The organism is Streptomyces ureilyticus (assembly GCF_011045025.1).
GTDB lineage: Bacteria > Actinomycetota > Actinomycetes > Streptomycetales > Streptomycetaceae > Streptomyces > Streptomyces ureilyticus.
The window spans coordinates 1-47211 of sequence record NZ_JAAKZX010000061.1 but is presented as its reverse complement, the minus strand read 5'-3'; the positions used below and the strand labels follow the sequence as shown (position 1 = coordinate 47211).

At 70.4% G+C, this 47211-nt stretch carries 47 protein-coding genes, 1 pseudogene and 1 riboswitch; of the genes and pseudogenes, 24 read left to right on the top strand and 24 right to left on the bottom strand.

Annotated features, from left to right (window positions below):
• Positions 1-755 (bottom strand): annotated as a pseudogene (locus G6048_RS20490) (hypothetical protein); the annotation flags it as partial.
• 436 nt (positions 756-1191) lie between these two features.
• Between G6048_RS20490 and purN the strand changes: the two are divergent.
• Both purN and purH read left to right on the top strand, forming a co-directional pair.
• Positions 1192-1830, top strand: coding sequence for a phosphoribosylglycinamide formyltransferase (gene purN / locus G6048_RS20485; protein WP_165341015.1), 639 nt, complete (start codon positions 1192-1194; stop codon positions 1828-1830).
• Positions 1827-3398: a bifunctional phosphoribosylaminoimidazolecarboxamide formyltransferase/IMP cyclohydrolase gene (purH, locus tag G6048_RS20480; RefSeq protein WP_408056148.1), complete on the top strand. Its 1572-nt coding sequence runs from the start codon at positions 1827-1829 to the stop codon at positions 3396-3398. Before purN ends, purH begins: the two co-directional genes overlap by 4 nt.
• A 98-nt stretch (positions 3399-3496) precedes the next feature.
• Here purH and G6048_RS20475 read toward each other — a convergent pair whose 3' ends face one another.
• The 7 genes from G6048_RS20475 to G6048_RS20445 all read right to left on the bottom strand — a co-directional run bounded on the left by G6048_RS20475 (position 3497) and on the right by G6048_RS20445 (position 9776).
• Positions 3497-5461 (bottom strand): serine/threonine-protein kinase, encoded by a 1965-nt coding sequence (locus tag G6048_RS20475; protein WP_165341014.1) that lies wholly within the window; start codon positions 5459-5461, stop codon positions 3497-3499.
• Between the two features lie 355 nt (positions 5462-5816).
• A complete protein-coding gene (locus G6048_RS20470) occupies positions 5817-6275 on the bottom strand; it encodes a peptidoglycan-binding domain-containing protein (RefSeq protein ID WP_165341013.1) in 459 nt (152 codons plus the stop codon).
• A 48-nt stretch (positions 6276-6323) separates the two neighbouring features.
• A complete protein-coding gene (locus G6048_RS20465) occupies positions 6324-6761 on the bottom strand; it encodes a peptidoglycan-binding domain-containing protein (RefSeq protein ID WP_165341012.1) in 438 nt (145 codons plus the stop codon).
• A gap of 146 nt (positions 6762-6907) precedes the next feature.
• Positions 6908-8260, bottom strand: coding sequence for a protein kinase domain-containing protein (locus G6048_RS20460; protein WP_165341011.1), 1353 nt, complete (start codon positions 8258-8260; stop codon positions 6908-6910).
• The gene (locus tag G6048_RS49675) at positions 8257-9042 is read right to left on the bottom strand and encodes an FHA domain-containing protein (protein ID WP_165341010.1); all 786 of its coding nucleotides are present in this window, start codon (positions 9040-9042) and stop codon (positions 8257-8259) included. Before G6048_RS49675 ends, G6048_RS20460 begins: the two co-directional genes overlap by 4 nt.
• Positions 9043-9192: 150 nt before the next feature.
• Positions 9193-9558 (bottom strand): ATP-binding protein, encoded by a 366-nt coding sequence (locus G6048_RS20450; protein ID WP_165341009.1) that lies wholly within the window; start codon positions 9556-9558, stop codon positions 9193-9195.
• On the bottom strand, positions 9555-9776 hold the full coding sequence (locus G6048_RS20445; RefSeq protein WP_165341008.1) for a hypothetical protein: 222 nt from the start codon (positions 9774-9776) through the stop codon (positions 9555-9557). The genes G6048_RS20450 and G6048_RS20445 overlap by 4 nt, the downstream gene beginning before the upstream one ends.
• Positions 9777-9892: 116 nt before the next feature.
• Here G6048_RS20445 and G6048_RS20440 point away from each other — a divergent pair, with 116 nt between their 5' ends.
• Positions 9893-10747 (top strand): helix-turn-helix domain-containing protein, encoded by an 855-nt coding sequence (locus G6048_RS20440; RefSeq protein ID WP_165341007.1) that lies wholly within the window; start codon positions 9893-9895, stop codon positions 10745-10747.
• Positions 10728-11024, top strand: coding sequence for a DUF397 domain-containing protein (locus G6048_RS20435; RefSeq protein WP_165341006.1), 297 nt, complete (start codon positions 10728-10730; stop codon positions 11022-11024). The genes G6048_RS20440 and G6048_RS20435 overlap by 20 nt, the downstream gene beginning before the upstream one ends.
• 4 nt (positions 11025-11028) lie before the next feature.
• Here G6048_RS20435 and G6048_RS20430 read toward each other — a convergent pair whose 3' ends face one another.
• Complete coding sequence (locus G6048_RS20430; RefSeq protein WP_165341005.1) at positions 11029-11313, bottom strand: putative quinol monooxygenase; 285 nt, start codon at positions 11311-11313, stop codon at positions 11029-11031.
• A gap of 104 nt (positions 11314-11417) precedes the next feature.
• Between G6048_RS20430 and G6048_RS20425 the strand changes: the two genes are divergently transcribed.
• Complete coding sequence (locus G6048_RS20425) at positions 11418-11891, top strand: NUDIX hydrolase (protein WP_328826480.1); 474 nt, start codon at positions 11418-11420, stop codon at positions 11889-11891.
• 27 nt (positions 11892-11918) lie between these two features.
• Here the strand turns inward: G6048_RS20425 and G6048_RS20420 are convergent, their stop codons facing one another.
• Together G6048_RS20420 and G6048_RS20415 are read right to left on the bottom strand one after the other, a co-directional pair.
• A complete protein-coding gene (locus G6048_RS20420; protein ID WP_165341004.1) occupies positions 11919-12512 on the bottom strand; it encodes a pyridoxamine 5'-phosphate oxidase family protein in 594 nt (197 codons plus the stop codon).
• Positions 12513-12686: 174 nt separating this feature from the next.
• On the bottom strand, positions 12687-13310 hold the full coding sequence (locus G6048_RS20415) for a hypothetical protein (RefSeq protein WP_165341003.1): 624 nt from the start codon (positions 13308-13310) through the stop codon (positions 12687-12689).
• Positions 13311-13769: 459 nt separating this feature from the next.
• Here G6048_RS20415 and G6048_RS20410 point away from each other — a divergent pair, with 459 nt between their 5' ends.
• The 6 genes from G6048_RS20410 (at position 13770) to G6048_RS20385 (ending at position 20861) form a co-directional block, all read left to right on the top strand.
• Complete coding sequence (locus G6048_RS20410) at positions 13770-14624, top strand: bifunctional methylenetetrahydrofolate dehydrogenase/methenyltetrahydrofolate cyclohydrolase (protein WP_165341002.1); 855 nt, start codon at positions 13770-13772, stop codon at positions 14622-14624.
• Between the two features lie 58 nt (positions 14625-14682).
• Positions 14683-15372 carry a DUF3017 domain-containing protein gene (locus G6048_RS20405; RefSeq protein ID WP_165341020.1) on the top strand — a complete coding sequence of 230 codons (690 nt, stop codon included), beginning with the start codon at positions 14683-14685 and terminating at the stop codon, positions 15370-15372.
• Positions 15373-15770: 398 nt separating this feature from the next.
• Positions 15771-16652, top strand: coding sequence for a helix-turn-helix domain-containing protein (locus G6048_RS20400; protein ID WP_165341001.1), 882 nt, complete (start codon positions 15771-15773; stop codon positions 16650-16652).
• On the top strand, positions 16649-17422 hold the full coding sequence (locus G6048_RS20395; RefSeq protein ID WP_165341000.1) for a helix-turn-helix domain-containing protein: 774 nt from the start codon (positions 16649-16651) through the stop codon (positions 17420-17422). The genes G6048_RS20400 and G6048_RS20395 overlap by 4 nt, the downstream gene beginning before the upstream one ends.
• A 643-nt stretch (positions 17423-18065) precedes the next feature.
• The gene (locus tag G6048_RS20390) at positions 18066-19403 is read left to right on the top strand and encodes an XRE family transcriptional regulator (RefSeq protein ID WP_165340999.1); all 1338 of its coding nucleotides are present in this window, start codon (positions 18066-18068) and stop codon (positions 19401-19403) included.
• A 468-nt stretch (positions 19404-19871) separates the two neighbouring features.
• A complete protein-coding gene (locus G6048_RS20385; RefSeq protein ID WP_165340998.1) occupies positions 19872-20861 on the top strand; it encodes a malate dehydrogenase in 990 nt (329 codons plus the stop codon).
• A gap of 141 nt (positions 20862-21002) precedes the next feature.
• Here G6048_RS20385 and G6048_RS20380 read toward each other — a convergent pair whose 3' ends face one another.
• A complete protein-coding gene (locus G6048_RS20380) occupies positions 21003-21905 on the bottom strand; it encodes a bifunctional helix-turn-helix transcriptional regulator/GNAT family N-acetyltransferase (RefSeq protein WP_165340997.1) in 903 nt (300 codons plus the stop codon).
• A gap of 92 nt (positions 21906-21997) precedes the next feature.
• On the opposite strand from G6048_RS20380, the gene G6048_RS20375 reads away from it, so the two are divergent.
• The 3 genes from G6048_RS20375 to G6048_RS20365 all read left to right on the top strand — a co-directional run bounded on the left by G6048_RS20375 (position 21998) and on the right by G6048_RS20365 (position 26499).
• Positions 21998-23494, top strand: a complete 1497-nt coding sequence (locus tag G6048_RS20375; RefSeq protein WP_328826476.1) for a DUF5954 family protein — start codon at positions 21998-22000, stop codon at positions 23492-23494.
• Positions 23413-24891: an aldehyde dehydrogenase family protein gene (locus tag G6048_RS20370; RefSeq protein WP_328826485.1), complete on the top strand. Its 1479-nt coding sequence runs from the start codon at positions 23413-23415 to the stop codon at positions 24889-24891. Before G6048_RS20375 ends, G6048_RS20370 begins: the two co-directional genes overlap by 82 nt.
• Positions 24892-24957: 66 nt before the next feature.
• Positions 24958-26499: a GMC family oxidoreductase gene (locus G6048_RS20365; protein ID WP_165340995.1), complete on the top strand. Its 1542-nt coding sequence runs from the start codon at positions 24958-24960 to the stop codon at positions 26497-26499.
• Between the two features lie 114 nt (positions 26500-26613).
• Here G6048_RS20365 and G6048_RS20360 read toward each other — a convergent pair whose 3' ends face one another.
• Genes G6048_RS20360 through G6048_RS20350 form a run of 3 tightly spaced genes read right to left on the bottom strand, consistent with a single transcriptional unit; the run spans position 26614 to position 28375 of the window.
• Positions 26614-27408: an isocitrate lyase/PEP mutase family protein gene (locus G6048_RS20360; RefSeq protein WP_206341826.1), complete on the bottom strand. Its 795-nt coding sequence runs from the start codon at positions 27406-27408 to the stop codon at positions 26614-26616.
• Positions 27402-27848, bottom strand: a complete 447-nt coding sequence (locus tag G6048_RS20355) for a carboxymuconolactone decarboxylase family protein (RefSeq protein ID WP_165340994.1) — start codon at positions 27846-27848, stop codon at positions 27402-27404. The genes G6048_RS20360 and G6048_RS20355 overlap by 7 nt, the downstream gene beginning before the upstream one ends.
• On the bottom strand, positions 27845-28375 hold the full coding sequence (locus G6048_RS20350; RefSeq protein ID WP_165340993.1) for a carboxymuconolactone decarboxylase family protein: 531 nt from the start codon (positions 28373-28375) through the stop codon (positions 27845-27847). The genes G6048_RS20355 and G6048_RS20350 overlap by 4 nt, the downstream gene beginning before the upstream one ends.
• A 46-nt stretch (positions 28376-28421) precedes the next feature.
• On the opposite strand from G6048_RS20350, the gene pdxR reads away from it, so the two are divergent.
• Positions 28422-29831: a MocR-like pyridoxine biosynthesis transcription factor PdxR gene (gene pdxR, locus G6048_RS20345; RefSeq protein ID WP_165340992.1), complete on the top strand. Its 1410-nt coding sequence runs from the start codon at positions 28422-28424 to the stop codon at positions 29829-29831.
• 33 nt (positions 29832-29864) lie between these two features.
• On the top strand, positions 29865-29993 hold the full coding sequence (locus G6048_RS50975; protein WP_268978919.1) for a hypothetical protein: 129 nt from the start codon (positions 29865-29867) through the stop codon (positions 29991-29993).
• Here G6048_RS50975 and rocD read toward each other — a convergent pair.
• Positions 29990-31207 (bottom strand): ornithine--oxo-acid transaminase, encoded by a 1218-nt coding sequence (rocD, locus tag G6048_RS20340; RefSeq protein WP_206341825.1) that lies wholly within the window; start codon positions 31205-31207, stop codon positions 29990-29992. The genes G6048_RS50975 and rocD overlap by 4 nt on opposite strands.
• A gap of 166 nt (positions 31208-31373) precedes the next feature.
• Positions 31374-31462: riboswitch (ZMP/ZTP riboswitch) on the top strand.
• 25 nt (positions 31463-31487) lie between these two features.
• On the opposite strand from rocD, the gene G6048_RS20335 reads away from it, so the two are divergent.
• Entirely contained in the window at positions 31488-32942 is a 1455-nt protein-coding gene (locus tag G6048_RS20335) for a glycine hydroxymethyltransferase (protein WP_165340990.1), read from the top strand.
• 156 nt (positions 32943-33098) lie between these two features.
• Here the strand turns inward: G6048_RS20335 and G6048_RS20330 are convergent, their stop codons facing one another.
• From G6048_RS20330 to G6048_RS20320, 3 genes are all read right to left on the bottom strand, one after another.
• Positions 33099-33845, bottom strand: a complete 747-nt coding sequence (locus G6048_RS20330; RefSeq protein ID WP_235990089.1) for a hypothetical protein — start codon at positions 33843-33845, stop codon at positions 33099-33101.
• Between the two features lie 166 nt (positions 33846-34011).
• On the bottom strand, positions 34012-34872 hold the full coding sequence (locus G6048_RS20325) for a hypothetical protein (RefSeq protein WP_408056147.1): 861 nt from the start codon (positions 34870-34872) through the stop codon (positions 34012-34014).
• Positions 34865-35467, bottom strand: a complete 603-nt coding sequence (locus G6048_RS20320) for an RNA polymerase sigma factor (RefSeq protein WP_328826470.1) — start codon at positions 35465-35467, stop codon at positions 34865-34867. The genes G6048_RS20325 and G6048_RS20320 overlap by 8 nt, the downstream gene beginning before the upstream one ends.
• 88 nt (positions 35468-35555) lie before the next feature.
• On the opposite strand from G6048_RS20320, the gene trpS reads away from it, so the two are divergent.
• Together trpS and G6048_RS20310 are read left to right on the top strand one after the other, a co-directional pair.
• Positions 35556-36569: a tryptophan--tRNA ligase gene (gene trpS, locus G6048_RS20315; RefSeq protein ID WP_165340988.1), complete on the top strand. Its 1014-nt coding sequence runs from the start codon at positions 35556-35558 to the stop codon at positions 36567-36569.
• A gap of 191 nt (positions 36570-36760) precedes the next feature.
• Positions 36761-37345, top strand: coding sequence for a 2'-5' RNA ligase family protein (locus G6048_RS20310; RefSeq protein WP_165340987.1), 585 nt, complete (start codon positions 36761-36763; stop codon positions 37343-37345).
• Positions 37346-37379: 34 nt separating this feature from the next.
• Here the strand turns inward: G6048_RS20310 and G6048_RS20305 are convergent, their stop codons facing one another.
• Both G6048_RS20305 and G6048_RS20300 read right to left on the bottom strand, forming a co-directional pair.
• The gene (locus G6048_RS20305) at positions 37380-38135 is read right to left on the bottom strand and encodes a decaprenylphospho-beta-D-erythro-pentofuranosid-2-ulose 2-reductase (protein ID WP_165340986.1); all 756 of its coding nucleotides are present in this window, start codon (positions 38133-38135) and stop codon (positions 37380-37382) included.
• Positions 38136-38187: 52 nt separating this feature from the next.
• On the bottom strand, positions 38188-39600 hold the full coding sequence (locus G6048_RS20300; RefSeq protein WP_206341824.1) for an FAD-binding oxidoreductase: 1413 nt from the start codon (positions 39598-39600) through the stop codon (positions 38188-38190).
• A gap of 143 nt (positions 39601-39743) precedes the next feature.
• Here G6048_RS20300 and G6048_RS20295 point away from each other — a divergent pair, with 143 nt between their 5' ends.
• The 3 genes from G6048_RS20295 to G6048_RS20285 are packed head-to-tail and all read left to right on the top strand — an operon-like array spanning position 39744 to position 42319.
• Complete coding sequence (locus tag G6048_RS20295; protein WP_165340985.1) at positions 39744-40265, top strand: phosphatase PAP2 family protein; 522 nt, start codon at positions 39744-39746, stop codon at positions 40263-40265.
• Positions 40262-41200, top strand: a complete 939-nt coding sequence (locus G6048_RS20290; RefSeq protein ID WP_165340984.1) for a decaprenyl-phosphate phosphoribosyltransferase — start codon at positions 40262-40264, stop codon at positions 41198-41200. The genes G6048_RS20295 and G6048_RS20290 overlap by 4 nt, the downstream gene beginning before the upstream one ends.
• A 54-nt stretch (positions 41201-41254) precedes the next feature.
• Positions 41255-42319 (top strand): YihY/virulence factor BrkB family protein, encoded by a 1065-nt coding sequence (locus G6048_RS20285; protein ID WP_165340983.1) that lies wholly within the window; start codon positions 41255-41257, stop codon positions 42317-42319.
• Here G6048_RS20285 and G6048_RS20280 read toward each other — a convergent pair.
• Positions 42267-43580 carry a D-alanyl-D-alanine carboxypeptidase family protein gene (locus tag G6048_RS20280; RefSeq protein ID WP_328826465.1) on the bottom strand — a complete coding sequence of 438 codons (1314 nt, stop codon included), beginning with the start codon at positions 43578-43580 and terminating at the stop codon, positions 42267-42269. The genes G6048_RS20285 and G6048_RS20280 overlap by 53 nt on opposite strands.
• A 151-nt stretch (positions 43581-43731) precedes the next feature.
• On the opposite strand from G6048_RS20280, the gene G6048_RS49670 reads away from it, so the two are divergent.
• Positions 43732-43971: an SCO4848 family membrane protein gene (locus G6048_RS49670; protein WP_235990082.1), complete on the top strand. Its 240-nt coding sequence runs from the start codon at positions 43732-43734 to the stop codon at positions 43969-43971.
• Between the two features lie 12 nt (positions 43972-43983).
• Positions 43984-45369 (top strand): metallophosphoesterase, encoded by a 1386-nt coding sequence (locus G6048_RS20275; protein ID WP_165340982.1) that lies wholly within the window; start codon positions 43984-43986, stop codon positions 45367-45369.
• 64 nt (positions 45370-45433) lie between these two features.
• Here the strand turns inward: G6048_RS20275 and G6048_RS20270 are convergent, their stop codons facing one another.
• Positions 45434-46909 (bottom strand): sensor histidine kinase, encoded by a 1476-nt coding sequence (locus G6048_RS20270; protein WP_165340981.1) that lies wholly within the window; start codon positions 46907-46909, stop codon positions 45434-45436.
• The coding region (locus G6048_RS20265; protein WP_165340980.1) for a winged helix-turn-helix domain-containing protein at positions 46906-47211 on the bottom strand (306 nt) is incomplete at its 5' end. The genes G6048_RS20270 and G6048_RS20265, both read right to left, overlap by 4 nt.

The window sequence follows — 47211 nt, the reverse complement described above, 5'->3', positions numbered from 1 at the left end:
GCGTCCGGGTCCGGGGTGCGGGGCTTGGCGCGCAGCGTGCTGATGCCCCAGTACAGGGCCAGCGCGCCGAGCAGCAGGGCCACGTACGGCCAGCTGAAGAGCGCGAAGAAGAAGGCCCAGATGCCCGCGAGCAGGGCATAGCGGGCGCGGCGCTGGGTCGGGTCCGTCGGGTCCCACCGCAGACCTGCGTTGGGACCGCCGGATCCTTCCGGGCCGCCCTGCCCACCGGGCCCGCCGGGGCCGCCCGAGGAACCGGGCCGGTCACCGAAACCGCCGCCCTGCGCGGGCCCCGGCTGCCGGTCGCTCCACTGGCTGCCCCAGGGGGAGTGCCTGCCGTTGCCGCTCTGCCCCTCGTCCGACCCCTGCCCGTCCGCGGGCCGACGCGGCTGCCACGGCCGGTCCGGGCTGCCCTCTGGCGGAGGCGCGAAGGGGTTGTCGTCCGTCGGCGGAGGCGCTCCCTGCCCGCCCTGCGACGACGAGCCCCCGCCCGAATTCCCGCCACCGGAGGCACCGGAACCGCCCTCCGCCCCCTCGCCCTCACGCGGCGGAGTGGCCGACGAGGACGAGTGCCGCTCCCGCAGCAGCAGCCCTTCACGCCCGCCGTCCTGCACGGGCGCTACCCCGGACGGCCGGTCGGAAGCGAACGACGGGAACGACGGGACGTACGCACCCCGCCCCCCTCCCTCTGCGGCCCCCGAAGGGCCGGATGCGAGGGAGGGAAGGAGTCGGAGGAGTCGGAGGCTGCGGTCCGGCATCAGGTGTGCGTCTTCCCCTTGGTGAATCAAGTCTGCGGATCAAGTGGTGAATCGAGTCTGCGAATCGGGTCTGCGAATCAGGTTCGTGGAGCGATATCGAGGGTTCGGGCTGGTCGAGCGGGCGGTGGAGCAAGCGGGTGGAGCAAGCGGGTGGAGCATACGGCGGGCGTCGTGTCCCAGGTTTCGTGCCCGTCCTCCGAGTTTTGTCCCCGCCCCTGGTCAACGTCCCATGCGGCAGAGGCGTTCCCCCACCTGGCCGTGTTCCCCGACGGATCCTTCCCAGACGCTACCTTCCGGCCACGCCCCCGTCCCGCGAGGGCCGATCGCTGTGCCGGTATCGTTGCTGACGGTCGGCCGCTTCGTAGACTTCCCCGTATCAGGGGGCGTGAAGCATTCGTACGACCCTACAAACGCTCTCCCGAGAAAGGGCCCTGCCGTGGCCGCCAATCCCGTGGCCAAGCGCCTCGTCGTGCTGGTTTCCGGATCAGGTACGAACCTGCAGGCTCTCCTCAACGCGATCGCGACGCAGGGCAGGACCGTCTACGGGGCAGAGATCGTCGCGGTCGGCGCCGACCGCGACGGCATCGAGGGCCTCGCCCGTGCCGAGCGCGCGGGACTGCCCACCTTCGTGTGCCGCGTGAAGGACCACGCGACCAGGGAAGAGTGGGACAGTGCGCTGACCGAGGCCACGGCGGCGTACGAGCCGGATCTGGTCGTCTCGGCCGGATTCATGAAAATCGTGGGCAAGGAGTTCCTGGCCCGCTTCGGCGGCCGGTTCGTGAACACCCACCCCGCGCTGCTGCCCAGCTTCCCGGGAGCGCACGGGGTCCGCGACGCCCTCGCGTACGGCGTGAAGGTCACCGGCTGCACCGTCCACTTCGTCGACGACGGCGTCGACACCGGCCCGATCATCGCTCAGGGCGTGGTCGAGGTCCGGGACGAGGACTACGAAGACGAAGGTGCCGCTCTCCATGAGCGCATCAAGGAAGTCGAACGAAGGCTGCTCGTCGATGTCGTGGGGCGGCTCGCCCGTCACGGCTATCGCATCGAGGGACGAAAGGTAGTTAACCCGTGACCGCCGAAGTGACCACGGAAGGCACACAGCGCCCGATCAAGCGTGCGCTCATCAGCGTCTACGACAAGACCGGGCTCGAAGACCTCGCCCGCGGGCTGCATGAGGCCGGGGTCGCACTCGTCTCCACCGGTTCCACGGCCGGCCGGATCGCCGCCGCGGGCGTACCGGTCACCAAGGTCGAGGAACTCACCGGGTTCCCCGAGTGCCTGGACGGCCGGGTCAAGACGCTGCACCCGCGCGTGCACGCCGGGATCCTCGCCGATCTGCGGCTCGAGGACCACCGCGACCAGCTGACCGAGCTGGGCGTCGAGCCCTTCGATCTCGTCGTCGTGAACCTCTACCCCTTCACCGAGACCGTCGCCTCGGGCGCCTCGCCCGACGAGTGCGTCGAGCAGATCGACATCGGCGGTCCCTCCATGGTCCGGGCCGCCGCCAAGAACCACCCCTCCGTGGCGGTCGTCGTCAGCCCCGACCGCTACGGCGACGTCCTCAAGGCGGTCGCGGACGGCGGTTTCGACCTCACCGCGCGCAAGCGGCTCGCCGCGGAGGCGTTCCGGCACACCGCCGAGTACGACGTGGCGGTTGCCGGCTGGTTCTCCGCCGACTACGCGGGTGACGGCGGGGAGTTCCCCGGCTTCATCGGCGTCACGTACGAGCGCAAGAACGTGCTGCGGTACGGCGAGAACCCGCACCAGCCCGCCGCCCTCTACACGGGCGGCTGCGGCGGCCTCGCCGAGGCCGAGCAGTTGCACGGCAAGGAGATGTCGTACAACAACTACACGGACACCGATGCCGCGCGCCGGGCCGCGTACGACCACAGTGAGCCCTGCGTCGCGATCATCAAGCACGCCAACCCGTGCGGGATTGCCGTCGGTGCCGATGTCGCCGAGGCGCACCGTAAGGCCCACGCCTGCGACCCGCTGTCCGCCTTCGGTGGCGTGATCGCCGTCAACCGTCCGGTGTCCATGGCGATGGCCGAGCAGGTCGCCGAGATCTTCACCGAGGTCATCGTCGCCCCGGATTACGAGGACGGCGCGGTCGAGATCCTCGCCCGCAAGAAGAACATCCGCGTCCTTCGCTGTCCCGAAGTCCCGCAGCCCCCGGCCGAGTTCAAGCCGATCGACGGCGGCGGTCTCGCCCAGATCACGGACGTACTCCAGGCCGAGGGCGACGACCCGGCCAACTGGACCCTCGCCACCGGCGAGGCCCTGTCCGCCGACGAGCTGGCGGATCTCGCCTTCGCCTGGCGGGCCTGCCGGGCCGTGAAGTCCAACGCCATCCTGCTCGCGAAGGACGGGGCTTCGGTCGGGGTCGGGATGGGGCAGGTGAACCGGGTCGACTCCTGCAAGCTGGCCGTTGAGCGCGCCGGGGCCGAGCGGGCACGTGACTCGTATGTCGCGTCGGACGCGTTCTTCCCGTTCCCCGACAACATCGATGTCCTGAGCGCCGCCGGCGTCAAGGCCATCGTCCAGCCGGGCGGTTCGGTCCGTGACGAGCAGGTCGTGGAGGCCGCCCAGAAGGCGGGCATCACGATGTACTTCACGGGGACGCGCCACTTCTTCCACTGACGCTGTCACTGACTGGAAGCGCGAACGGCCCGCCGGTGGTGCACCGGCGGGCCGTTGCCGTCTGCTGCGTCCTACTGCCTGTTACGTCCTACTGCCCGTTACGTCCTACTGCGCAGCGCCGCCCAGGTGTTGGGCCCCACGTCGCCGTCGACGTTCAGTCCCTTGTCGCCCTGGAACCGCTTCACCGCCCTCAAGGTGGCCTGGCCGAACTGGCCGTCCACCCCCGCGGCCCCGACGCCGTACCCGCGTTTGGTGAGCATGCACTGCACCTGCGTCACCCGCCGGTTCTTGTCGCCCAGTTGCGTGAGCTGGGTGCCGGAGTAGTACGTGCACTGCGAGATCCACGGCGGTTTGGCAGGCTCGGCCGTGCTCTTGGTCGGGGAGGGGCGCGGGGTGGTGCCGCCACCGCTCCCGCCACTGCCGCCGCCGTTCCCGCTGGACGGCGTGGCCGACGGGGTCGCCGTGGGCGTGGTGCCCTGACCCCCGCCCGTGTCGCCCCCGGCCGCGGCTCCGGCTCCTCCGGGGGAGGCGCTCTCCTTGCCGCTTCCGTCCTCCTCCTTCTCTTCCTTCTCCTTGCTGGGGGAGGGGGAGGGATCGGAGGCGCTGGGCAGCGGCGCCCTCGCCTTGTCATCGGGGGTGCGGGTCTCGGAGGCCGTCGGTGTCGAAGACGCATCCGTGTCCTCGTTCGCCGGCCGGGTGAGCAGGAAGGCGCTCACGGCGACGGCACACACCGCGAGCCCCGCGACGACGGCGAAGTACACCTTCTTGCGCCCACGCCCGCCCCCGTTGCCTCGCCCGCCGGCCGGAGGATGACCGGGCGCGGATCCCGGCTGCGGTGAGCCGACCGAGGGCGGACCGAACTGCCCCGGCGGCGTCGGCGCACCGTACGGACCCGGTGGGGTCTGTGATCCAGAGCCGTACGGAGGCGTCTGCGCCCCCACCCCGTACGCACCCGGGGGCGTCTGCTGCGACCCCGCCCCGTACGCCCCCTGCGGCGTAGCCGGCCCGAATCCCGGCCCCGGAGCAGGGGCGGCCACCCGCTGAGTGGGCGTGCGCAAGTGACCGGTCTGCTGGACGGCGGCATGCCGCAGCACCTCGGAGGCCTGGCGGCGCTCGAGCAGCCGGGAGTCGAGCGGCGCCTGCCAAGGGGGCGTCGCGGAGCTGCTGTCGCCGTACGCCTCGGCCGCTTCGATCAGCTCCTGCGGGCTCGGCCGTCCGGCGGGATCCTTGGCCAGGCAGGTGTCGAGCAGGTCGGCCAACGAGGCGTCCATGGCCTCGAGTTCGCGCATGACCTCCGCGTCGGGCTCCTCGTACGCCACCCGGTGCAGTACGTCCACTCCGGTGCCGTCACCGAACGGAGCGTGCCCGGTGGTGGCGTACACGAGCGTGCCCGCGAGCGAGAACACGTCCGAGGCGGTGTCGCAGCGGCCCTCTCTGAGGTACTCCGGCGACATGAAGGAGGGGGTGCCGACCCGGTTGCCGGTGCCGGTGATCGCGCTGGCGTCCACGGCCTGCGAGATGCCGAAGTCGATGACGTGCGCGCCCTGTTCGGAAAGGATCACGTTGGACGGCTTGAGGTCCCGGTGTACGACCCCTTCGGCGGACAGCGCCGACAGGGCCCGGCCGAGTTCCGCCACGAGGCGCCAGGCGCCCGCCGGTTCCAGTACGCCGCACTCCTTGACGGCGTCCGAGAGGCTGAGGCCGGGCAGATACCGCGTGGCCATCCACAGCAGCTCGTCCTGGAACCCGGTGCCCAGCAGTTCCGGAGCGTGTGGCGGTCCGACCCGGGCGTGCACGGCCGCCTCGCGCTCGAACCGCCGCCGGAAGTCAGCGTCTTCGGCGTACTCGGGCCTGATCACCTTGACCGCGGCGAGCCCCGGCCCGTCGTCCACTTGCCGCGCCAGATAGACCCGCCCCATCCCGCCGCTGCCGAGCCGCCCCAACGGTACGTACGGGCCGATCTGCCGCGGATCCGAGGGTTGCAGCGGGGTGGCGCCGGCCTGTTCCAGCGCGGCGTTCCCGGTCGCCGGCGAGTGCGGCGACTGGGGTCGCTGGTCTGACATGGGTCCGATCCCCCGATGTGCTGTTCGTCCGCGGTGTGGTGGTGCTGGTCGGTGTTGTTCATCCGTGGCGTGCTGGTCTCTGCTGTCACCCCGGGTCGTGTGAGGCTATCGCGGCCCCATGCGTCTCGTACCGCAATCGCCGCCAATCACTGGCGGGAGACAGGGCGTTGGGAAGGGCTCATTGCATGGGGTGGTGCAACGGGGAAGGCCGCGGTGAGCACGGAGACCGTGATGCTCACTGCGGCCTTGTCAGCCGTACCGTCTCCCCCCGGGGACGGCACGGAGCCATGGTGGCGGACGGGGCGGGAGGGCGGTACCTGAAAGGTTCCAGGGTCGCCCCGCGCCCTGTCTCACCTCAGGTGCCCGGCGCCGTGCACTGGGTGGTGGCGTTGCCGTTGTAGTAGACGCGCCAGCCCATCATCTTGCGGGTGGCCGGGCCGTAGACGCCGTCCTGGGTGAGGTTGTCGTACTCGCCCTGGACGTTCCACACGGCCCGCTTCGTCTTGCTGCCGTAGATCCCGTCCTTGCCGCCCGTGTCCTCCTTGTAGCAGGTGATCAGGGCGTCCTGGAGCGCGGTGACGGCCGTGCTGCTGCTTCCGGAGGCCAGGACGCAGTTCCTGGTGCCGGTGCCCGTGTAGTAGGGCTGCCTGACCTTGGTCGTCGAGGACAGGGACACCGTCTTGACGGCGTTGCAAGTCGGGTACGACGCCGATGAGGCGGCCGGGGCGGCGGCGACCGCTCCGGTGAGGAGCGTGGCGGTGAGGGCTCCGGTGGCGAGGGCGGCCTGGACACGGGGTGAACTGCTTCGGGGCATGGTTCTTCCCTTCCCTTTCCTTGTTGGTTTTTGGCCGGGGGCTGCGGCTCAGCAGTTCTTGGGGTGATCGCGCAGCTTCGGCCAGGTCTTCGGGCCGATCGAGCCGTCGGTATCCAGGCCGTTCTTCGCCTGGAAGCGGATCGTCGCGGCCCTGGTCTTGTCCCCGAAGATGCCGTCCACCGTGCCCGGAGCGCACTCGACGTACTCCAGCAGGCACTGGGCCTCCTTGACGACATTGCCCTGGGAGCCCTTGGAGATGACGGTCGTCAGCGTTTTGCTGTAGTCGAAGCCGTGGTAAGGAGTGCCGTCGACGGTGAAGATGACGTGGCGGTCCTTGCAGGGTGCGCTGGCGGATGTCGCCTGTACGGCCACGCCCTCGGCCGGTGTGGCGTTGGCCGAAGGAGTCGCCAGCACCAGCGTGGTGCCCGCGAGAGCCGTGCCCGCGATGACCAGTGCGCATCGATTCCGTGCTTGTGCTGTACGCAAGAGATCCCCCGTTGTCTGCTGCCGGTGTCCGTCGTACGGAGTCTGTGCGCGGCGGGGCGGGAGCGGTACCTGAAACTCTCCAGGTTCCCCACCACACCCCATCCGCGGCACAGTGACCGGATGAGCACCAGGTCCGGAGCGCCAGGTCAGTTCTTCGCGGCCGTGCGCAGCGCGCGCCACGTGTCCGGGCCCACCGCTCCGTCCGCGTCCAGGCCGGCCCGCTTCTGGAAGGTGACGACGGCCGCGTGGGTCAGAGGGCCGAAGTCGCCGTCCACCTCGCCGACTTGGGTGATGCCGTGACGGTGCTTGAGCAGGCACTGGGCCTCTTTGACCTGGCTGCCTCCGTCGCCCTGCTTGATGACGAAGTCCCAGGTGCCGTTCCAGCCCGCCGTGTAGCCGCGGCCGTGGGTCTCGTCCTCGTACATCGCGGGCTTCTCGCAGCTGGCCGGTGCCGAGGCGGCCGGGGCCTGGTCCTGGTCCCGCAGCGCGTACGTCACCGTCGCCGTGGCCAGCAACGCGGCGGCGACCGCTGCCGCCAGGACAGGGCCGCGCCACTTCCGGGGCCGCAGCCTCGGCAGCCGGGCCGAGGGGGAGGTGCCCGCGGCCTCTTCCACCCGGCGCAGCAGTGCGGCGGTGCCGGCGGCGCGCGTGGACCGGTCCTCGTGCGTGGGGGCCAGGCAGTCGTGGACGATCTCTCGCCAGGCCTCGGGGAGTTGGGGGGACAGGCGCAGCTCCTCGGCGCCCCGGGCATAGCGCGTCGCCGCGTCGGCGCGCGCCTCCGTGCTGCCGCCGGGCAGCGGGAACGCTCCCGTCAGGACGACATGGGCGAGGACGCCGAAGGCCCAGATGTCGGCGGTGGGCCGGATCCGCGTACCCCGCTCGTCCATCTCGGACCAGAGCAGTTCCGGTGGGGTGTAGTCCGGGGTGGCGAATGCGGGGGCGTAGGCGTGGGTGCCCTCCATCTCGGCCGCCAGGTTGAAGTCGGCCAGCCGGACCGTGCCGTCCTTCATCAGCAGCACGTTGGCCGGTTTCAGGTCGCCGTGGACCCAGCCCGCGTGGTGCAGCTGGTGCAGGCCCTCGCAGATCTGGGCCAGGAGTGCGGGGCCGGAGTCGGGCGCCGGAGTCCGGTCCAGTACGACGTCCAGGGAGCCTTCGGCCTCTTCCAGTACGAGGACGGTGGCGCCGTCCAGCTCCGGGTGGTCCGGGTCGTCGACCGTCAGGGTGTCGTACATCCGGATCAGGCGGGGTGCGCGCAGCCGCCCCAGCAACTCCACCTCGCGCTCGGCCAGTTCGCGCAGATGACGCAACTGGCGCGGGGTGCGGGTGCCGGTGGGCAGGAACTTCAGCGCCGCCTGACGGGGCAGGTCCGGCTGCGCGCCGCCGGCGAGCCGGGCCGTGTAGACGGTGGCGAAGGCGCCGGAGGCGAGGGGTTCGCGGATCTCCCACGGTCCGACCCGGTAGCCCTTCGGCACGGAGACCGCGTACGACTGCCCGGTCACCGGATCACTCCGTTCGGGGCGACGGCCGCCGGGGCGACGGCCGCCGGGGCGACGGGCGTCGGGTCGGCGAGCGCGGTGAGGTCGTCCTCGCGTACGAGGTCGAAGCGGAGCGCGAGGGAGACGAGGGACTCTTTCTTGCCGTTCTGGCGAGGACCGCCTGGGTCGGCCGTGTCCGGGCCGGGCCGTAGGCGCAGCTTGACGGCCAGGTAGTCGATGTTCCAGTAGACCGCGGAACGGCTGACCGTGGGCCAGGTCGGACGCAGCCGCTCCACCAATTGCTCGACGGCGGGCAGCGGCGCGCGTGACTCGCCGCGCAGCCGGGGCTCGCACAGCGCGGCCAGCACCGCGAAGTACCGCTTCGTGCGGTCCAGGGCGAACGCCTGGACGGTGGCCGCTCCGGAGAGCCCGTGCCTGGCGACGCTGCGGAAGACATGGCGCGGCGCCCAGACATCGAAGCTGAGCAGGTCGCCCGCGGCGGGCAGCACCACGCGCGAGAACTCGAACGGTACGGGCGCGTCCATGCGCCCCGGCGCCACCTTGATGTGTTCGCCCGCGCCCTCCGGGTTCTCCACGACGTACGTCTGGTCCTCGCTGAAGTTGCTCAACAGCCAGAAGTTCCGGTCCGCCGTGATCTCGCCGGCGACCCGGGGTACCCCCTCATGCGCGATGGTGAGCCCGCCATTCGTTCCCGCCCGGCCGAACGCGAGCCGCTCCCCGGAAGCGATTCTGATCTGCTCGTCAACGCCGTCACACGACGGCGGCACCACGATAACGCTGTACATGGAGTTGTCCCTTCCCCCGATGTCAGGGGGTCCGCCGCCCCCTGGCCAACGACGGGCAGGGTAAGGGACGTTCATGAACTTCTGACAGGCTTTCGCGGAGCATGGCGCGTCGTGGTCGTCTGCTGGTTGTCGGCCGAGAAACAGTGCCGCTCACAAGGGGCACTCGCACCACACCGTCTTGCCGCCCGGCCTCTGCTCCACGCCCCAGTCCAACGCGACGGCATCGATCAGCAGCAGACCCCGCCCCGTCTCGTCGTCCGGCCCCGGTCGACGCCGGATGAGCCAGGCGTACGCGTCCGGGTCGCTGACCTCCAGGCGCACACGGCCACCGTCCGTACGGGTCAGACGGACCGTCACGGACGTGCCCTCGCCGAGGTGGTTGATCACGTTCGCCAGCAACTCGCTTACGCAGAGCTGCACTTCGGGGCAAGGCCCGCCCAGGTGCTCGCGCACAGCACGACGGACCTCGGGAACGGTCTTGGGAACTGCGAGTAGTTCGAGGACGAGCGGCTTCATCGCGCCGCCGCCTTGTGCAGCGCCTCGGCGAGCTTGCGGGCGGTGGCCGTGTTGCAGTTGCCGAGCGCCACGAGGCCTCCGTGGCGGGGCGGGTAGGTCCCCGCGAAGGTCGCGGCCTCGACGCCGAGCGACGGCAGCGTGATGCCGTTCGCTTGCAGCGCGGTGCGGAGTTGTTCCGCGCACTCCTGTACGTCGTGGGGGTCGCCGTGGTGGGTCATGGCTGCGCGCCTTCCTGTGCGTTGCGTGACGAACTCGTCACACATTGACGTCAGGCGGCGTACCGTAAAAGGGGTTTGGGGTCCACGGCACCAGGTGTGGAAACAGGTGGTCAACGGTGGTTGCGCGCAAGGACATTGACGGCTCGGCGAGCGTTCCCGAGTTCTACGGCAAGGAGTTGCGGTGGAAGCGGGAGGAGATGGGGCTCACGCTGCAGGAGACGGTGGAGGGCAGCTTCTACGCCCCTACCTACCTGAGCGAGATCGAGCGGGGCCAGCGGAGAATGCCCGAGGACCTCGCCGGACATGTGGACCGGGTGCTGAAGACGGACGGGTTCTTCGGGCGGCGGTGCGAGGACGTGCGGAAGGCCAAGCGGAAGGGGCACGCTGGGTACTACGAGCGGGCCTTGGAGGCCGAGAAGCACGCGAAGACCATCGAGGTGTGGGCCCCAACGGTTCTGCCCGGCCTGTTGCAGACGGCCGCGTACGCGCGTGCGGTGGTGCGGGCCACGCATCCGCTGGCGCCCGACGATGAGGTGGAGGAGAAGGTCAGCGCCCGTATGGCTCGGGCCCGCCTCTTCGAGAACGACCACAAGAAGCCGCTGTACTGGGCGATCCTGCATGAGTCGATCCTGCGGCACCCCATCCTGCCTCCGGAGGAGATGGCCGAACAGCTCGACCGCATCGCGGCGCTGGCGAGGCGCCACCGGATCGCACCACAGATCCTTCCGTGGAACAGCGGGCCGCATCCCTTCATGCTCGGCACGGCCATGATCATGACCTTCCCTGACGCCCCTCCGCTCGCGTATACGGAGTCTCTGCACAGCGGTGACACCATCGACGATCCGGCCCTCGTGGACGAGTACCGCAGGTCGTACGATCTGCTCAGGGCCGCCGCACTGCCGCCTGAGGCGTCCCTCGCCATGATCGAGGAAGCGGCAGAGGACTATCGAAATGGCAAGCAAGCAGATTGACTTGAGCGCCGCTGTCTGGCGCAAGAGCAGCTACAGCAACGGTTCCGGCGGAGAGTGTGTGGAGGTCGCCGAGGGTTTCGTCGGCGCCGCCGACTGGCGCAAGAGCACCTACAGCAACGGCTCCGGTGGGGACTGTGTCGAAGTCTCCGACGACCTCCCCGGCCTCGTCCCCGTCCGCGACTCGAAGAACACCCAGGGCCCCGCCCTCCTCTTCCCCGCGAACGCCTGGGCTCCCTTCATCACCGCGCTCAAGGGCGGCGACGTACCGACGAGTTGATCGCCTATGGAGCCTCGACACCGGAAATCCGGTACCTGCTCACCGCGGCGTCGCGGATCTGAGCCGCCTGCTCGGGCTCGGGTCCCGCGCCGCGGAAGCGTTCGAGGTCCTCGTCCGTCTCCCAACGCTCGTACACATTGATCCGATTCGCCTCGATCAGGTCGGCTGACAGGGCGAAGTCGAGGCAGCCGGGGGCGGCTCGGGCCTGCTCGATCGCCTTCGAGCTCCCGGCGAGGTACGCGTCGCGGGCAGCAGCATCCACGTACAGCTTTCCGGCAATGATGATCACGTTTGCTCCAAGTCGTGTGGTGTGGCGCAGCGCTACCGAGACAGACCGCAGCGGCACGGCAAACTCATCGGTCACACCACGAGACACCGCCTAGTGTCGGGATCGTGGAGACAACACATCGGCCCGCCGCGCGGGTGATCTGTCTGGACGCCGCCCACCGCCTGCTCCTTCTCCACTGGCGTGACCCGTTTGACGGGGCACGGCTCTGGGAGCCGCCCGGCGGGGGCATCGAGCCGGGCGAGACCCCGCTCACGGCCGCACGTCGTGAACTGGCCGAGGAAACCGGCCTGGACCCCGCCGCGGTCCTGGACCGTTCGGTGCCGGTCGACCGTGACGTGCGGTGGAACGGCAAGCGGTACGTCGGGCAGGAACACTTCTTCGTAGCCCACTTCGCCGAGGACCAACCGGAGTTGGTACGAACCGGCCTGCTCCCCGACGAACAGGCCAACCTCCAGGGTCACGCCTGGATCGCGTGGCCCGACCTGGACTCGGTACCGGACCGGCTCGAACCGCCACAACTGCCGACCGTTCTCCGAACCCTGGTACCCGAGGGCCCCTGGCGCGACGTCGCTCAGTGACCCGGGCGGATCAAGGTCTGCTGGGGGTCATTCGGTGAGCGGAAGCGGTGGCAGCGGCAGCGGCAATCCCGGCAGGCCGTCGATGCTGGTCGCGATGTGCTCCTTCTTCTGGAAGTACACGTCGAGAGAGTCATCGGTCTCGCGCGCGAAGCGCGACGCGTGCAGCGGGCGATCCTCGTCATAGGTCATACGCGGGACGGCGTACCCGCAGGTGTCGCGGATGCTCTCTGCGGTCACGACGATGATCGCGCGCAGGCCGTGCAGGGTCGGGTCGATGTCCGGGAAGTACCCCATCAGCTCCACCCATCGCGCATCGTCGCGGAAGACCGGCTCTCCGCGGCCGTGCACGCGCACGATATTGGGCGGACCGTCGAAGGCGCACCACATCAGGGTGATGCGGCCATTCTCGCGCAGATGGGCGATCGTCTCGGCGTTGCTGCCGGCGAAATCGAGGTAGGCCACGGTGAGTTCGTCGAGCACGGCGAACGAGCCGGTCAAGCCTTTGGGTGAAAGGTTGACTGTGCCCGCGCCATCCAGCGGCGCCGTCGCAGTGAAGAAGATGGGCTGCGCCTCGATGAAGGTACGCAGCCTGCCGTCGATTCGCTCGTAGCTCTTTCCCATAGGTCGATTATGTCGGGCCGTTGGTCCCGCCCACGCTGTACGAAGCCGGGATCACGCACCGCGCGCCGCCGTGGGACCTGGCCTATGGCAACGCGCAAGGGCCGTGCCCCTCCCTCACGGGGGCGGGACACGGCCCTTGGCGTGAATGGCGGCGCGAACGTGCCGCCTCGCGGTTCAGTGGCGCGGGCGGTTGAACCAGGCGCCGCCGTTCTTGTTGGCACAGAAGACGATGATCAGGATACCGAGGACCAGGCTGACCAGGGCGAAGACGTTGGCGCCGAACAGGCTGACGACGCTGAACAGCGTGACCACGGAGCCATAGACGATCGCCGAGACGCGTACGCCGCCACGGCCTGTGGTGAACTTCATGCCGGTGAAGATCGCCCAGAATGCGAAGGCCAGCACGATCACACCCAGGACGATCATGACGCCCGTACCGACGTTGGCGATGGTGTCCGCGTCCTCGGCGGAGACACTGGAGTCGGACGACACGGCGTCCTCGAAGGCGTCAGCGAACCAGGCGCTGGCCACCACCATCAACAAACCGCCCAGTGCTTGGAAACCGCCCAGGACGAAGAGCATCACGCGCGCGGCCTTTACTCCGCCCGGGATCTGGGTCGGACCGCTGGGGTAGCCGCCGTACGGCTGCTGCTGGAGGGGCGGCGCCTGCGGGTAGCCGTAACCCGGCTGTCCCTGCGGGGCGCCGTAGCCGGGCTGGGCCGGGGGCTGCTGGGACGGGTAGCCGGGCTGCTGGCCCTGCGGCGCGCCGTAGGGGTTGTTCGGGTCGCCGAAGCTCATGGCGTCTTTCCTCCGTTGTGGCGTGAGTGCGGGGACGACGCGGCACATTTCGGAGGAAGGTTCTACAGATGCGGTTCGTCCCCCCGGTACTGCCCCGCGGCACTGTGGCGTTCATCGTCCTTAACGCGCCGCTTATTTGTCCAGACGGATTCCGTAGGTGTTGTGCAAGTGCAACATCGCTGATCTTGGACGGATACGAGATCCCGGCCGGCGCCGGGGTCCAGGCCCTGGTCCGGCCGGGCGTGACCGGTTTGCGTGAGCGTGCCCTTGGTGACGTATCCGGCGACGCGGGTGCGCAAAAAACTTCCCCTTTGTCCGCGGCTGAGGCAACTGAGGCAGGGGTGTGCCGCCTCAGCCGCGCTCCACGCCGTACGACGGACAGGGCGGCCGAGCGGTTCTCGGGTGGCCTTGGGGCGCCCTGATTGGAAGCGGGGCCCGGTCATCCGCGAGGATGGGCTCATGACCGCCCAGATTCTCGATGGCAAGGCCACCGCAGCCGCGATCAAGTCCGATCTGACCGTCCGCGTGGCGGCCCTGAAGGAGAAGGGCATCACGCCCGGTCTCGGAACCGTCCTGGTGGGCGATGACCCCGGCAGCCAGAAGTACGTCGCGGGCAAGCATCGCGACTGCGCACAGGTCGGTATCGCCTCGATCCAGCGGGAGCTGCCCGCGACCGCCACGCAGGAGGAGATCGAGGCGGTCGTCCGCGAACTCAACGAGGACCCGGTCTGCACGGGATACATCGTCCAGCTCCCGCTGCCCAGAGGCATCGACGAGAACCGCGTCCTGGAGCTGATGGACCCGGACAAGGACGCGGACGGTCTGCACCCGATGAACCTCGGCCGTCTCGTACTGAACGAGCCGGCGCCGCTGCCCTGCACGCCGAACGGCATCCTCACCCTGCTGCGCCGGCACGGCGTGGAGATCAAGGGCGCCGAGGTCGTGGTCGTCGGCCGGGGTGTGACCATCGGCCGCCCGATGCCGCTGCTGCTCACCCGGCGCAGCGAGAACGCGACGGTGACGCAGTGCCACACCGGTACGCGTGATCTGGCCTCCCACCTGAAGCGGGCGGACATCATCATCGCCGCGGCCGGCTCCGCCCACCTCGTACGTCCCGAGGACGTCAAGCCGGGCGCCGCCGTTCTCGACGTCGGCGTCTCCCGCAGCGCCGAGGGCAAGATCGTCGGCGACGTCCACCCGGGCGTCGCCGAGGTCGCCGCCTGGATCTCCCCGAACCCCGGCGGAGTCGGCCCGATGACCAGGGCCCAACTCCTCGTCAACGTGGTCGAGGCGGCGGAACGCAGTGCCGGCTGAGGACACGACCGAGAACCGGGACGCCACGGAGAACCGGGACGCGAGCGAATCGCCGGAGGTGACGCGGGCGGGTGCCGCCGAGCCGGATTCCGGTTCCGGTTCGCGTTCCGGTTCCGCGGAGGCCGCGAAGGCGTCCGCCGACCGGCCGCGGAACGGAGAGTCACAGAACGGAGAGTCACGGAACGGCGAGTCGCGGCACGGCGAGTCGCGGGCCGCGCAGCCCCAGGGCGTGGAACCGGACGCCGAGTCGTCGCAGGGCGGCGCGCCGGAATCCGCCGAGGCGGCCGATGACCTGCCGCGGGAGGGCGCGATCGTCACGCGGGACGCCGTCAGTACCGTCGGCCCGGATGGGCACCCGCAGCGGACCACCCGGCGGTTTCCGCGGGTCACCAGGGACACCGCACGCCCGGAGGGCGGGGGGCGCGCCGCGTCCGGCGACGCGCCCGCGCCGGCGCGGCAGTGGCCGATGCTCATCGTCGCGGGGACCGTCGGACTCGGGCTGCTGCTCACCGCGTTCGGCGTCTTCCGTTACGGCACGCTGCTGATCGGAGTGGCACTGCTCGCGGCCGGCGTACTGCGCTGGGCGCTGCCCGGCGTGGGCATGCTCGCCGTCCGCTCCCGCTTCACGGACCTCGTCACGTACGGCGTCCTGGGCGTGACCATCGTGCTGCTCGCGCTGATGATCCAGCCCAAACCGAAGCTGGAGATCCCGTTCCTGGAAGACATCCTGCACTTCACGGTCCGCTGAGCACGTGCGCGCGTGGCGGAGGCCCGCACTCTCCCCCGAGTCGGAGTGCGGGCCTCCGTGTTTCCCTCACGGTGGCTCAGTGGACGTGTGGTGCCGCGGCCTCAGCAGTTGATGTACGACAACGGATCGGGCGGTGTGCCGGTACGTCACCGACCGTGCCGTCCCGGCCATGTCAACCGCCAGATCCGGCGGGGTTTCCGGGGGTAGCGGGGACGTCCCACGCTCTGAGCTGCTGGGATGCCATGGCCAATGACAACCGGGTGGGACAGGGGACGCCGTTCCGGTTGGGTAACGTGCCCTTGCGGGACGCAACCGCATCACCCCTGTGCGAACGTCCTCCCATCTGACGCAACCTCATATACGTACGCACGCGCCAAACGATCACGGGGGGTGGCGACATGGCGCGCTGGAAGGAACTGCCCGACTCGCTCGACCAGCGGGAGCGGCAACTCATCGTTCAGCTGCGGCGTTTGAAGGACCGCAGCGGACTCAGCCTGTCCGCGCTCGCGGCGAAGACCACATACAGCTCCTCGTCGTGGGAGCGCTGGCTCAACGGCAAGAAGCCGGTTCCCCGCGGGGCCGTGACCGAACTCGCGCGCGTCTGCGGCACGGACCCGACCAGGCTGCTCGTCCTCCACGAGGTGGCGGAGGGAGCGCGCCAGGCGGCTCCCGGGGCGTCCGGTGCCGCGGTGGAGCCCGAGGAAGAGCCGGCCGCCACCACGCGAACGGCCGCCACGCGAACGACCGCCTCGAGAGCCGCCGCCTCCCGCACGGTCACCATGCGAACCGCCGCCTTGCGAACGGCGACCGAACCACGTAGCCCGGGCGACCCACCCGCCGCGCGGCGGCGCCCGCGCCCCCGCCTCGTCCTCGGTGCCGTCGCCGCGCTGCTCGTCGCGTTCGGCGCGGGGACGATCGTCGGCCTGTCCTGGCAGGACGACTCCGGCGGTCCAGGTCAGGGCGGTCCCGGACAGCAGACCGCGCTCGCCGCCGAGAGCTACCGGCGCGGACAGACGTACGACTGCGACATCTCCCGCAAGGACGGCGGACTGTACGCCGGGTACAGCGCCTCCGAGCAGGTGCTGCTCGACATCAACCACGTCGGCTGGGACGTGGTCGAGGCGCAGTGCCTGCTCGCCCGGCACGGCTTCGACCCCGGCGACATCGACGGGGTGTACGGCGAGAAGACCAAGGGCGCGGCCTGGGCGTTCCAGGAGAAGCGCGAGCTCGCCCGGGACGGCATCGTCGGCCCCGACACCTGGCGGGAGCTGCGCAAGTGACTCCGGAGGTACGCCAACTGACCGAGGACCTGAGGAGGTTACGGGAAACGGCGGGCCTGAGCTTGAGCGAGCTCGCCGCCCGCACCCCGTACAGCAAGTCCTCCTGGGCCCGCTATCTCAACGGCGAGAAGCCCGTTCCGTACGACGCCGTCGTGGCCCTCTGCCGGGTCGCGGGCGAGCGGCCCGACCGGCTGCTCGCGCTGTGGGAACTGGCCGACGCGGAGTGGAGCGGCCGGGGGAGGAGCGCTGCGGACGCTGAGTCGGAGACGGGCGCGCGGCGCGGCCGCCGGGTACGCGTGGTCGCGCTCGCCGCGGGCGCGGCCGTCGCCGCCGGGGTGTGCGCCGCGGTCCTCCTGCTGCCGGACGAGTCGGCGGACAGCGCGGTGCCCCCACCGACGTACTCAACCGGCCCGACGTACTCGCCCGGCTGCACCGGCCCCGACTGCGACGGCCAGAACCCCGTCGACATGGGCTGCGGCGGCGACAACATGGTGACCACGGCCGCCCAGCGCACCTTCGCCGACGGGCAGCGCGTGGAACTGCGCCACGGCGCTACATGCAACGCGGTGTGGGCGCGCGCGACGCGGCTGCGGATCGGGGACCGGGTCGAGCTGACCCGCTCCGGGGCCGGCCCCAAGGAAGTACGGGCGGCTGTGCGGGACGACACGACCCGCTATCTCGCGACGACGATGACGCCGGCTGACGATCCGGCCGGGACCCGCGTCTGCCTGATTCCGGCCAAGGGCGAGCGCGTCTGCATCGAGGCCTGAGCTCGGATTGTGCCGGGATTTCGCCCGGTTCAGGCCCGGTTTGCATCGGTACCGGAGCCCGAGTTCGGCGGGTGGCGGCGGCGCCCGTCCACTCCCCCGAGCGAGGACGGACGCCGCCTGTGCTCAAGAGTCATGGGCGTGCGAACAGGGCTTCAATACCTGTCAGTTCCCTGTGGCACGGAGGTGACCGTTCCGGTACCTCGTGCCAGAAGTGCGACGTGTCCCGTAACGATCTGTACTTCACCCGCCGGTAGGTATGCGATTCCTCTGGTGCTTCCGGTTCACTAGTGACAGGCGATGTCGTGTATGTGTTCCGGTTGTGTCGATGTGTTGACAAGTTCTGGGATTTGATCTGATCACGTCCAACAGCAGGGATAACGTGGGCAATCGGGACGGTCCGGGACTTCCGGTGCGCTGACCAGGGGGCCAAGCAGGTCGCACGGGATCTCGGTGGGACACTGGACCGCATACCAGCGGGCGTGCAACGGTGCATGCCCACGGCTCGAAATGCTCCTGTGCGCCCGCACCCGGGGAACTGAGATCCTGGATCTGCGCATCCCTGTGGGTAGGCCGGAACGGGGACTCGGCAGAGGGCGTCACGCGCGAGGAAAGAAAAGCACGCACGGGGGGAAGAGGGGGAGCAATGCCTCGTTGGAGGGCCTTGCCGGATGAACTCGATCCGCAGGTCAGGGAGTTCGCCAGCCAGCTGCGTCGACTTGTCGACCGCAGCGGGCTGAGCGTCGCTGCCGTGGCCGACCGCACCGGTTACAGCAAGACATCCTGGGAGCGGTATCTCAACGGCCGCCTGCTCGCGCCCAAGGGCGCGATCGTGGCGCTGGCCGAGGTGACCGGCACGAATCCGGTCCACCTGACCACGATGTGGGAGCTGGCCGAGCGGGCATGGAGCCGTTCGGAGATGCGCCACGACATGACCATGGAGGCCATACGGATCTCCCAGGCGCGCGCCGCGCTCGGGGAGTTGGGTCCCAATCCTCCCAAGGCCAAGGGCGGCAGCCGGGGCAAGCAGGCGGCGAGCAAGGCCGCCGCTGCGGCCCCGCCCAAGCCGGCGGGCGCCGGGGCCGGTGCCGCGGGTGCGACGCCCGCGGCGGCGCCGCGCAGGCCCGCGGCTGGTGGGGATGCGCCGACGTCGTTCCTGGGGCGGATTCCGCAGAAGGAGTCGTCGGGTTCCTCGGGGTCGGCCGGTTCGGTGGGTTCCGCGGGTTCGTCCGGTAGGTCTGGTACGTCCAGTCCTGCGGGCCCTTCGGCTCCCCGTGCGGGCAGTTGGGGCGTGGCTCCTCCGCCGGGTCTCTCCGGTTCGGCCGGCTCGTCCGGCAAGCCGGGGCAGTACGGGCAGTCGGGTTATTCCCCGCAGTCCGGACAGTCTTCGCAGTCCGGCTACTCCGCGCCGACCGGTCCGTCCGGTCCGGCCGGAGGGCCGCCCGAGGACGCCCGGCCGCCGCGCTCCGGTGGTTCGCCGGACGCTCCGCGGCGGAAGCGGCGGGTCACGATGTTCCTCGCGGGCGTCGTCGGCGCGCTCGTGATGATCGCGGCCGCCCTCTATCTCACCGACCCCGGCGGTGGCGAGAGCGGGGACGACGCGAAGCCGAGCCCGACCCCGTCCGTCAGCAAGAACCTGCCGGCCGGTGTCGAGTGCAGCGGCAAGGACTGCACGGGCCAGGACCCCGAGAACATGGGCTGCGGCGGCGAGTTGGCGACGACCACCGACAGCGTCACGGTCGGCACGGCCCTCGTCGAGGTCCGCTACAGCGAGACCTGCGGCGCCGCCTGGGCCCGCATCACGCAGGCCACGGTCGGCGACGAGGTCCAGATCAGCTCGGCGGGCGCGGCGGAGCAGACGGGTCGGGTGAAGGTGGACACCGACACGTATACGCCGATGGTGGCGGTGAAGGACGCGGGCGATGTGAAGGCTTGCGCCACGCTGGCCTCCGGCGAGGAGGGGTGCACGGAGTCCGCCGGTTGAGCGGGTTTGCCTCCGGCGGCTGGGCGGGTGGGTTCGTTGTCGGCTGCGGGTGCGTTGTGGTTGCTCGCGCCCCGCGACCAGCCAGGACGGGCCCGCAGCCGCCCATGAACCGAACTCACCACCCCCGTAGGCGTCCGTAATCCCGGGTGACAGGAATGACCCGCCAACTCCGGGGCAGGCGAACCTCAACCCCACGGGATCCGGCCCCGGCCGGGAGGGTGGCACCCACCTCCCGGCCCCGGTACCGGCAACCCAACCCGGCGGCCGCCGTCACCCCCTCTCCCGACCGGCGGCCGCCTCTTCGTGGCTCCGCCCGCGGAGCGGCTTGTGGGGTGGGCCACACGGACCCGGACGTTCGGGATCACGGATGCGCGATAGCCTGATCGCTGGATCTCTCTTGATGCCAAGAGATCGATCAAACGCCCGGGGCAGTGCCGCCCCACCGCCAGCTGTCATACGGAGAACGCCATGACCCGCACTCCCGTGAACGTCACCGTCACCGGCGCGGCCGGCCAGATCGGTTACGCCCTGCTCTTCCGCATCGCCTCCGGCCAGCTGCTCGGCGCGGACGTGCCGGTCAAGCTGCGCCTCCTGGAGATCACCCCGGCGCTGAAGGCCGCCGAGGGCACGGCGATGGAGCTCGACGACTGCGCCTTCCCGCTCCTTCAGGGCATCGACATCTCGGACGACCCGAACGTCGCCTTCGCCGGCGCGAACGTAGCCCTCCTGGTCGGCGCCCGCCCCCGTACGAAGGGCATGGAGCGCGGCGACCTGCTGGAGGCCAACGGCGGCATCTTCAAGCCGCAGGGCAAGGCCATCAACGACCACGCCGCGGACGACATCAAGATCCTCGTCGTCGGCAACCCGGCCAACACCAACGCGCTCATCGCGCAGGCCGCCGCCCCGGACGTACCGGCCGAGCGCTTCACCGCGATGACGCGCCTGGACCACAACCGCGCGCTGAGCCAGCTCGCGAAGAAGACGGGCACCTCGGTCGCCGACATCAAGCGCCTGACGATCTGGGGCAACCACTCGGCCACCCAGTACCCCGACATCTTCCACGCCACGGTCGCCGGCAAGAACGCCGCCGAGACCGTCAACGACGAGAAGTGGCTGGCCGAGGACTTCATCCCGACCGTCGCCAAGCGCGGCGCGGCCATCATCGAGGCCCGCGGCGCCTCCTCGGCGGCCTCCGCCGCCAACGCCGCCATCGACCACGTCCACACCTGGGTCAACGGCACGGCCGAGGGCGACTGGACGTCGATGGGCATCCCGTCCGACGGCTCGTACGGCGTCCCGGAGGGCCTGATCTCCTCCTTCCCGGTCACCGCGAAGGACGGCAAGTACGAGATCGTCCAGGGCCTCGACATCAACGACTTCTCCCGCGCCCGCATCGACGCGTCGGTGAAGGAGCTGGAGGAGGAGCGCGAGGCCGTTCGCGGTCTCGGCCTCATCTGAGGGTCAGGTCTGAGGGTCTGATCCGAGCCGACCCCGGCATTCCGCAGTATTCCGCGAGCCCGTACGGCCACACCCGGCCGTGCGGGCTCGTGCGTTTCCCGACCTGGTTCTGCCCGCCGGCCCTGGTGTGCCCGGAGCCGGTCACGGAATCAGGGGCGGCTTGGGCAGGGACTTCTCGAACCAGTAGCCCCCGTACACGTCGTCGTTGTAGCGGGGGATCCCGGTGTACCCGCAGGCCCGGTACATCGCCTGGGCCTCGGTGAGGGTGGCGTGCGTGTCGAGGCGTACGACTCCGTAGCCGCGCTCTGCCGCCTGCCGCTCCAGTTCGGCGAGCAGGCGGCGGGCGAGGCCGAGGCGGCGGGCGGCCGGGTGTACCCAGACGTGCCGGATCTCGCCGACGCCGGGTTCGAGGCGGCGCAGGGCCGCGCAGCCCACGGGCCGGCCTTCCTCGTACGCGACGAGGAAGGCGCCGGTGTCCCCCGACACCTCGTGCGGCTGGACGAGGGCCGCCCGGTCGTAGCCCTCGGGGAAGCGGGCGTCGATGTCAGCGGCGTAGACGTCGAGGCAGGCGCGGGCGTCCGGGGCGGCTCCGTCGACGAGCTCGACCGTGATCGCGGCGAGCCTGAGCAGCCGCTGGGCGGTGCCGAGGGACTCGGTCAACTGCCCGCGCTGGGCCGGCGTCAGCCCGCTGAGCAGCCCTTCGGCGAGGCGGTTGGCCCGCCGGTTCTGCTCCTTCACCTCGACGCGTCCGGCCGGGGTCAGCTCCGCGAGCCGCAGCCGGGTGTCCTGCGGATGCACGGTGATCCGCACCAGGCCCTGCGCCTCCAGGGCCTTCGCCATCCGGCTCAAGTACCCGGCGTCCAGGCCGAGCCGGCTGCGCAGCTCGCGCAGTGAGGCCCCGTCCCCGATCTCGTACAGGAGTCGGGCCTCGCCGAGTGGCCGGTCCTGGCCCAGGTAGTGGTCGTCGAGTGCGCCGATGCGGCGGGTGAAGTAGCGGTTGAAGCGGCGAAGGGTGGTCACATGCTCTGTGGACACTGGCTCCATATTTCTTTGACTGTAGTCAAAGGTAGGGAGCGAGTCCACGAGTTGCCCGAAGTGGGTGGCGGGGGCAGAGGCTGAGCGGGCACAGTCCGTACGTGAGCGGTTACGCAGATGAGGTGCCCGGCTATCTGACGTTCCGGGTGACCCCGCAGGAGGGGCCGATCGCGGCCTTCGCCGAGCAGGAGGCCTGGCAGGCCCGGGAGCGGTACCCGCAGTTGCTGGGCGTGGGGATTCCCGAGTTCTTCCATGCGCGGGAGCGCGAGGAGGGCGGCTGGCAGCTGTCCGACTACAGCAGCGATACGCCGCAGGGCGCGCGGGACATGCTGGGTTCGTACTTCCGGCGCAGCGCCAAGGACGCCGAGGACGCCGGGGAGCAGAGTGCCGAGGGCAAGTGGATGGCGGCGGCCAAACGTATGGACCGCGAGGTCGTCGACGAACTGACCGTGCTGGGTGGCCGGTTCAGGATCGTCCGCGCCTCGCGGTTCATCCGCATGGGCGGCAACGGTCCCGAACCGCCCCGCCCCTCCGACCCCGATCCGCTCGACGCCGATCATGTACGTCCCCGGGGCCAGGTGATCGACCCGTACACCGGCACGGGCCTGGCCGATGGCATCCTCAAGCTGGACCTGGTCCGCTTCGTCGGCGTCGTCCCGGGCGCGCCGCCGGACGTCGCCGACGACGCGCGGCGGGCTCTCGCGACGCATCCCGGTGGTGTCCTCCTCCCCGCCGTGTTCATGATCTCCGAGCGGGTGGACGGCAGTTGGAAGCCGCACAATCCTGGGGCCTCCCATCGCTCGCCCCAGGCCGCGCGCGACGTCCTGGCCTCGTATCTGCGCGTCATGGGCCCCTTCGAACTCCGCCTCGACGACGCCGCCCGCGAGGAGTACGCGCGGGCCGCCGACCGCCTCGACGAGAAGCGCAGCAACGTGGCGAGCGTCGCGGGCCGCCGCTTTCGCGTCACCCGCGTCGAGCGCCTGGTCCGCATCGGGCCCGACGGCCCCGAAGGCCCCCGCCCCTCCGACTTCGACCCCGAACCTCCCGTCGAGGTCCACGTCCGCCAGCTCAAGGAACAGGGCCTCTGGAAGGAGAAGGACGAGCCGATCGAGCTCGACGAGCGGACGCGGGAGCTTAAGCGGCTGTGGGAGGCGGAGGCGGAGCGCCGTGCGGCACAGAAGAAGCGCCTGGGGCGCCGAGTTTTCGTTCTCGCAGCCGAGAGTGGGGCGCGACCAGCCACGACGCACCCGCAGCCGCGACACGTAGTGTCACTCTCATCCCCCCTGGCGGGGGTCTGGGGCGAAGCCCCAGGATCGGGAAAGGGCTCCGCGCAGCCGGAGCCCTTTCCCACAGTGACGAGGCACACTGTCGGGCACGGGCATGAAAAGCCCAGCCCGGGGCAGGGGCAACCAGCTCCTCGGAAGTGGCACGGGTGTGCCGCAGGGGCGACCAGGAACGGAAGGCAGCACCGACCATGGCGGGACCAGCGGAGCGACAGGCGCAGCAGACGATTCACGTGGGCGGGGAGTGGCGTGCGGCCGTCTCCGGAGACACGCGTGAGGTGCTCGATCCGGCGGACGCCAAGCCGTTCGCCGTAGTCGCGGAGGGTGACGGACGAGACGCGGACGCGGCCATCGACGCCGCCCGCCGCGCCTTCGACGAAGGGCCCTGGCGCCACACCCCCGCCGCCGAGCGGAGCGCCCTGCTGCGTCGCGTCGCCGATCTCCTCGTACGCGACCGTGAGCGGCTCGGGCTGCTGGAGAGCCGGGACGCCGGCAAGACGCTCGAGGAAGGGCGCGTCGACATCGACTGCGTCGCCGACGCCTTCCGGTACTTCGCCGATCTCGTCGTGGGGGAGGGCGGCGGGCGGGTCGTCGATGCCGGGTCCGACGACATCCACAGCGTTGTCGTGCATGAACCCGTCGGCGTGTGCGCCATGATCACGCCCTGGAACTATCCGCTGCTGCAAGCGAGTTGGAAGATCGCGCCCGCACTCGCCGCCGGGAACACCTTCGTCGTCAAGCCCAGCGAGATCACTCCGCTCACCACGATCGCCGTTGTGGAACTGCTCCAGGAGGCCGGGCTGCCCGACGGTGTCGCGAACATCGTCACCGGCCCCGGGCACACCGTGGGCGCCCGCCTCGCCGAGCACCCCGCCGTCGACCTCGTCTCCTTCACCGGCGGCCTCATCAGCGGCATCAAGGTCGCCCAGGCCGCCGCCGTCACCGTCAAGAAGGTCGCCCTCGAACTCGGCGGCAAGAACCCGAACGTCGTCTTCGCCGACGCCTGCGCCACCGAGGAAGGCTTCGACACCGCCGTCGACCAGGCCCTGAACGCCGCGTTCATCCACAGCGGCCAGGTCTGCTCCGCAGGCGGACGCCTCATCATCGAGGAGTCCGTACGCGAACGCTTCGTCGCCGAACTCGCCCGCCGGGCCGGCAAGATCCGCCTCGGCCGGGGCACCGAGGACGGCGTCGAGTGCGGTCCGCTCGTCTCCGAGCAGCAGCGGGAGAAGACCGAGGCGTACGTCGCTTCCGCTCTCGCGGAGGGCGCGGTGCTGCGGTCCGGCGGCAAGCGGCCCGAGCCGTCGGAGGAACGGCCCGCCACCGGCTACTTCTACGAGCCCACCGTCCTCGACCAGTGCCACCGCGAGATGAAGGTCGTACGCGAGGAGGTCTTCGGGCCTGTCCTGACCGTCGAGACGTTCCGTACGGAGGACGAGGCCGTCGCGCTCGCCAACGACACCGAGTACGGGCTCGCCGGCGGCGTCTGGACCTCCGACGCGGGCCGCGCCCGGCGCGTCGCCGCCCGGCTGCGGCACGGCACCATCTGGATCAACGACTTCCACCCCTACCTCCCGCAGGCGGAGTGGGGCGGCTTCGGAAAGAGCGGCGTCGGGCGCGAGCTCGGGCCCACCGGTCTCGACGAGTACCGCGAGAGCAAGCACGTGTACCAGAACCTCGCGCCGCAGCCGGTGCGGTGGTTCGCGGGCTGACGCCCCGCCCCCCGCCAAGGATCCGCCGAGCGCAGCACCTTGTACGACCCCGAGGAGTAATCCCCTATGCCTGAGCAGCCCACGCCCGTCCATGAGCACACGTACGACTACGTCGTCATCGGCGGCGGTACCGCCGGCTCCGTCATCGCCTCGCGCCTGACCGAGGACCCGGACGTCACCGTCGCCGTCATCGAGGGCGGCCCCAGCGACGTCGGCCGCGAGGACGTTCTCACTCTGCGGCGCTGGATGGGGCTGCTCGGCGGGGAGCTGGACTACGACTACCCGACGACCCGGCAGCCGCGCGGCAACTCGTACATCCGGCACAGCCGCGCCCGGGTGCTCGGCGGCTGCTCCTCGCACAACACGCTGATCGCGTTCAAGCCGCTGCCGTCCGACTGGGACGAGTGGGAGGCGAACGGCGCCAAGGGCTGGGGCGCGGTGCCGATGGAGGCGTACTACGCCCGGCTGCGCAACAACATCGTCGCCGTCGACGAGAACGACCGGAACGCCATCGCCCGCGACTTCGTCGACGCCGCCCAGGCCGCGCTGAGCGTGCCGCGCATCGAGGGTTTCAACAAGAAGCCGTTCACTGAGGGCGTCGGCTTCTTCGATCTCGCGTACCACCCGGAGAACAACAAGCGGTCGAGTGCGTCGGTCGCCTACCTCCACCCCTTCCTGGACCGGCCGAACCTGACGATCCTGCTGGAGACCTGGGCGTACAAGCTGGAGCTCGAGGGGACGCGGGCGCACGGAGTGCACGTACGGACCAAGGACGGCGAGGAGATCCTCGTACGCGCGGAGAATGAAGTCCTGTTGTGCGCGGGGGCCGTGGACTCGCCGCGGCTGCTGATGCACTCCGGTATCGGGCCCGCCCGCGATCTGGAGGCGCTCGGCATTCCCGTCGTGCATGACCTGCCCGGCGTCGGCGAGAACCTGCTCGACCACCCGGAGTCGGTGATCGTCTGGGAGACGAACGGGCCGATCCCCGAGAACTCCGCGATGGACTCCGACGCGGGCCTTTTCGTGCGCCGGGATCCCGAACATCCGGGCCCTGACCTGATGTTCCACTTCTACCAGATCCCGTTCACGGACAACCCGGAGCGACTGGGGTACGAACGCCCTGCCCACGGCGTCTCCATGACCCCCAACATCCCCAAGCCGCACAGCCGGGGAAGGCTGTATCTGACGAGCGCCGACCCGGCCGAGAAGCCCGCACTCGACTTCCGCTACTTCACGGACGAGGACGACTACGACGGCCGCACCCTGGTCGACGGCATCAAGATCGCCCGCGAGATCGCCAAGTCCGAGCCGCTGGCGGGCTGGCTGAAGCGCGAGGTGGCCCCCGGTCCCGACGTCACGGGCGACGAGGAGCTCGGCGTGTACGCGCGGTCGGTGGCCCACACGGTGTACCACCCGGCGGGCACCTGCCGGATGGGCGCCCCGGACGACCAACTCGCCGTCGTCGACCCGCAGTTGAGGATCCGCGGCCTGGACGGCATCCGGATCGCCGACGCCTCCGTCTTCCCGACGATGCCCGCGGTGAACCCGATGATCGGGGTGCTCATGGTCGGAGAGAAGTGCGTGGACCTGCTCGGCAGTGGCGAGTGATGGCCACGTCAACTCGCTGACTCCTGAGGATGCGGCGAAGGAGTGGGTGGACAGCCACGAATCGACTTGGCGGACGTGGCTGTCCGAGTGACCGTCAGCAGGTGTCCGTGACGCTCACCAGGCGTTCGGCTCCGCGGAGAGGTTTTCGTCGGCCAGGCGTTGCGCTGCGGCGCGCGCCTGGCCGAGCCAGTCGTCGTGCAGGGCTCGGGCCATGCCGGTCAGCGCCTTGGTGGCGTGGCGCTGCAGACGGGGACCGAACGTGATGCGTGTGGCCCCGAGTCGGCCGAGCTCTGCCGGTGCGGGACCTTCCAGTCGCGCGTAGGCGTTGATCGGGCCCGGGACCGCGGCCCGGAGCGCCGGGAGGGCATCCTCCGGGGCGCCGATCGGGTACACGCAGTCGGCGCCCGCCGCCACGTACAACGCGGCCCGCTCGACGGCCCGTTCGGGATCGGCGACCCCGCGCGAGAACGTGTCGACACGCGCGTTGACGAACAGCCGGTCGCCTGCGACGGCCCGTACCTCGGCCAGCCAGTCGGCGTGCCGCTCCGGGTCCTTGAGGACGCCCTCGTGCGAGTCCTCGAGGTTGCAACCGACGGCACCCGTCTCAAGGATCCGGTCCACCAACTCCTTGGGCGCGAGCCCGTACCCGTCCTCGACGTCCGCCGACACGGGAACGTGCACGGCCCGCACGATGCGCGCGACCGCCGCGAACATTTCGTCGGCGGGCGTGGCCCCGTCCTCGTAACCGAGCGAGGCAGCGACCCCGGCGCTGGGCGTCGCGAGCGCCGGAAACCCGGCGTCCTCGAAGACCCGCGCACTGGCCGCGTCCCACGGCCCGGGCAGGATCAGCGGATCGTCCGGTGAGCGGCCCTGGTGCAGCGTGCGGAAGATCTCGACCTTGCTCACCATGCACGGCCCCCCGGCGGGATGCGTCGGCTGACCATCAGCCGGTTCCATCCGTTGATAACGGTGATCAACTCGATGAGATGCGCGAGTTGGACGTCGTCGAAGTGCCGCGCCGCCCGCTCGTACACGTCGTCCGGTACGAAGCCTTCTGTGAGGACCGTGACCGCTTCGGTCAGCGCGAGCGCGGCCCGCTCGCGCTCGCTGTAGAGGTCCTCCGCTTCCTCCCAGGCGCTGAGGAGATCGGTCTGTTTCTCGCTCACGCCGTGCTTGCGGGCCAGTTCAAGGTGCATGTCGAGGCAGAACGCGCAGTGGTTGAGCTGTGAGGCGCGGATCTGCACCAGCTCGGCGAGCCCGGGGTCGCCCAGGCCCTTCTTCGCGGCGGCGCTCAGCGCGGACATGGCCTTGCCGACCCCGGGATCGAGGTACTGCGTGCGAGCCGTCATTTGTGCTCGCCCGCCTGGTAGTGCCCGGCGACCATACGGCAGGTCACGCCGAACCGGTTCCATGCGTTGATCACCGTGATCGCGGCGATCAGCTGCGCCAGCTCGGCCTCGTCGAACTGCTTGGCGGCCGCGTCGTACACCTCGTCCGGCACGAAGCCCTCCGTGAGGACCGTGACCGCCTCGGTCAGCGCGAGTGCCGCGGCTTCCTTCGCCGTGTAGAAGTGCTGCGACTCCTCCCACGCGCTGAGCTGGATGATCCGCTCGACACTCTCGCCGGCCGCGAGCGCGTCCTTGGAGTGCATGTCGACGCAGAAGGCGCAGTGGTTGATCTGCGACGCGCGGATCTTCACCAGCTCCAGGAGCACAGGGTCGACGCCCTGCCGGGCCGCCGTGTCGAGCCTGATCATGGCTTTGTAGACGTCGGGCGCGAGCTTGGCCCACGCGAGCCGGGGGGTGTGTTCGGGGACGTACGAGGTGGTGTCGGTCGTGGTGCTGGTCGGGTCGTCGGTCGTCTCGTTCGTCGTCATGACTGCGACCCTAAGGTTGATTAGCCCAGGAGTATGGTCCATTTCCATGGAGAAACCCTGGGCCACTTTGGGTGTTGATCTGCACCTCGACCTGGGCGGCTCCCGCCTGCGCCGAGGGCTCACGGACGCCTTGCGCGAGGCGGTGCGGAGCGGGCGGCTCGCACCGGGGACGCGGCTGCCGTCCTCGCGGTCGCTCGCCGCCGACCTCGGCATCGCGCGCAACACGGTCGCCGACGCGTACGCCTGGCTCGTCGCCGAGGGCTGGCTCACCGCGCGCCAGGGTTCGGGCACGCGGGTCGCGGAACGGGCCGTGGCGGCACCGGACTCGGACACGGCACCCAGGCCTCGCTCGCCCCGCGGACCGACGCACAACCTCGAACCCGGCAACCCCGACCTCGCCTCGTTCCCCCGCGCCGAGTGGCTCAGGTCGGCGCGCCGCGCGCTGTCCGAGGCACCTCACGACGCCCTCGGCTACGGCGACCCACGAGGTCGCGTCGAACTCCGCACCGCCCTCGCCGCCTACCTCGCCCGCGCTCGCGGCGTACGGACCGACCCCGACCGGATCGTCGTCTGCTCCGGCTTCGTACACGGCTTGCGGCTGCTCGCCGCTGTACTGCGGCAACGGGGGCTGCGCTCGCTCGCCGTGGAGTCGTACGGGCTTGACGTGCACTGGGGAGTGGCGGAGGCGGCGGGATTACGGACGGTGCCGCTGCCGTTCGATGAACTGGGAACGTGCACCGGTGGCTTGGCGGGAACGGGGGCGGGGGCGGTCCTGCTCACCCCCTCGCACCAGTTCCCGATGGGCGTACCACTGCGGCCCGACCGGCGGGCCGCCGTCGTGGACTGGGCGCGGGGAACCGGCGGGCTGGTCCTGGAGGACGACTACGACGGAGAGTTCCGCTACGACCGCCAGCCGGTGGGCGCGCTCCAGGGCCTCGACCCGGACCGCGTCGTGTACGTGGGCACCGCGAGCAAGTCCCTGGCGCCAGGACTGCGGCTCGGCTGGCTGGTCCTGCCGCCGTCGCTGACGTCGGAGGTCGTGTCGGCGAAGGGCGGCACGGACTGGTCGTGCGGGGTCCTGGACCAGCTGACCCTGGCGGAGTTCATCACCTCGGGCGCGTACGACCGTCACGTCCGCGCGTCCCGTCTGCGCTATCGCCGCCGCCGCGACCAGCTCGTCGCGGCTCTCGCGTCCCGCGCCCCGTCGGTGCGGGCCACCGGCATCGCGGCCGGTCTCCACGCTGTCCTCCAACTCCCGCCCGGCACCGAGCAGTCGGTGGTCCGGTCGGCGGCCTGGCAGGGCCTGTTGCTGCACGGCCTGACCCGCTACCGCCACGCGGACGTCGCCGAGGTCGCCGCCGCCGAACCGTACGACGCCCTTGTCGTGGGCTACGGCACACCCCCGGACCACGCGTGGTCGGGCACGCTGGACGCTCTGTGCAGGGTGCTGCCCTGAGGACCGTCGGGCCCGGTTACGGCGGCCGGGACCATGATCTACAGGGTGATGGCCGAGGAGTTGATGGTGAACGGTCACGGGGGAGCGGAAATGGCGGACTCGCAGCGGCAATTGCGTTCGGGCACGGTCGTACTCGGCGGCATGGGACTCCTGGCTCTCTAGATCCCCAATACGGCCCGGAGTTGGGTGAGTCCCCAGTCCAGGTCCTCCTTACTGATCACCAGCGGCGGCGCTATCCGGATGGTGGCGCCGTGGGTGTCCTTGACCAGCACACCCCGGTCCATCAGCTTCTCGGAGACCTCCCGGCCCGTGCCGTACGCCGGGGTGATGTCGATCCCCGCCCACAGCCCGCGCCCCCGGACCTGCGTCACCCTGCCCGTATCGCGCAACACCGCCAGCTCACGATGCAGATGGTCACCCAGCTCCGCGGACCGCGCCTGGAACTCCCGGGACCGCAGCATGGCGATGACCTCGATCGCCACCGCACAGGCCAGCGGATTCCCGCCGAACGTCGAACCGTGTTCCCCGGGCCGGAACACCCCCAGAACCTCTGCGCTCGACACCACCGCCGACACCGGCACGACCCCGCCCCCGAGCGCCTTGCCCAGCACATACATGTCCGGCACCACCCCCTCGTGCTCACACGCGAAGGTCCTGCCCGTCCGACCCAGTCCCGACTGGATCTCGTCGGCGATGAACAGGACATTCCGCTCCCGCGTCAACTCCCGTACGCCCGCGAGATAACCGGTCGGCGGCACCAGAACCCCCGCCTCACCCTGGATCGGCTCCAGCAGCACGGCGACCGTGTTCTCCGTGACGGCCTCGCGCATCGCGGTCAGATCGCCGTACGGCACGATCTCGAAGCCCGGCGTGTACGGGCCGAAGTCAGCCCGTGCCTCCGGGTCCGTGGAGAAGCTGATGATCGTCGTCGTGCGCCCGTGGAAGTTGTCGCTCGCCACGACGATCTTCGCCATCCCGTCGAGCACGCCCTTGACCTTGTACCCCCACTTCCGCGCGGTCTTCACGGCCGACTCCACCGCCTCCGCGCCCGTGTTCATCGGCAGCACCATCTCCATGCCGCACAGCTCCGCCAGCCGCGCGCAGAACTCGGCGAACCGGTCGTGATGAAACGCCCGCGATGTCAGCGTCACCCGCTCCAGCTGCGCTCTGGCCGCATCGATCAGCCGTCTGTTGCGGTGGCCGAAATTGAGCGCGGAGTATCCGGCCAGCAGGTCGAGAAAACGGCGCCCTTCGACATCCGTCATCCACGCCCCGTCCGCCGTGGCCACGACGACCGGCAGCGGGTGGTAAGTGTGCGCGCTGTTCGCTTCGGCCGAGGCGATCAGCTCCTCCGTACGGGTCACGGGATCTCCCATCTCCTCTCGGCACGCTTGCTCTGGGATCCAGGGGCCCCGGTATCCGGGGATCTGGGGTATCCGGGCGGGGTTTTCGGCCCCTTCCCATCGTCGCTCGCGTCTGCCTCGCATCATCGCTCGCATGGTGGACTCGGGGATCTGGCGATGGGCAGGCCCGGTAGGCTGATCGGCGGGCCGTGACTGGCGCGCTGGGATGGGACCGACCATCGGGGAGCGGCCCGCGATGAACAAGTGCCGTGCGCCTGGGCCGAACCGTGAACGCCACGTCCGGAGGTCCCTCATGTCCGACAAGTCTGCGCCCCTCTCCACCGAATCCACCGCCTTCCGCAGCGCCCTCGAAGTGATCCGCGCCGTCGAGCCCCGGGTCGCCGACGCCATCGGCCAGGAGGTCGCCGACCAGCGCGAGATGCTCAAGCTGATCGCCTCCGAGAACTACGCCTCCCCGGCCACCCTGCTGGCCATGGGCAACTGGTTCAGCGACAAGTACGCCGAGGGCACCATCGGCCGCCGCTTCTACGCCGGCTGCCGCAACGTCGACACCGTCGAAGCCCTCGCCGCCGAGCACGCCCGCGAACTCTTCGGCGCCCAGCACGCCTACGCCCAGCCGCACTCCGGCATCGACGCCAACCTCGTCGCCTTCTGGGCCGTCCTCGCCGATCGCGTGGAGGCCCCGGCGCTCGCGAAGGCCGGTGTCCGTAACGTCAACGACCTCTCCGAGGCCGACTGGGCCGAGCTCCGCCAGGCCTTCGGCAACCAGCGCATGCTCGGCATGTCCCTCGACGCCGGCGGCCACCTCACCCACGGCTTCCGCCCGAACATCTCCGGCAAGATGTTCGACCAGCGCTCCTACGGCACCGACCCCGCCACCGGCCTCATCGACTACGAGGCCCTGCGCATCTCCGCCCGTGAGTTCAAGCCCCTGATCATCGTCGCCGGCTATTCCGCGTACCCCCGTCTCGTGAACTTCCGCATCATGCGTGAGATCGCCGACGAGGTCGGTGCGACGCTGATGGTCGACATGGCGCACTTCGCGGGCCTCGTCGCCGGCAAGGTCCTCACCGGCGACTTCGACCCCGTCCCGCACGCCCAGATCGTCACGACCACCACCCATAAGTCGCTGCGCGGCCCGCGCGGCGGCATGGTGCTGTGCGACGACTCCCTCAAGGACCAGGTCGACCGCGGCTGCCCCATGGTGCTCGGCGGCCCCCTTCCTCATGTCATGGCCGCCAAGGCCGTCGCGCTCGCCGAGGCCCGCCGCCCCGAGTTCCGCGACTACGCCCAGGCCGTCGTCGACAACTCCCGCGCCCTCGCCGAGGGCCTGATGCGCCGGGGCGCCACCCTCGTCACGGGCGGCACCGACAACCACCTCAACCTGATCGATGTCGCCACCTCCTACGGCCTCACCGGCCGCCAGGCCGAGACCGCCCTGCTCGACTCGGGCATCGTCACCAACCGCAATGCCATCCCCGCCGACCCCAACGGCGCCTGGTACACCTCCGGCATCCGCATCGGCACCCCCGCCCTCACCACGCGCGGCCTGGGAACCGCCGAGATGGACGAGGTCGCCGGCCTGATCGACCGGGTCCTCACGACTGCGGAGCCCGGCACCACGGCGAAGGGCACCCCCTCCAAGGCCCAGCACATCCTGGACCCCAAGATCGCGGACGAGATCTCCCGCCGGGCCACCGACCTCGTGGCCGGCTTCCCGCTGTACCCGGAGATCGACCTGGGCTGAGACGGCGGGCTCGACTGACGGTGCTGAGCTCAACTGAGGCCCTGAGTGGCTTGCCTCAGCTGAGCCAGCCCGGTTCAGCCGGCACTGCGCGTGTTCAGCTGATCCAGCTCGGTTCAGCTGGGACGCGGCGCCTGCCGACTGGTTGCGCCGTACCGGTCACACATCCCGCAACTCTTGCCGAGGCCCGGTATCCCGTCCTCGCCCCCGGCCCGGAGGCAGTGCCACCGGCAACCGCGCCGCGAACGGTCGTAGCACCAGGGCCAGTACGGCTCCGACTGCCAGCCCCGGTATCGCCCACCACCAGTCGGTTCCGTCGTCTGCCCCTGCGGCGGCCGTGGCCGTAGTCGCAGGGGTCTCGTCGGCGCCGGGCGGCACCGCGGCCGATGTGTCGTCCGACGAGTGCTGCGGCCCCGAAGCCGGGTTCGTCCCCGCAGGGTGTTCGCTCATGACGCCAAGACCGGTGAGCAGGGACCGGAGCTCGTCGGGCTTCTCCGCTCGGTGCCAGACCTCCTTCGGCGGCTTCAACGCATCAGGCGCCAGTGTGAGCTGCGTTTGGATCCAGACGCTCCGGGAGCCGGGCACGTCAGGATGCACCCTGTCCACACGCCAGGGAGTGACGTCATGGATCATCCATGTGATGTTGATCCCGCGGCCTATGGAGTCGAGGTCCGGCGGCTTCTCCTGCAACTTCTCGAGGTCGCCGCCCCGCTGAGGCAGCAGGTCGCTCAGGCGCACGTATTCCGCGTCGCTGGTGTACAGCGACGCCGTCTCCCCGCTGTAGGGCGATACGAGCAGCACACTCGTCGGCCCGCCCGCCACCGCGGTCGGCGCCCCGGTCAGTACCAGAGCGAGCGCCACCGTCAACGCCCCGGCTGCCGCTGCCAGTTCACGAACCCTGCGCATCGGATGCATCGGACCCCCAGTCGACCCCGGATGCGGCCTGTCCGCACCCTGTCACTTCTGGTACACCGCTCGACCCGCCGGGGTTCCCACTCGGCCCGCATGACTTCCGACCACTTCGCGGCGCCCGCCCCCAAATGGGCCAGCTCCGCGGCTCTACTCCGCGGCACTACTCCACGGACTCCGCTACAGCCTCCGCCCGCTCCCGCGACTCCACACCCTCGAGCCGCAGCGTCCGCTGCTCCCCCTGGTCCTCCCACAACAGGGTCGGCCCCGCCGTGCGGACCGTCCTGGCGTACTCGTGGCCGCGGGCGTCGATCAGCGCGAGCTCAAGGCGGTGGGGCTCGGCGAACCACAGGCCCGAGTCGCCGTTCACCGTGACCGGTTCGTAGGGCACCGTCGTCGACTTCCAGAACAGCGGAGAGAGCGTCGCCCGGAACTGGTCGAGCCGTATCACCTCACCGTCCCCGTTGTCCCAGCACAGCGACAGGACCCGGCGGTCAGCCGACACCTGTGCCGCCGACGGGCGCCCCAACTCCCTTGGCAGCAGCGGCTCGATCCCTGCCCGCCGGGCAGCTCCCGCCACGGTCAGGCCCTGCTCGCAGCCCGGCACCGGAGACGGAGAAGCGTGTGGCTCCGACGGCTCGTACCGCACCTCGACGCCACCGAATCCGAACCAGTCGACGACCGCCGCCCGCACCGGAGGCGTGAGCACCAGCACCGTCAGCAGTCCGCACAGCGCGGCGGTCAGCGAACGCCAGCGCTGCCGCGTCCACCGCCGAGCCGACCGGATCCGCGTCGCCGGTCCCGACGGCTCGGCCACCGGGACCGGCACCTGCTCGGCCAGTATCTGCTCCAGCACCCGCTCGACCATCGACTCGGTCCCGCTCGCACCCGGCGGATCCAGCGACCGTCCGAGCGCACGCAGCTCCTCGGGCAGCCGGTCCGCGTTCCCGCGCGCACGCCCCGGCTCGCCGGGGGCACGACCACCCGGGGACTCCGCGCCCCCGTGCTCGTACGACTCACTCATGCTCATCACCTCCTTCCCGGGGCTGGAAATCCGGCAGCAGCCGCTGCAGTTTGCGCAGGGCGCGGTTGAGCCGGGACTTGACCGTCCCACGCGGCCAGCCCAGAGCCTGGGCCGTCTCCGGCTCATCCATCTCCAGCAGATAGCGGTACGTGACGACCCGTCGGTGCTCCTCGCTCAGCCGGTCCAGGGCGGCCAGCAGCGCCGCCCGGCGCTCGACCTCCAGCGCCGCGACCGCCGGGTCCGCCGACTCCGGTATCACCGGCTCAGCCTCCGTCAGCGCGGCCTCGCGGCCCACGACCGTGCGCTGGCGCACCGCCGTCCGCACTGTGTTCCTCGTCTCATTGGCGACGATCGACAGCAGCCACGGTCTGAAAGCCGCGCCGTCCCGAAAGCGCCCCAACGTGCAGTACGCCTTGAAGAAGGCCTGCTGCACCACGTCCTCCGCGTCCGCACCCGCGCCCAGTGCCGCGGCCGCTCTGAGTGCGATGCCCGTATGGGCACGCACCAGCTCCGCATACGCCTCCGGCTCTCCGGCGCGTACGCGTGCGATCACCGCGGCCTCATCGACGATGCGGCCCCCCTCCCGCGTCCTCACACTCTTGTTACACCGCCGGAGACGGATCGGTTCCCATCTGTTTCCGACCAGTTCCGGACCGACTCCCGACACCTGAGAGAATGAGGCCATGGCTTCTGACAGTCCCCGCGTGCTTTCCGGAATCCAGCCCACCGCGGGCTCGTTCCACCTCGGCAATTACCTCGGCGCCGTCCGTCAGTGGGTGGCTCTGCAGGAGACCCACGACGCGTTCTACACGGTCGTCGACCTGCATGCGATCACCCTTCCGCAGGACCCCGCCGAGCTGCGCTCCAACACCCGGCTCGCCGCCGCCCAGCTGCTGGCCGCCGGGCTCGACCCGGAGCGGTGCACGCTCTTCGTCCAGAGCCATGTCCCCGAGCACGCCCAGCTCGCCTGGATCATGAACTGCCTCACCGGGTTCGGCGAGGCGTCCCGTATGACCCAGTTCAAGGACAAGTCCTCCAGGCAGGGTGCCGACCGGGCCTCCGTGGGCCTGTTCACGTACCCGATCCTCCAGGTCGCGGACATCCTGCTGTACCAGGCCAACGAGGTGCCGGTCGGCGAGGACCAGCGGCAGCACATCGAGCTCACGCGCGATCTCGCCGAGCGCTTCAACGGCCGCTTCGGGCAGACGTTCACGGTCCCGGCGCCGCACATCCTCAAGGAGACGGCGAAGATCTACGACCTCCAGGACCCGTCGATCAAGATGAGCAAGTCGGCGTCGACCCCGAAGGGCCTCATCAACCTCCTCGACGAGCCCAAGGCGACCGCCAAGAAGGTCAAGAGCGCGGTCACCGACACCGGCACGGAGATCCGCTACGACGCCGAGAACAAACCCGGCATCAGCAACCTGCTGAGCATCTACTCCACCCTCACCGGAGCCGGTATCGAGGAACTGGAGCAGAAGTACGTAGGCAAGGGCTACGGTGCGCTCAAGACGGACCTGTCCGAGGTCATGGTCGACTTCGTGACGCCGTTCCGGGAGCGTACGCAGCAGTATCTGGACGACCCGGAGACGCTCGACTCGATCCTGGCCAAGGGTGCGGAGAAGGCGCGCGCCGTCGCCGCGGAGACGCTCTCCCAGGCGTACGAGAAAGTGGGCTTCCTGCCCGCCAAACACTGACCGAGGCACTGACACCCGGGATCGGGCCCGACGGCCGTACAGTCGTAAGCCGTACGGAAACAGGGAACACACAGGACCAGCGGCCATCCCTGTCCGCCAGAAGAGTCCGAGCCACCGGGAACACCCAGCGCACCACGGCAAGCACCACCACAACGGCAAGCACAACAGCAAGCACAACGACAGGAGACGACGTGGGGACCGTAACGATCGGCGTGTCGATCGCGGTCCCGGAGCCACACGGCAGCCTGCTCCAGGAGCGGCGCGCGGGCTTCGGCGACGCCGCCGCTTCCGGCATCCCCACCCATGTCACGCTGCTGCCGCCGACGGAGGTCGACGACTCGGCGCTGCCCGCGATCGAGGCGCACCTCGTGGAGGTCGCGGCCGCCGGGCGCCCCTTCCCGATGCGGCTGAGCGGCACAGGAACCTTCCGCCCGCTGTCGCCCGTCGTGTACGTCCAGGTCGTCGAGGGGGCCGAGGCCTGTACGTGGCTGCAGAAGCAGGTCCGGGACGCCTCCGGGCCCGTGGCACGCGAACTGCAGTTCCCGTACCACCCGCATGTGACGGTGGCGCACGGAATCGACGACGAGGCGATGGACCGGGCGTACGAGGAGCTGTCCGAGTACGAGGCCGAGTGGCCGTGCACCGGGTTCGCGCTCTACGAGCAGGGCTCCGACGGGGTGTGGCGCAGGCTCCGTGACTTCGTGTTCGGGGGAGCGGTGGTGCCTCCGCAGGCGACCGCGTCCACGCAGAGCGACACCACGTTGCCTACACGCTGAAGGCCGACCGGGCGCCCTGACCGCTCAGCGGCGACTACACGGGCAGGCGCCTGACCACCGCCCTCGGGGCATGCCGCAGCGCCGACATCACCAGGCGCAGCGACCCTGGCACCCACACCGTCTCGGAGCGCCGACGCAGGCCCACTTCGATCGCGGTCGCCACCGCCTCCGGGGTCGTCGCGAGGGGGGCCTCCGGGAGACCGGCCGTCATGCGGGAGCGTACGAATCCGGGGCGTACGACCATGACGTGGACGCCTGTGCCGTGCAGCGCGTCGCCCAGGCCCTGGGCGAAGGCGTCGAGGCCCGCCTTGCTGGAGCCGTAGATGAAGTTGGCGCGGCGGGCGCGTTCGCCGGCGACCGAGGAGAGCACCACCAGGGAGCCGTGTCCCTGAGCCTGCAGTGCTTTGGCGCAGATCAGGCCGGACGAGACCGCGCCGGTGTAGTTGGTCTGGGCGACGCGTACGGCCGCACCGGGCTCGTTCTCGTCGCGCGCCTGGTCCCCCAGGACGCCGAATGCGAGCAGCACCAGGTCGATGTCGCCCTCGCTGAAGACCGGGCCGAGCGCGGACTCGTGGGAGGCGGAGTCGAGCGCGTCGAAGGCGACGGTGCGTACGTCGGCGCCGAGTTCGCGCAGCCCGGAAGCGGCCGACTCCAGGGCAGGTGAGGGGCGGCCCGCGAGCCAGACCGTGCGGGTGCGGCGGGCGATCAGACGGCGCGCGGTGGCGAGCGCGATCTCGGACGTGCCGCCGAGGACGAGCAGGGACTGGGGGGCTCCGAAGGCGTCCTTCATGAAAATCGAGCTCCTGTAGAGGTGGGTTGGAAAACCGGACTCCGTGTACGGCTCACAGTCCGAGGCGCCGCGACAGATCCGACGTGAACACCCCGGCCGGGTCCAACTCCGCCCGCAGCGCACGGAATTCATCGAGCCGTGGATACATCGCGGCGAGCAGCTCGGGCCGCAGCCGTGCGTCCTTCGCGAGGTAGACGCGTCCGCCGGCCGCCGCGACCTCCTCGTCCAGCTCGTCCAGGAAGGCGCCGAGTCCCGGCAGGTTCGCGGGGAGGTCCAAGGCGAGCGTCCAGCCGGGCACCGGGAAGGACAGCCAGCCCGGATCGCCCTCCCCGAAGCGCTTCAGCACGGCGAGGAACGACGGGCAGCGGCGCCGCGAGATCCGGTGCACGATCCGGTGCACGGCGCCCTCCTGGCCGTATCCGACGACGAACTGGTACTGCACGAAACCGCCCCTCCCGTAGAGGCGGTTCCAGTGCGGCACACCGTCGAGGGGGTGGAAGAAGGCGGAGATCTTCTGCAGTGCGCCGACGCGCGCGCGTGGGGTCTTCCGGTACCAGAGCTCATTGAAGAGGCCGACCGTCGTGCGGCCGAGCAAGCCGTCGGGGACCAAGGAGGGGGCGGCGGGAAGGCGAAGAGGACGGAACGCGAGTGGGTCTCTACGCGCGCGTGCGGGCAGTGCGTCGACAGGAGCGTGGTCCCCGCGTGTCAGCACCGAGCGCCCCAGCGACGTACCGCGGGCGAGCAGGTCGATCCAGGCGACCGAGTAGCGGTAGCGGTGGTCGGTGGCCGTGAGGCGGGCCATCAAGTCGTCCAGGTCCTTGGCGCGTTCCGTGTCGACCGACATCAAGGAGGTCTCCACGGGCTGGAGCCGCACGGTCGCCGCGAGGACGACGCCCGTCAGGCCCATGCCGCCCACGGTGGCGTCGAAGAGCGGCGTGTCACGGGCCACCGTACGGATCTCGCCGTCCGCGGTGAGCAGTTCCAGGGCGCGCACATGGCGGGTGAACGAACCGGACACATGGTGGTTCTTGCCGTGGATGTCGGCGCCGATCGCCCCGCCGACCGTCACATAGCGGGTCCCGGGCGTCACCGGCACGAACCAGCCCAGCGGCAGCAGGACCTGCATCAGCGTGTGCAGGCTGACCCCGGCGTCGCACAGGACCGTCCCGCCGTCCGCGTCGATCGCGTGGATCCGGTCAAGGCCCGTCATGTCGAACACGGCCCCGCCCGCGTTCTGCGCCGCGTCCCCGTACGCCCGTCCCAGCCCTCGCGCAATGCCCCCGCGGGCCCCGCACGTCCGGACGGCCGCCGCGGCCTCCTCGTAGGTACGAGGGCGGATCAGGCGGGCGGTCGTGGGGGCGGTGCGGCCCCACCCCGTGACGGGCGCGGGGGCGATGTCGGAGACGGAGGCAGAGGCGACGGCGGACGAGGCGGAGGTGACCGTGGACGTGGAATCGGCGGGCATACCGGCGACCGTATCGTCCCTATATAGGCGTTTGATTAAGGAAACAGTCGAAGTGTCAATACTCTCGCCGAAACGGGTGATTAATGGGATGTCGTCAAATATCGCCGGAGTTCTGGGATGGTCGCCGTGAACAGTGGACCGGCATGGACGACCTTGACCGACGGCTTCTCTCCGCCCTCCACGGCTGCGGTACGGACCCACGCGTCGCGGCCGCTGCCCGCGCTCTGTCCCGGGCGGGAGAGCATGGCGCGCTATGGCTCGCGGCCGGGCTCCTGGGCGCCGCCGTGGACCGTGAGCGGCGCGGTGCCTGGCTTCGTGGCACGGCCCTGACCGCCGGCGCGCACCTGGTCGGCATGGGCGCGAAGCGCCTGGTGCGCCGCCCGCGCCCCGGGCACGTCGAGCCCCTGGTCCGTACCGTCGGACGGCATTCCTTCCCCAGCGTGCACGCCACGTCGGCAGCGGCGGCGGCCGTCGCCTATGGAGCACTGGGTGCGCGTCCGGTGCCGCCGCTGGCCGCCGCCGTGTGCGTCTCGCGGCTGGTCGCCGGCGTCCACTATCCCTCGGATGTGGCGGCGGGCGCGGCTCTCGGCGCGCTCACCGCCCGGCTCGGCTCCCGCTGGATGCTGACGCCCAGCCTCGCGGACAACAGGAGGCCGCGACCATGACGGAAACGGCCCTCCTGGAGGGCACGCCGCAGCCGCAGCCCGGTCCTCAGAAAATGGGCCTCCTAAGAGGCCTGTTTTGGACCGCCCGTCCCAGACAGTGGGTCAAAAACGTCCTTGTAGTCGCCGCTCCGGCCGCCGCCGGCGAGCTCTTCTCGCGTCACGCGCTCACGCAAGTCGCGCTCTGCTTCGTGCTGTTCACCGTCTGCGCCATCGCCGTGTACCTGATCAACGACGCACAGGACGCCGACGCCGACCGCGCCCATCCGGTCAAGCGCCATCGCCCGGTCGCCGCCGGGCATGTGCCCGTACCGGTCGCGTACGCCGTCGGGGCCGTCCTCGCCGTCGTAGCCCCGGCCGCCGCCGCGGTGCTCTGCTCGCCGGTCACCTCGGCGTTGCTGATCGCCTACCTGGGCATGCAACTGGCGTACTGCGTCAGCCTCAAGCACGTCCTCGTCGTCGATCTTGTCGTGGTGACCACCGGATTCCTGATGCGCGCGATGATCGGCGGGATCGCGCTCGGCATCCCGCTGTCGCGCTGGTTCCTGATCACCACGGGCTTCGGCGCGCTGTTCGTGGTCGCCGCCAAGCGGTACTCCGAAGCCGTACAGATGGCCGGAAAAGCGGGCGCCACGCGCGCGTTGCTCACCGAATACACCACCGGCTACCTCCGGTTCGTCTGGCAGCTCGCGGCCGGCGTCGCCGTCCTCGGCTACTGCCTGTGGGCCCTGGAGAAGGGCGGCCTGCCGCACACCGGCGTGCTGCCCTGGCGACAGCTGTCGGTGGTCGCCTTCGTCCTCGCTGTCCTCCGGTACGCCGTCTTCGCCGACCGCGGCACCGCCGGCGAGCCCGAGGAGGTCCTCCTGCGCGACCGCCCGCTCGCCCTGATCGGCGGGGCGTGGCTCGGGATGTACGCCCTGGAGGTTGCCGACTGGTGAGCGAAATCGGGGTACCCGGACATGGGTCGTCGGCATAGGGGGCAGGTTCGGATCATGGACTGGCTGAAAAGTCTCCCCGGCGTCGGGCCGGTCGTCACGCGTCTGATGGCCACGCACGCGTGGCGCTCGTACGAACGCCTGGACCGCGTGAAGTGGACACGGCTCGCGGCCGCGATGACGTTCATCAGCTTCGTCTCGCTCTTCCCGCTGATCACCGTCGCCGCCGCGGTGGCCGCCGCGACCCTCGACGAGAAGGGGCAGCGGGAGCTCGAGGACAAGATCGCCGAGCAGATCCCCGGCATCTCCGACCAGTTGGACATCGGCGGCCTGGTGAACAACGCCGGCACCGTCGGCGTCATCGCGGGCGCCCTGCTGCTGTTCACCGGCATCGGCTGGGTCGGCTCCATGCGCGAGTGCCTGCGGGCGGTGTGGGAGCTGCCTGACCCCGACGAGAACCCCGTACTGCGCAAGGCCAAGGATGCGGGGGTTCTGGTCGGTCTCGGCGGCGCCGTACTCGTCACGATCGCCGTGTCCGCCGTCGCGGCGACAATGGTCGGCTGGACGGCCCGGCAGCTCGGCATCGACGAGGCCGGCTGGGGCAGCGCGCTGCTGCAGGCCGCCGCGTTCGCCATCGCCGTCCTCGCCGACTTCCTGCTCCTGCTGTACGTCCTGACGCTGCTGCCCGGCGTCGAGCCGACCCGCCGCCGGCTTTTCACCGCGGCGCTGATCGGCGCCGTCGGGTTCGAGCTGCTGAAGCTGCTGCTCAGCGGCTATATCAGCGGCGTCGCCTCGAAGAGCATGTACGGCGCCTTCGGGGTGCCCGTGGCGCTGCTGCTGTGGATCAACTTCACCGCGAAACTGGTGCTCTTCTGCGCCGCCTGGACGGCGGCGCAGAAGAACGAGTCCCTGGATTCGGAGGCCTCCCAGGACTCCGAGGACGGGGACTCCGGGGAGTCCTCCGAGAAGGCCGGCGCGAAAGCCGACGAGGGCGCTGAAGAAGGCGCGCAGGCCGGCAAGCCAGACGTCGGCACGGTCGTCGGCAAGACGGTCGTCGGCAAGACGGACGTCAGGGGCGCGGCCGGCGGCGCACCAGGTCGGGCAGCGGCCAGCGGCGGTTGACGAGGAACGCCCCGCCGGCGAGGAGTACGAGCACGCCTCCGGTGATCCCCAGCGCGATACCGACGCCGCTCGACCCCGCGTCCTGCGCTGAGGCGGCGACCGGGTTGCCGTCACCGGAGCCGCCCGCCTCCCCGGAAGCCTCCGCGTCCGGCGCCGTACCCGTGTCCGCGCTCTTCGGCGGCACCAGCTCACCCACCGGCTCTATCTTGTCCGCCGCCTGGAAACCCCAGTCCAGAAGGCGAGCGGTCTCCTTGTAGACCTCGAAGTTCTCGTCCTTCTCCGGGTTCATGACCGTGACGAGCAGCACCTTGCCGTCACGCTCGGCGACCCCGGTGAAGGTGGAGCCCGCGTTCGTGGTGTTGCCGTTCTTCACGCCCGCGATGCCCTTGTAGACGCCGAGGCCGGGGGCGCCCGTCAGCAGCCGGTTGGTGTTCTGGATCTCGAAGGACTTGCGGGTCGTCTTGCCCTTCTTGTTCTTCTTCGTCTCGCCGGGGAACTTGGCGCGCACGGTCGAGGCGTACTCCCGGAAGTCCTTCTTCTGCAGTCCGGAGCGGGCGATGAGGGTCAGGTCGTACGCCGATGACACCTGCCCCACCTCGTCGTAGCCGTCCGGGCTGACCACGTGCGTGTCGAGGGCCTGGAGTTCCTCGGCGTGCGCGTTCATGTCCTGGACCGTCTGGTCGACGCCCCCGTTCATCGCGGACAGGACGCGTACGGCGTCGTTGCCGGAGCGAAGGAAGACGCCGAGCCACAGATCGTGGACCGTGTATGTCTCGTCCTCCTTGATGCCGACGAGGCTGGAGTTCGGACCGGTGCCCGCCAGGTCGGAGGGCACCACCTTGTGCTTCTCCTCACGCTGGCTGAACTTCGGCAGCAGCGTGTCCGCGAACAGCATCTTCAGGGTGCTCGCCGGGGCCAGTCGCCAGTGCGCGTTGTGCGCGGCCAGCACATCGCCGGACTCGGCGTCCGCGACGACCCAGGAGCGCGCGCTCAGGTCCTTCGGCAGCACCGGGGCGCCAGTGCCGAGGTTCACCTGGGTGCCCGCCTTGCCGAGTTGGGCGCCGCCCACGGTCGACATGTCCGCCGGGGCCGTGGCGCTCGGTGAGGTGCTGGCCTTCGGGGTCGCCTTCTGACTCGGTGTCGGCGTTCCGTCCGCGACGGCGGGCCCGGTGGCGATCGCGGTCGCGGAGAGCGACAAGGTCAACAAGGTGGCGGAAGTGACCAGCAAGGAGGACTTGGTGGTCTTTTTCATGGCGGACACGGACGAGAACGTACCTGGCCCCGGACGGGACGTCGCACCGCCCTCCCCACCGCTGCCCTCACCACGGCGGTTCGCTCCACCGCGGCCCACTCCGCTGTGGGTCTCCTCACCCCGGACGCGGTCACCGGTCGACGGCAGCGATACTGAACGTATGAAGCTCAGCCGTCCCGTCTCCTGGTTCCTGCTCGCCTTCGGGGTGTGGAGCTGGGTCATCTGGATCACTTTCGTCAAGAACCTGGTGGCGGACGGGAGTGGGCTCGCCTTCGAAGACGGCGAGCCGACCGGGTACTTCTGGGTGCATCTGACGCTCGCCGTCATCTCCTTTGTCCTTGGGACGGTCGTCGGGTTCATCGGGTTGCGCGGAGTTCGCGCCATTCACCGCACGTCATAACGGGAGCTCCGCGTGGTCATCGTCTTTGTGCTCATCATTGTGGTGGTGCTGGCGCTCTTCGGCGTCGTGCACTGGTACATGTGGCGCCGTCTGGTGCGCGACACGACGACCGGGCCGGGGCTCGCCCGGCGCGCGGGCGCGGCCGTGTTCATCGCCGGTCCGCTGCTCTTCGTCGCGGCGATGACCGCCGAGCGTGGCGGGGCTCCGTTCTGGCTCCAACAGGTGCTGGCCTGGCCGGGGTTCCTGTGGCTGGCGATCGTGCTCTATCTCCTGCTCGCGTTGCTCGTGGGAGAGGCCGTACGGCCCCTCGTACGGCGGGTCGTCGAACGGCGTTCAGCGCCTGAGACACCTGAAGCACCGGACGTGGTGGGCGAGCGCGAGCCGGTGGCGGTCGCCGCGCCCGACGCCGTCGTGGGGGCGGGGGCGGGGCAGCCCGGCTCCGGCGCGGCGGCGCTCGTTGCCGACGGAGACGACCGAGAGGGTGACGGCGAGGCTGAGGTCGCTTCTGACGGCGGTTCGGGGGCCGCGACCACGCCCCCCGGCGCCGCCACGTCCGGCGCGGCGGCCAGTGGGCCCTCCCGGCGTCTCTTCGTCTCCCGTGTGGTCGGTGGCGCCGCTGCCGCCGCCGCGCTGGGGACGGTCGGGTACGGGACGTACGGCGTGCTGCGCGGGCCGAAGGTGAAGCGGGTGACCGTGCCGCTGGCCAAACTGCCGCGGAGCGCGCACGGGTTCCGGATCGCCGTGGTCAGTGACATCCATCTGAGCCCCGTGCTCGGGCGTGGGTTCGCCCAGAAGGTCGTCGACACCATCAACTCGACTCAGCCCGACCTCATCGCGGTCGTGGGCGATCTCGTCGACGGCTCCGTGAAGGACCTCGGGCCCGCCGCCGCGCCGCTGGCCCGGCTGAGGGCGCGGCACGGCTCGTACTTCGTCACCGGCAATCACGAGTACATCTCCGGTGTCGAGCAGTGGGTCGAGCACGTACGCGAACTGGGGATGACTCCGATGGAGAACGTGCGCACGGAGCTGCCCGGCTTCGATCTCGCCGGTGTCAACGACGTGTCGGGTGAGGACGAGGGGCAGGGGCCCGACTTCGAGAAGGCGCTCGGCGACCGCGACCGGGCACGCGCGTGCGTGCTGCTCGCCCATCAGCCGGTGCAGATCCACGACGCCGTGGACCACGGCGTGGACCTCCAGCTCTCCGGCCACTCGCACGGCGGCCAGCTCTGGCCCGGCAACTTCGTCGCGGCCCTCGCCAACCCGACCGTCGCGGGCCTGGAGCGCTACGGCGACACGCAGTTGTACGTCTCCCGGGGCGCCGGCGCGTGGGGGCCGCCCACCCGGGTGGGCGCACCGTCCGACATCACGGTCGTGGAACTGGCGTCCAGGCAGGCGTGACCGCCTCGGGGCCGGCCTTCGCGCACGTCCGACCGCCCCGGATCCGGGCTCCCAGCAGGCTGGGCTATCCCGGATCCGGACTCCCGCCCGTCCGGCCCGGCAGTGTCACCGTCACCGCCAGCCCCTTGCCCGGAGCCGTCCGTACCGCGACCTCGCCCCCGTGTGCGGTCACCACGCCCTGCACGATCGCCATGCCCAGGCCGCTGCCCGCGCCGCCGCCCGCCCGGAAGAACCGGTCGAAGATCCGTGCCGCGTCCTCCGCCGCCAGCCCCGGCCCCTCGTCCGCGACACACAGTCGTACGGTCCCGCCCTGGCGCTCCAGAGCGATGGTGACCGGTACATCGGCGGGCGTGTGCGTGCGTATGTTGCCGACGAGGTTGCCGAGGACCTGCCGCAGCCCCGACTCGTCGGCCTGGACGAGCAGGGCGCCGTCGGCGTCCACCTTCACCGGCCGGTCGGGCTGCTGGGCCCGCAGGTCCTCGGCGGCGTCCCGCACGAGGCGGCTCAAGTCGACGTTCTTGAAGCGAAGTTCGGGCTGCTGGTCGAGGCGCGCCAGGGTGAGCAGCTCGTCGACGAGTCGGCCCATACGGTCGGCCTCGCCGTTCATCCGGTCCCAGGCCCGCTTGCGTTCGACCGGTTCGCGCAGCATCCCCTTGTCGTACAGCTGGAGATAGCCGCGGATCGCCGACAGCGGCGTACGCAGCTCGTGCGAGGCGTCCGCGACGAAACGGCGCAACTGGGCCGCACTGCGCTCGCGCGTGCGGTACGCCGACTCGACCTGGTGCAGCATCGAGTTCAGGGCGAGCCGCAACTGCTCGACCTCCTCGGTGGGGTGCCGGCTGGAGGGCACCCGGCGGGTCAGATCCCCCTCGGCTATCGCCGACGAGGTCTCCACCATGTCCTCCAGGGGGCGCATCCGGCGCCGCACGCTGAGCATCGTCAGTACGCAGAGCAGCGCGAGCAGCAGGGCGCCGACGAAGAAGTCGAGTGCGACCGCCTTGCGGATCACCTCGTGCACGGAGCCGGTCGACCTGGCCATCAGCACAGTGGTGCCGTCGGCCAGGGGCGCGGCGGTGACCCGGAAGGGGGTGCCGTCCAGTTTGAGGTCGTGCGGTTCCTCGTCGTCGACGAGGGCGGCCGGACCGTCCACCGCTGCGGCGAGCGCGCGCTGGGTTTCGGTGGGCGCGAAGCTGCCGATGGCCGTGGGACGCCCTTGATCGTCCACCGCTACGAAGATGCCGTCCTGCACCCACGAGTCGGCGTCCGCCTCCTTGTCGGAGGGGGTGGGCGAGACCCGGGCGCGCACGGCGGCCAGCGCGCTCAGCGAGTCGACCTGTTTGAGGGTGAGTTTGGAGTCCCCGATCGAGTCGCGGGTCGCCATCAGTTGCGTATCGACGCTGTCCAGCAGGTAGGTCCGCATGGCCATCAGGCTCACCACGGTCGCCACGACGATGCCCAGTGCCAGCATCGCCACGTTCGCCAGCGTCAGCTGGCCACGCAGCGAGTGGATGCCTTTGCCGCCACGGCGCCGGATCGTCATGCGAGCCCGTATCCCACACCTCGGCGCGTCGTGATCACGGGAGCTCCCAGGGTGTCGAGCTTGCGCCGCAGATAGCTGATGTACGTCTCCACGACGGTCGACTCGGCCGAGTGCTCGTACTGCCAGACGTGGCGCAGGAGTTGGTCCTTGGGCACGATCCGCCCCTCGTTGCGCACCAGGAAGCGCAGCAGCGCGTACTCGGTCGGGGTGAGCTCCACCGAGCGGCCCGCGCGGTGCACGGAGTACGTCGTCTCGTCCAGCTCCAGGTCGCCGTAGCACAGGGGCGGGCGCTGGGGGAGGAC

Excerpts from the sequence above, each read along its gene's own strand:
- pdxR (WP_165340992.1), top strand. The coding sequence starts at position 28,422 with ATGGAGAAACCCTGGGCCACTTTGGGTGTTGATCTGCACCTCGACCTG.
- G6048_RS20400 (WP_165341001.1), top strand. The coding sequence starts at position 15,771 with ATGGCGCGCTGGAAGGAACTGCCCGACTCGCTCGACCAGCGGGAGCGG.
- G6048_RS20365 (WP_165340995.1), top strand. The coding sequence starts at position 24,958 with ATGCCTGAGCAGCCCACGCCCGTCCATGAGCACACGTACGACTACGTC.
- G6048_RS20435 (WP_165341006.1), top strand. The coding sequence starts at position 10,728 with ATGGCAAGCAAGCAGATTGACTTGAGCGCCGCTGTCTGGCGCAAGAGC.
- G6048_RS49675 (WP_165341010.1), bottom strand. The coding sequence starts at position 9,042 with ATGTACAGCGTTATCGTGGTGCCGCCGTCGTGTGACGGCGTTGACGAG.
- G6048_RS20385 (WP_165340998.1), top strand. The coding sequence starts at position 19,872 with ATGACCCGCACTCCCGTGAACGTCACCGTCACCGGCGCGGCCGGCCAG.
- G6048_RS20475 (WP_165341014.1), bottom strand. The coding sequence starts at position 5,461 with ATGTCAGACCAGCGACCCCAGTCGCCGCACTCGCCGGCGACCGGGAAC.
- G6048_RS20350 (WP_165340993.1), bottom strand. The coding sequence starts at position 28,375 with ATGACGACGAACGAGACGACCGACGACCCGACCAGCACCACGACCGAC.
- G6048_RS49670 (WP_235990082.1), top strand. The coding sequence starts at position 43,732 with ATGAAGCTCAGCCGTCCCGTCTCCTGGTTCCTGCTCGCCTTCGGGGTG.
- rocD (WP_206341825.1), bottom strand. The coding sequence starts at position 31,207 with ATGGGAGATCCCGTGACCCGTACGGAGGAGCTGATCGCCTCGGCCGAA.
- G6048_RS20450 (WP_165341009.1), bottom strand. The coding sequence starts at position 9,558 with ATGAAGCCGCTCGTCCTCGAACTACTCGCAGTTCCCAAGACCGTTCCC.
- G6048_RS20295 (WP_165340985.1), top strand. The coding sequence starts at position 39,744 with ATGGACGACCTTGACCGACGGCTTCTCTCCGCCCTCCACGGCTGCGGT.
- G6048_RS20305 (WP_165340986.1), bottom strand. The coding sequence starts at position 38,135 with ATGAAGGACGCCTTCGGAGCCCCCCAGTCCCTGCTCGTCCTCGGCGGC.
- G6048_RS20420 (WP_165341004.1), bottom strand. The coding sequence starts at position 12,512 with ATGGGAAAGAGCTACGAGCGAATCGACGGCAGGCTGCGTACCTTCATC.
- G6048_RS20415 (WP_165341003.1), bottom strand. The coding sequence starts at position 13,310 with ATGAGCTTCGGCGACCCGAACAACCCCTACGGCGCGCCGCAGGGCCAG.
- trpS (WP_165340988.1), top strand. The coding sequence starts at position 35,556 with ATGGCTTCTGACAGTCCCCGCGTGCTTTCCGGAATCCAGCCCACCGCG.
- G6048_RS20390 (WP_165340999.1), top strand. The coding sequence starts at position 18,066 with ATGCCTCGTTGGAGGGCCTTGCCGGATGAACTCGATCCGCAGGTCAGG.
- G6048_RS20380 (WP_165340997.1), bottom strand. The coding sequence starts at position 21,905 with ATGGAGCCAGTGTCCACAGAGCATGTGACCACCCTTCGCCGCTTCAAC.
- G6048_RS20330 (WP_235990089.1), bottom strand. The coding sequence starts at position 33,845 with ATGCGCAGGGTTCGTGAACTGGCAGCGGCAGCCGGGGCGTTGACGGTG.
- G6048_RS20300 (WP_206341824.1), bottom strand. The coding sequence starts at position 39,600 with ATGCCCGCCGATTCCACGTCCACGGTCACCTCCGCCTCGTCCGCCGTC.
- G6048_RS20355 (WP_165340994.1), bottom strand. The coding sequence starts at position 27,848 with ATGACGGCTCGCACGCAGTACCTCGATCCCGGGGTCGGCAAGGCCATG.
- G6048_RS20360 (WP_206341826.1), bottom strand. The coding sequence starts at position 27,408 with ATGGTGAGCAAGGTCGAGATCTTCCGCACGCTGCACCAGGGCCGCTCA.
- G6048_RS50975 (WP_268978919.1), top strand. The coding sequence starts at position 29,865 with ATGATCTACAGGGTGATGGCCGAGGAGTTGATGGTGAACGGTCACGGG.
- G6048_RS20290 (WP_165340984.1), top strand. The coding sequence starts at position 40,262 with ATGACGGAAACGGCCCTCCTGGAGGGCACGCCGCAGCCGCAGCCCGGT.
- G6048_RS20325 (WP_408056147.1), bottom strand. The coding sequence starts at position 34,872 with ATGAGTGAGTCGTACGAGCACGGGGGCGCGGAGTCCCCGGGTGGTCGT.
- G6048_RS20445 (WP_165341008.1), bottom strand. The coding sequence starts at position 9,776 with ATGACCCACCACGGCGACCCCCACGACGTACAGGAGTGCGCGGAACAA.
- G6048_RS20410 (WP_165341002.1), top strand. The coding sequence starts at position 13,770 with ATGACCGCCCAGATTCTCGATGGCAAGGCCACCGCAGCCGCGATCAAG.
- G6048_RS20335 (WP_165340990.1), top strand. The coding sequence starts at position 31,488 with ATGTCCGACAAGTCTGCGCCCCTCTCCACCGAATCCACCGCCTTCCGC.
- G6048_RS20270 (WP_165340981.1), bottom strand. The coding sequence starts at position 46,909 with ATGACGATCCGGCGCCGTGGCGGCAAAGGCATCCACTCGCTGCGTGGC.
- G6048_RS20470 (WP_165341013.1), bottom strand. The coding sequence starts at position 6,275 with ATGCCCCGAAGCAGTTCACCCCGTGTCCAGGCCGCCCTCGCCACCGGA.
- G6048_RS20285 (WP_165340983.1), top strand. The coding sequence starts at position 41,255 with ATGGACTGGCTGAAAAGTCTCCCCGGCGTCGGGCCGGTCGTCACGCGT.